Origin of the sequence: Pseudomonas sp. CFBP 13602 (assembly GCF_014842725.1) — a bacterium.
GTDB lineage: Bacteria > Pseudomonadota > Gammaproteobacteria > Pseudomonadales > Pseudomonadaceae > Aquipseudomonas > Aquipseudomonas baltica.
Window position 1 is genome coordinate 114747 of the sequence record NZ_JACYVT010000010.1, and the last position, 57671, is coordinate 172417.

Annotated in this window: 47 protein-coding genes, 1 tRNA gene and 1 pseudogene (2 of these 49 cut by a window edge); 28 read left to right on the forward strand and 21 right to left on the reverse strand. The window is 62.3% G+C overall.

The features are described 5' to 3' along the window. From IFU31_RS19810 to IFU31_RS19835, 6 genes are all read left to right on the forward strand, one after another. Window positions 1-424 carry the final stretch of a sigma-54-dependent transcriptional regulator gene (locus tag IFU31_RS19810; protein ID WP_192104301.1) on the forward strand. Its footprint begins 1085 nt before the window's first position, so the window shows 424 of its 1509 coding nt (coding positions 1086-1509); the start codon falls outside the window, past its left edge; its stop codon occupies window positions 422-424. Between the two features lie 325 nt (window positions 425-749). Then, window positions 750-1127 (forward strand): glycine cleavage system protein GcvH, encoded by a 378-nt coding sequence (gcvH, locus tag IFU31_RS19815; protein WP_122479614.1) that lies wholly within the window; start codon window positions 750-752, stop codon window positions 1125-1127. A 9-nt stretch (window positions 1128-1136) separates the two neighbouring features. After that, window positions 1137-3998 (forward strand): aminomethyl-transferring glycine dehydrogenase, encoded by a 2862-nt coding sequence (gcvP, locus tag IFU31_RS19820; protein ID WP_192104302.1) that lies wholly within the window; start codon window positions 1137-1139, stop codon window positions 3996-3998. Between the two features lie 55 nt (window positions 3999-4053). Continuing rightward, a complete protein-coding gene (gene gcvT / locus IFU31_RS19825) occupies window positions 4054-5178 on the forward strand; it encodes a glycine cleavage system aminomethyltransferase GcvT (protein WP_192104305.1) in 1125 nt (374 codons plus the stop codon). Between the two features lie 420 nt (window positions 5179-5598). Continuing rightward, window positions 5599-5811 carry a cold-shock protein gene (locus IFU31_RS19830; RefSeq protein WP_122479618.1) on the forward strand — a complete coding sequence of 71 codons (213 nt, stop codon included), beginning with the start codon at window positions 5599-5601 and terminating at the stop codon, window positions 5809-5811. Between the two features lie 96 nt (window positions 5812-5907). Then, complete coding sequence (locus tag IFU31_RS19835; protein ID WP_192053500.1) at window positions 5908-6399, forward strand: RDD family protein; 492 nt, start codon at window positions 5908-5910, stop codon at window positions 6397-6399. A 28-nt stretch (window positions 6400-6427) separates the two neighbouring features. On the opposite strand, the gene lptG is transcribed toward IFU31_RS19835, so the two are convergent. Together lptG and lptF are read right to left on the reverse strand one after the other, a co-directional pair. After that, window positions 6428-7489, reverse strand: a complete 1062-nt coding sequence (lptG, locus tag IFU31_RS19840; RefSeq protein ID WP_192104307.1) for an LPS export ABC transporter permease LptG — start codon at window positions 7487-7489, stop codon at window positions 6428-6430. Further along, a complete protein-coding gene (gene lptF / locus IFU31_RS19845; protein WP_192104309.1) occupies window positions 7476-8600 on the reverse strand; it encodes an LPS export ABC transporter permease LptF in 1125 nt (374 codons plus the stop codon). Before lptF ends, lptG begins: the two co-directional genes overlap by 14 nt. Before the next feature lie 262 nt (window positions 8601-8862). Between lptF and IFU31_RS19850 the strand changes: the two genes are divergently transcribed. The 5 genes from IFU31_RS19850 to rlmF all read left to right on the forward strand — a co-directional run bounded on the left by IFU31_RS19850 (window position 8863) and on the right by rlmF (window position 15439). After that, window positions 8863-10353: a leucyl aminopeptidase gene (locus IFU31_RS19850; protein ID WP_192104311.1), complete on the forward strand. Its 1491-nt coding sequence runs from the start codon at window positions 8863-8865 to the stop codon at window positions 10351-10353. A gap of 122 nt (window positions 10354-10475) precedes the next feature. Further along, window positions 10476-10904, forward strand: coding sequence for a DNA polymerase III subunit chi (locus IFU31_RS19855; protein ID WP_192104313.1), 429 nt, complete (start codon window positions 10476-10478; stop codon window positions 10902-10904). 7 nt (window positions 10905-10911) lie between these two features. After that, window positions 10912-11295, forward strand: coding sequence for a DNA polymerase III subunit chi (locus IFU31_RS19860; protein WP_192104315.1), 384 nt, complete (start codon window positions 10912-10914; stop codon window positions 11293-11295). Window positions 11296-11515: 220 nt separating this feature from the next. Beyond that, window positions 11516-14362, forward strand: coding sequence for a valine--tRNA ligase (locus IFU31_RS19865; RefSeq protein WP_192104320.1), 2847 nt, complete (start codon window positions 11516-11518; stop codon window positions 14360-14362). A 123-nt stretch (window positions 14363-14485) separates the two neighbouring features. Beyond that, window positions 14486-15439 carry a 23S rRNA (adenine(1618)-N(6))-methyltransferase RlmF gene (gene rlmF / locus IFU31_RS19870; RefSeq protein ID WP_192104322.1) on the forward strand — a complete coding sequence of 318 codons (954 nt, stop codon included), beginning with the start codon at window positions 14486-14488 and terminating at the stop codon, window positions 15437-15439. Window positions 15440-15599: 160 nt separating this feature from the next. Here the strand turns inward: rlmF and IFU31_RS19875 are convergent, their stop codons facing one another. After that, a complete protein-coding gene (locus IFU31_RS19875) occupies window positions 15600-15881 on the reverse strand; it encodes an HU family DNA-binding protein (protein ID WP_122479627.1) in 282 nt (93 codons plus the stop codon). Between the two features lie 408 nt (window positions 15882-16289). Here IFU31_RS19875 and yejK point away from each other — a divergent pair, with 408 nt between their 5' ends. Then, window positions 16290-17297 carry a nucleoid-associated protein YejK gene (yejK, locus tag IFU31_RS19880; protein ID WP_192104324.1) on the forward strand — a complete coding sequence of 336 codons (1008 nt, stop codon included), beginning with the start codon at window positions 16290-16292 and terminating at the stop codon, window positions 17295-17297. Window positions 17298-17519: 222 nt separating this feature from the next. Here yejK and IFU31_RS19885 read toward each other — a convergent pair whose 3' ends face one another. The 7 genes from IFU31_RS19885 to IFU31_RS19915 form a co-directional block, all read right to left on the reverse strand. Beyond that, window positions 17520-18455 carry a glutathione S-transferase family protein gene (locus tag IFU31_RS19885; protein WP_192104326.1) on the reverse strand — a complete coding sequence of 312 codons (936 nt, stop codon included), beginning with the start codon at window positions 18453-18455 and terminating at the stop codon, window positions 17520-17522. 352 nt (window positions 18456-18807) lie between these two features. Next, a complete protein-coding gene (locus tag IFU31_RS19890; protein ID WP_192053484.1) occupies window positions 18808-19083 on the reverse strand; it encodes a GIY-YIG nuclease family protein in 276 nt (91 codons plus the stop codon). Window positions 19084-19117: 34 nt separating this feature from the next. After that, complete coding sequence (locus IFU31_RS19895; protein ID WP_185794116.1) at window positions 19118-20341, reverse strand: MFS transporter; 1224 nt, start codon at window positions 20339-20341, stop codon at window positions 19118-19120. 504 nt (window positions 20342-20845) lie between these two features. Continuing rightward, the gene (locus tag IFU31_RS19900; RefSeq protein ID WP_043186354.1) at window positions 20846-21610 is read right to left on the reverse strand and encodes an amino acid ABC transporter ATP-binding protein; all 765 of its coding nucleotides are present in this window, start codon (window positions 21608-21610) and stop codon (window positions 20846-20848) included. 10 nt (window positions 21611-21620) lie between these two features. Further along, window positions 21621-22718, reverse strand: coding sequence for an amino acid ABC transporter permease (locus tag IFU31_RS19905; RefSeq protein ID WP_043186351.1), 1098 nt, complete (start codon window positions 22716-22718; stop codon window positions 21621-21623). A 10-nt stretch (window positions 22719-22728) separates the two neighbouring features. Continuing rightward, window positions 22729-23910 (reverse strand): amino acid ABC transporter permease, encoded by a 1182-nt coding sequence (locus IFU31_RS19910; RefSeq protein ID WP_122479632.1) that lies wholly within the window; start codon window positions 23908-23910, stop codon window positions 22729-22731. Window positions 23911-23974: 64 nt separating this feature from the next. Continuing rightward, the gene (locus IFU31_RS19915) at window positions 23975-25003 is read right to left on the reverse strand and encodes an amino acid ABC transporter substrate-binding protein (protein ID WP_122479633.1); all 1029 of its coding nucleotides are present in this window, start codon (window positions 25001-25003) and stop codon (window positions 23975-23977) included. Between the two features lie 468 nt (window positions 25004-25471). Between IFU31_RS19915 and IFU31_RS19920 the strand changes: the two genes are divergently transcribed. Further along, window positions 25472-26128, forward strand: a complete 657-nt coding sequence (locus tag IFU31_RS19920) for an alpha/beta hydrolase (RefSeq protein WP_192053478.1) — start codon at window positions 25472-25474, stop codon at window positions 26126-26128. 375 nt (window positions 26129-26503) lie between these two features. Continuing rightward, on the forward strand, window positions 26504-27943 hold the full coding sequence (gene rhlB, locus IFU31_RS19925; protein WP_192104328.1) for an ATP-dependent RNA helicase RhlB: 1440 nt from the start codon (window positions 26504-26506) through the stop codon (window positions 27941-27943). 178 nt (window positions 27944-28121) lie between these two features. Here the strand turns inward: rhlB and moaE are convergent, their stop codons facing one another. The 3 genes from moaE to moaC are packed head-to-tail and all read right to left on the reverse strand — an operon-like array spanning window position 28122 to window position 29285. Continuing rightward, complete coding sequence (gene moaE / locus IFU31_RS19930) at window positions 28122-28571, reverse strand: molybdopterin synthase catalytic subunit MoaE (protein ID WP_122479636.1); 450 nt, start codon at window positions 28569-28571, stop codon at window positions 28122-28124. Window position 28572: 1 nt separating this feature from the next. Beyond that, window positions 28573-28815, reverse strand: a complete 243-nt coding sequence (locus IFU31_RS19935) for a MoaD/ThiS family protein (RefSeq protein WP_185794119.1) — start codon at window positions 28813-28815, stop codon at window positions 28573-28575. Then, window positions 28812-29285 carry a cyclic pyranopterin monophosphate synthase MoaC gene (gene moaC / locus IFU31_RS19940; RefSeq protein ID WP_122479638.1) on the reverse strand — a complete coding sequence of 158 codons (474 nt, stop codon included), beginning with the start codon at window positions 29283-29285 and terminating at the stop codon, window positions 28812-28814. Before moaC ends, IFU31_RS19935 begins: the two co-directional genes overlap by 4 nt. 243 nt (window positions 29286-29528) lie before the next feature. Between moaC and IFU31_RS19945 the strand changes: the two genes are divergently transcribed. The 4 genes from IFU31_RS19945 (at window position 29529) to IFU31_RS19960 (ending at window position 34508) form a co-directional block, all read left to right on the forward strand. After that, window positions 29529-30011 (forward strand): CS1 type fimbrial major subunit, encoded by a 483-nt coding sequence (locus IFU31_RS19945; protein ID WP_122479639.1) that lies wholly within the window; start codon window positions 29529-29531, stop codon window positions 30009-30011. 84 nt (window positions 30012-30095) lie between these two features. Beyond that, window positions 30096-32612, forward strand: a complete 2517-nt coding sequence (locus tag IFU31_RS19950; protein WP_192104330.1) for a TcfC E-set like domain-containing protein — start codon at window positions 30096-30098, stop codon at window positions 32610-32612. After that, the gene (locus IFU31_RS19955; RefSeq protein ID WP_192104332.1) at window positions 32609-33772 is read left to right on the forward strand and encodes a hypothetical protein; all 1164 of its coding nucleotides are present in this window, start codon (window positions 32609-32611) and stop codon (window positions 33770-33772) included. Before IFU31_RS19950 ends, IFU31_RS19955 begins: the two co-directional genes overlap by 4 nt. 10 nt (window positions 33773-33782) lie before the next feature. Then, a complete protein-coding gene (locus IFU31_RS19960) occupies window positions 33783-34508 on the forward strand; it encodes a molecular chaperone (RefSeq protein ID WP_122479642.1) in 726 nt (241 codons plus the stop codon). Between the two features lie 56 nt (window positions 34509-34564). Here IFU31_RS19960 and IFU31_RS19965 read toward each other — a convergent pair whose 3' ends face one another. Together IFU31_RS19965 and IFU31_RS19970 are read right to left on the reverse strand one after the other, a co-directional pair. Then, window positions 34565-35959 carry a PhoH family protein gene (locus IFU31_RS19965; RefSeq protein WP_122479643.1) on the reverse strand — a complete coding sequence of 465 codons (1395 nt, stop codon included), beginning with the start codon at window positions 35957-35959 and terminating at the stop codon, window positions 34565-34567. Window positions 35960-36311: 352 nt separating this feature from the next. After that, window positions 36312-37418 carry a polysaccharide deacetylase family protein gene (locus tag IFU31_RS19970; RefSeq protein ID WP_192104358.1) on the reverse strand — a complete coding sequence of 369 codons (1107 nt, stop codon included), beginning with the start codon at window positions 37416-37418 and terminating at the stop codon, window positions 36312-36314. Window positions 37419-37578: 160 nt separating this feature from the next. Here IFU31_RS19970 and IFU31_RS19975 point away from each other — a divergent pair, with 160 nt between their 5' ends. Next, window positions 37579-38652 (forward strand): polyamine ABC transporter substrate-binding protein, encoded by a 1074-nt coding sequence (locus tag IFU31_RS19975; RefSeq protein WP_122479645.1) that lies wholly within the window; start codon window positions 37579-37581, stop codon window positions 38650-38652. A gap of 17 nt (window positions 38653-38669) precedes the next feature. Here the strand turns inward: IFU31_RS19975 and IFU31_RS19980 are convergent, their stop codons facing one another. Further along, entirely contained in the window at window positions 38670-40253 is a 1584-nt protein-coding gene (locus tag IFU31_RS19980) for a peptide chain release factor 3 (RefSeq protein ID WP_122479646.1), read from the reverse strand. 219 nt (window positions 40254-40472) lie between these two features. On the opposite strand from IFU31_RS19980, the gene IFU31_RS19985 reads away from it, so the two are divergent. The 6 genes from IFU31_RS19985 (at window position 40473) to IFU31_RS20010 (ending at window position 49013) form a co-directional block, all read left to right on the forward strand. Continuing rightward, a complete protein-coding gene (locus IFU31_RS19985) occupies window positions 40473-42518 on the forward strand; it encodes a hypothetical protein (protein ID WP_192104333.1) in 2046 nt (681 codons plus the stop codon). A 66-nt stretch (window positions 42519-42584) separates the two neighbouring features. Further along, window positions 42585-45218, forward strand: a complete 2634-nt coding sequence (locus IFU31_RS19990) for a dermonecrotic toxin domain-containing protein (protein ID WP_192104335.1) — start codon at window positions 42585-42587, stop codon at window positions 45216-45218. A gap of 345 nt (window positions 45219-45563) precedes the next feature. After that, window positions 45564-46277 carry an ABC transporter permease subunit gene (locus IFU31_RS19995; protein ID WP_192053466.1) on the forward strand — a complete coding sequence of 238 codons (714 nt, stop codon included), beginning with the start codon at window positions 45564-45566 and terminating at the stop codon, window positions 46275-46277. A 17-nt stretch (window positions 46278-46294) separates the two neighbouring features. Beyond that, complete coding sequence (locus tag IFU31_RS20000) at window positions 46295-47209, forward strand: glycine betaine ABC transporter substrate-binding protein (RefSeq protein WP_122479649.1); 915 nt, start codon at window positions 46295-46297, stop codon at window positions 47207-47209. After that, a complete protein-coding gene (locus tag IFU31_RS20005; protein WP_122479650.1) occupies window positions 47206-47859 on the forward strand; it encodes an ABC transporter permease in 654 nt (217 codons plus the stop codon). Before IFU31_RS20000 ends, IFU31_RS20005 begins: the two co-directional genes overlap by 4 nt. Next, complete coding sequence (locus IFU31_RS20010) at window positions 47856-49013, forward strand: osmoprotectant ABC transporter ATP-binding protein OsmV (RefSeq protein ID WP_122479651.1); 1158 nt, start codon at window positions 47856-47858, stop codon at window positions 49011-49013. The genes IFU31_RS20005 and IFU31_RS20010 overlap by 4 nt, the downstream gene beginning before the upstream one ends. A 141-nt stretch (window positions 49014-49154) precedes the next feature. On the opposite strand, the gene IFU31_RS21940 is transcribed toward IFU31_RS20010, so the two are convergent. Both IFU31_RS21940 and IFU31_RS21945 read right to left on the reverse strand, forming a co-directional pair. Next, window positions 49155-50018, reverse strand: coding sequence for a methyl-accepting chemotaxis protein (locus tag IFU31_RS21940; protein WP_425311995.1), 864 nt, complete (start codon window positions 50016-50018; stop codon window positions 49155-49157). Next, a pseudogene (locus tag IFU31_RS21945) lies at window positions 50016-51212 on the reverse strand (HAMP domain-containing protein); the annotation flags it as partial. The pseudogene IFU31_RS21945 and the gene IFU31_RS21940, both read right to left, overlap by 3 nt. 398 nt (window positions 51213-51610) lie before the next feature. On the opposite strand from IFU31_RS21945, the gene IFU31_RS20020 reads away from it, so the two are divergent. Both IFU31_RS20020 and IFU31_RS20025 read left to right on the forward strand, forming a co-directional pair. Then, window positions 51611-52906, forward strand: coding sequence for an NCS2 family permease (locus IFU31_RS20020; protein ID WP_192104337.1), 1296 nt, complete (start codon window positions 51611-51613; stop codon window positions 52904-52906). Between the two features lie 120 nt (window positions 52907-53026). Next, window positions 53027-53103, forward strand: a tRNA-Met gene (locus tag IFU31_RS20025). Window positions 53104-53222: 119 nt separating this feature from the next. On the opposite strand, the gene IFU31_RS20030 is transcribed toward IFU31_RS20025, so the two are convergent. Next, complete coding sequence (locus IFU31_RS20030; protein WP_446731045.1) at window positions 53223-55412, reverse strand: TonB-dependent siderophore receptor; 2190 nt, start codon at window positions 55410-55412, stop codon at window positions 53223-53225. 252 nt (window positions 55413-55664) lie between these two features. On the opposite strand from IFU31_RS20030, the gene IFU31_RS20035 reads away from it, so the two are divergent. Continuing rightward, on the forward strand, window positions 55665-56603 hold the full coding sequence (locus IFU31_RS20035) for a 2-hydroxyacid dehydrogenase (protein WP_192104360.1): 939 nt from the start codon (window positions 55665-55667) through the stop codon (window positions 56601-56603). A gap of 56 nt (window positions 56604-56659) precedes the next feature. Here IFU31_RS20035 and sodC read toward each other — a convergent pair whose 3' ends face one another. Next, complete coding sequence (gene sodC / locus IFU31_RS20040) at window positions 56660-57184, reverse strand: superoxide dismutase family protein (RefSeq protein WP_122479656.1); 525 nt, start codon at window positions 57182-57184, stop codon at window positions 56660-56662. A gap of 100 nt (window positions 57185-57284) precedes the next feature. Further along, window positions 57285-57671 carry the 3' portion of a carbonate dehydratase gene (can, locus tag IFU31_RS20045; RefSeq protein WP_122479657.1) on the reverse strand. Its footprint extends 252 nt past the window's final position, so only the last 387 of its 639 coding nucleotides appear in the window; its start codon lies beyond the right edge, outside the window; it ends in the stop codon at window positions 57285-57287.

Genomic DNA, 57671 nt, shown 5'->3' on the forward strand with positions numbered 1-57671 from the left:
GCCACCCCTGCGCGAGCGCGGCGAGGATATCCTGCTGTTGGCCCGTTATTTCATGCAGCAGGCCTGCACGCAGATTCAGCGACCGATGTGCCGACTGACGACGAGCACCTATCCGGCCCTGCTGGGCAACCGCTGGCCGGGCAACGTTCGGCAGTTGCAGAACGTGATCTTTCGCGCAGCCGCCGTCTGCGAAAGCAACACAGTCGACATCGGCGATCTGGACATTGCCGGCACCAGCGTGAGTCGACGCAACGACGGCGACGTCGTCAGCCTGGAGCAGGCCGTTGGCGCCTACGAAAAAGCACTTCTGGAAAAGCTGTACCCCAGTTATCCATCCAGCCGGCAACTGGCCAGCCGTTTACTGACATCCCACACGGCCATCGCCAACCGGTTGCGCAAGTATGGAATCGGTGGCGCGAGCTGATACCTCAGCCGAACCGGACTGTATCTATTTCAATACAGCGTACGTAATTCGATACGACTTCTGTAGCAGCGGCGCAAGCCGCGTCCGGGCTCGCCTGGGTCCATGCAATAGACCGCGTCTACCGCCGACGCGGCTCGCGCCGCTCCTACAGGGGAATCAGGAAGTTTGCTGGTCTGGGTGTTGCGTAGTGTTTTCGTTACAACCGTTGCGATCCTTGATGGGTGTGATTTGCCTGGAGCCCTTGCAGGCTGTGACTTTGGGAAATCTGGCAACCATCTTGCTAAGTAACCCTCATTGCTGAACCCCAAATCACTGCGGAGTTTCCATGAGCGAGTTGCGTTTCACCGTCGAACACGAATGGCTGCGCCTCGAAGCCGACGGTAGCGTCACGGTCGGTATCACCCCATTTGCCCAGAATGCTTTGGGCGACGTGGTTTTCGTGCAGTTGCCCGAACTGGCCCGCCATGCGCGCGATGCCGAGGTTTCGGTGCTGGAATCGGTGAAGGCCGCCAGCAGCATCAACATGCCCCTGGATGGCGAGATCGTCGAAGTCAACGCGGCACTCGATGCGGCTCCGGAACTGGTCAACCAGGACCCACTGGCCCAGGGCTGGTTCTTCCGGTTCATTCCCGACGACCTCGAACAGGTTCGCGCCTTGCTCGACCAGACCGCCTACGACAACCTGATCGCCGCCCAAGGCTGAGGACCCACCATGACTCGCGCCATTGCATTGCACACCGACAATGAATTCATCGCTCGCCACATCGGCCCAGGCCCGGCCGACGAGCAGGCCATGCTCGATTTTCTGGGTTTCGACAGCCTCGATGCCCTGAGCGCCAGCGTCATCCCCGAAAGCATCAAGGGCACCAGCGTGCTCGGTCTCTCTGCCGGGCAGAGCGAAGCCGATGCCCTTGCCGCGATCAAGGCCATCGCCCAGCAGAACCAACTGTTCAAGAACTACATCGGCCAGGGCTACTACAACACCCACACGCCGGCGCCGATCCTGCGCAACCTGTTGGAGAACCCCGCCTGGTACACGGCCTACACGCCGTATCAGCCGGAGATTTCCCAAGGCCGTCTGGAGGCGCTGCTCAACTTCCAGACCCTGATCAGCGACCTGACCGGACTGCCCATCGCCAATGCCTCGTTGCTCGATGAAGCGACCGCCGCCGCCGAGGCCATGACCTTCTGCAAACGGCTGAGCAAGAACAAGAACAGCCAGCGCTTCTTCGCCTCCAGCCATTGCCATCCACAGACCCTGGCCGTGCTGATCACCCGCGCCGAGCCGCTGGGTATCGACGTGGTCATCGGCGACGAGCATGAGCTCGCCGACACCGACGGCTTCTTCGGCGCTCTGCTGCAGTATCCCGCCAGCAACGGCGACATTTTCGACTACCGTGAACTGGTAGAGCGCTTTCATGCCGGCAATGCCCTGGTAGCCGTGGCGGCTGACCTGCTCGCCCTGACGCTGCTCAGCCCTCCGGGCGAATTCGGTGCCGACGTCGCCATCGGCAGCGCCCAGCGTTTTGGCGTGCCACTGGGTTTCGGTGGCCCACACGCGGCGTACTTTTCCACCCGTGACAGCTTCAAACGCGACATGCCTGGGCGTTTGGTCGGCGTGTCGGTGGATCGCCATGGCAAGAGCGCGCTGCGCCTGGCCATGCAGACCCGTGAACAGCACATCCGTCGCGAGAAGGCCACCAGCAACATCTGCACGGCCCAGGTGCTGCTGGCCAACATCGCCAGCATGTACGCGGTCTACCATGGCCCGGCCGGCCTGATCCAGATCGCACGACGCACCCACCAGCTCACCGCCATCCTGGCGCGTGGCCTGACCCAATTGGGCGTGCGCGTGGAGCAGCAACATTTCTTCGACACCCTGACCCTGGCCACCGGCAGCGCGACCGAGCGCCTGCACGAGCAGGCCCGGGCTGCAGGCATCAACCTGCGCGAAGTCGACGCGCAGCGCGTGGGCATCTCGCTGGACGAAACCACCCGCCAGGCCGACGTGGAAGCCTTGTGGCAGCTGTTCCACAACGCAAGCACGCAGGTGGTGTTCCAGACCCTGGCCAATGAGGTCGGCGATCAACTGCCCGAGCCGCTGCTGCGCCAGTCGGCGATCCTGCAGCATCCGGTGTTCAATCGCTATCACTCGGAAACCGAGCTGATGCGCTACCTGCGCCGCCTGGCCGACAAAGACCTGGCCCTGGATCGCACCATGATCCCACTGGGCTCCTGCACCATGAAGCTCAATGCCGCCAGCGAAATGATCCCGGTGACCTGGGCCGAGTTCGGCCAGTTGCACCCTTTCGCACCGGCCGCGCAGAGCCGGGGCTATCAGTTACTGACCGACGAGCTGGAGAGCATGCTGTGCGCTGCCACCGGCTACGACTCCGTTTCACTGCAGCCCAACGCCGGCTCCCAGGGTGAATACGCCGGCCTGCTGGCCATTCGTGCCTACCATCAGAGCCGTGGCGAAGCGCACCGCGACATCTGCCTGATTCCATCCTCGGCGCACGGCACCAATCCGGCGACCGCGCACATGGCCGGGATGCGCGTGGTGGTCACCGCCTGCGATGCACGCGGCAACGTCGACATCGAAGACCTGCGCGCCAAGGCCATCGAGCACGGTGACAAGCTCGCCGCACTGATGATCACCTACCCGTCCACCCACGGCGTGTTCGAGGAGGGCATCCGCGAGATCTGCGCGATCATTCATGACCACGGTGGCCAGGTGTACATCGATGGCGCCAACATGAACGCCATGGTCGGCCTGTGCGCTCCAGGCAAGTTCGGCGGCGACGTGTCCCACCTGAACCTGCACAAGACGTTCTGCATTCCCCATGGCGGTGGCGGCCCAGGTGTCGGGCCGATTGGCGTGAAAGCGCACCTCGCGCCGTTCCTGCCCGGCCATGCCGCGCTGGAGCGCAAACAGGGTGCGGTCTGCGCGGCGCCGTTCGGCAGCGCCAGCATCCTACCGATCACCTGGATGTACATTCGCATGATGGGCGGCGACGGTCTCAAGCGTGCGTCCCAGGTGGCCATCCTCAACGCCAACTACATTGCCCGGCGCCTGGAACAGCACTACCCGATCCTTTATGCCGGCAGCAACGGACTGGTGGCCCACGAGTGCATCCTCGACGTACGCCCGCTCAAGGACAGCAGCGGCATCAGCGTCGACGACGTCGCCAAGCGCCTGATCGACTTCGGCTTCCATGCCCCGACCATGTCGTTCCCGGTGGCAGGTACCTTGATGATCGAACCGACCGAAAGCGAGTCGCTGGAAGAACTCGATCGGTTCTGCAACGCCATGATCCAGATCCGCGAAGAGATTCGCGCCGTCGAGGAAGGCCGTCTGGATCGCGAAGACAACCCGCTGAAAAACGCGCCGCACACCGCCGCCGAACTGGTCGGTGAGTGGAGCCACGCCTACAGCCGCGAACAGGCTGTCTACCCGCTGCCGACGCTGCAGGAAAACAAGTACTGGCCACCTGTAGGTAGGGTCGACAACGTTTTCGGCGATCGCAACCTGGTGTGCGCCTGCCCTTCCATCGAAGCCTATCAGCAAGCGTGACGACTGCGGCGCGCGGCGTTGATCGCTGCGCGCCCTGCCTCGCAAGGAACAAACAATGTCCGATGCCACTTTGCAAAAAACACCCCTGCACGCGCTGCACCTGGAACTGGGCGCGCGCATGGTGCCGTTCGCCGGTTACGACATGCCGGTGCAGTATCCGCTGGGCGTGATGAAGGAGCACCGCCACACCCGTGCCCAGGCCGGGTTGTTCGACGTGTCGCACATGGGCCAGATTCGCCTGACCGGCGCCGATGCCGCCAAGGCACTGGAGACGCTGGTGCCGGTGGACATCATCGACCTGCCCGTGGGCATGCAGCGCTATGCCATGTTCACCAATGAACAAGGCGGCATTCTCGACGATCTGATGGTGGCGAACCTGGGCAACGACACCTTGCTGCTGGTGGTCAACGCCGCCTGCAAGGATCAGGACCTTGCCCATCTGCAACGCCATCTGCACGGTCACTGCGAAATCGAGGCGTTGTTCGACGCACGTGCGCTTTTGGCACTGCAGGGGCCAGCAGCGGTAACGGTGCTGGCACGCCTGGCGCCGGAAGTCGCAGACATGACCTTCATGCAGTTCGCCAACGTGAAGCTGCTGGGCGTTGAGTGCTACGTGACTCGCTCGGGCTACACCGGCGAAGACGGCTTCGAGATTTCCGTGCCCAGCGGCGAGGCAGAAGCGCTTGCGCGTGCCCTGCTGGCCGAGCCTGAAGTGGAACCGATCGGCCTGGGTGCACGCGATTCGCTGCGCCTGGAAGCGGGCCTGTGCCTGTATGGCCATGACATGGACAGCGAGACATCGCCGATTGCGGCCAGTTTGCTGTGGGCCATCTCCAAGGCGCGCCGTGCCGAGGGTGCGCGCGCCGGTGGCTTCCCAGGTGCTGACATCATCTTTGCCCAGCAAAGCGAAGGCGTTGCACGCAAGCGCGTCGGCCTGCTGCCGCAGGATCGCACTCCAGTGCGCGAAGGTGCGTCGATCATCAACGCTCAAGGAGTGGAAGTCGGCCGCGTGTGCAGCGGCGGGTTCGGCCCGACACTGGACGCGCCGGTTGCCATGGGCTACGTCGACGCCAGCGCCGCTGCCTTGGATAACGAACTGCAGGCCATCGTGCGTGGCAAGCCTGTGCCCTTGAAAGTTGCCAAGATGCCCTTCGTTGCTCAACGCTATTATCGTGGGTGAATGAAAGACCGGATATCCCTGCGAGTGCGCAAACAGTCGCTGCTGGTAGATAAAAACTATGACGCGTCTATAAAGCGTCATGGTTCCACCGCACTTCGGCCTATGATTGCCACCGCTTGAATCCATTGGCGTCAAGGGAATACAGCGTCGTGCACGATCGTGGAGCAACGCGGCGGATACGGCCTGAAATGCGGCAAAAAAAGCTCGAAATGCGCAGGTTGCGAGGGCTTGTTTTTCTCGCTGAAGTTAGCGTAAAGTTTCTCCACTGTGTTTGCATGGGTCGCTTGGATCGTGACCTGGGCAGTAGCTCTGATCATTGCTACAACCCGTTCGACGTCTCTTACTTTCCTGCAAATCAGCCCAGTGATCTTTCATGTGAAAGACGCTGTTAATAATTCTAGGTTTCAAGGAAATTAAGCTATGTCGAATCGTCAAAGCGGTACCGTCAAGTGGTTCAACGACGAAAAAGGTTTTGGTTTCATCACCCCTGAGAGCGGCCCGGACCTGTTCGTACACTTCCGCGCCATTCAGGGCAACGGCTTCAAAAGCCTGAAGGAAGGCCAGAAGGTCACCTTCGTTGCCGTGCAGGGCCAGAAAGGCCTGCAGGCTGACGAGGTTCAAGCCGAGGCTTGATTCGAGCGTCGCCGAAAAGCCCCAGCGCTGATAGCCTGGGGCTTTTTTGTGGCCGCTCGGCCGACGTGACCGGCCAATTCTGCCCAAGGATCTTCGATGGCGCCCATTGCAGCGCACAACCTGCAGCCGATACCGGCGAGCCTGGCTCGGCGCCTGGCCGCAGCGACCTACGACCTGATCCTGTGTCTGGCGCTGCTGATGGCTGCCGCCGCGCTGTACAAGCTGGCCCAGATGGGTTGGTACGGTGAGGCCCGTCTGCGCGTCCTTTCCGAGGCGGGTGCGCTGGATCGCGATCCATGGCTGTCGCTGCTGCTGACGAGCCTGTCGTTCGCCTTCTTCGCTCGTTTCTGGACCCATGGCGGACAGACCCTGGGTATGCAGGCCTGGGGCATTCGCGTGCAGAACGTCGACGGCAGCACCGTCAGCCTCGGCCAGGCGCTGCTGCGCTTCGTGCTGGCACTGCTGTCCTGGCTGTGCCTGGGGCTCGGTTGGTGGTGGATGCTGATGGAGCGCCGCCAGCGCACCTGGCACGACCTGGGTTCACGTAGCCAGGTCGTGCGGGTTACCAAAGAAAAAACCGGCCACTGAGGGCCGGTTCGAAGGTGATCGCCAGGCGCTAGCCGGCGCGTCGCAGCAGCCAGAGTCCCGCCACCGCGCAGATCGCCGCAGGCAACACCACCGCCAGTAGCGGCGGAAAGCCGAACACCAGGCTCGAAGGCCCGAGCAGGTCCTGGGCAATGCGGAACACGAAGCCCACCAGCACACCGGTGAACACGCGCTGGCCCAGGGTGACCGAGCGCAATGGACCGAAGATGAAGGAGATGGCCATCAACACCAATGCCGCCGTTACCAGCGGCTGCAGCACCTTGACCCAGAACGCCAGCCAGTACTGACCGTTGTTGAGGCCCTGGTCGGCCAGGTAGTGGATGTACCCCCACAGCCCGGAGATGGACAACGCTTCGGGTGCGACGATGACGGTGCTGAGCAACTGAGGTGTCAGGGAAACATCCCAGCGCTCCTCGGGAGCCTTGACCACTTCACTGCGATCGGCGTGAAACAGCGTGGTGGTGACCTCGCTCAACTGCCAGTGATCGCCGTCGTATTGCGCCTTGCGGGCAAAGCTGGCGCTGAGCATGTGGCGCTGGTCGTCGAAGCGATAGCGCGTCACCCCGTACAGCAGGCCGCGTGGCTGCACCGTGTTGATGTGGATGAACTCGTCACCCTGGCGGTGCCACATGCCGTGCTTGCCGCTTTGCGCATCGCCACTGCCCAGGGCCAGCGAGCGCTCGGCCTGGGCCTTGTTCTCTGCCGGCGGGGCGACGTATTCGCCCACCAGTACGCCGACCACCATCAGCACCAGCATTGGCTTCATCACGGCCCAGACGATGCGCCCCACCGAGACGCCCGCCGCACGCATGATGGTCAACTCGCTGCTGCTGGCCAGGCTGCCGAGGCCGATCAGGCAGCCGATCAGGGCCGCCATCGGCAGCATGTCGTAGACCCGCCGCGGCGCGGTCAGGGCAACGTACTTGCCGGCATCGAGCAAGGTGTAGCTGTCGCTGATGTCGCCCATTTCGTCGATGAAGGCGAACAGCGAAGCCAGCCCGAGAATGATGCCCAGCACCGCGAGGATGGCGACCGCCACGCTCTTGCCGATGTAGCGATCAAGCTTGACCATGGGTCACCCCCTTGGCGCGACGGCTGGCACGGGCCAGCTTCATCGGTTCCCAGTACATCAGCAGCAGGCCGATGGCCAGGAACAGCACGTGCACCCACCACATGCCCAGCGCTGCAGGCAGGCGGCCTTTTTCCATGGCGCTACGCGCGGCGATGAGCAGAGTCAGGTAGGCCATGTACAGGAGGATCGCCGGCAGCAGTTTGAGGAAGCGTCCCTGGCGCGGGTTGACCCGTGACAACGGGACCGCCATCAAGGTCACGATGAATACCAGCACCGGCAGTGACAGGCGCCACTGCAGCTCGGCGCGCGGCCGTGGATCGGTGCTGCCCCACAGCTCGCCGGTGGGGATGGCTTCGCGGTCGGTGATGTCGCTGCTCACGTCGGGCTTGGGCAGGAGCACGCCATAGGTGTCGTACTGGATGGCGCGGTAGTTGGCCTCGCCCGGATTGCCGTCGTAGCGGAAGCCGTTTTCCAGGATCAGGTAGCGGTTGCCGTCGGCGCGCACTTCCTGGCGGCCCTTTTCAGCCACCAGCACGGAGATCCCGCGGTCCTTGGACTTGTCCTGGGACATGCGCTTCTCGGAAATGAACACGCCGCTGAGATCGACGCGGTTTTCCGAGAGGCTCTGGGTGTAGGTGACCCGCGTGCCATCGCGCAACGCCTGGAAGCGACCGGGCACCAGGGTGTCGAATTCGGTCATGGCGTCCTGCTGGTTGATGATCGTGGCGACCTGGGCAACGCCCTGCGGAGCCAGGCTCAGGCTCAACCACGCCACCAGCAGGGCGACCAGCGTCGCCGGAGCCAGGGTGATGGCCAACAGGCGCTGCTGGCTCATGCCGGTGGCGGAAAGCACGGTCATCTCGCTTTCCAGGTACAGCCGCCCATACGCCAGCAGGATGCCCAGGAACAGGCCCAGCGGCAGGATCAGTTGCAGGAAGCCCGGCAGGCGGAAGCCCATGATCATGAACAGCACGCCGGGGTCCAGGATGCCGGACGCCGCCTGGGCCAGATACTTGATGAAGCGCCCGCTCATGATGATCACCAGGAGCACGGCACTCACGGCGCTCATTGTGATCATGACCTCACGGGACAGATAACGGAAAACGATCAAACCAGACACTCCAGGGTCGTCGCGCGCAGGCAGCCCGACAGGGGAACGTAGCAGCCAGGACAGGGGCCGGCCCGCGTGAGCGGGCCAGGTAAAAAGTCGCCGCATTATCCTGTGAAAGGCTGTGCCTGTCACTTAACAGCGGCATCGGGTGGACAATTACCGCCATGCAAAGGTTGCGAGCGGGCTGGGGCTGGGGTCAAACTGGCTGCTTTCGCGCGAACCGTCTTGCGCAAGCATCGACCTAGAATCAGGGGTTCTGGATATGGAATTGGTTGTAAAGAGCGTTGCTGCCGAATCAGTTAAAACCGCGACCCTGGTCGTCGCCATTGGCGAAGAACGCGCCCTGGGCGCCATTGCCAGCAAGATCGACGGCCTGAGCGGCGGCTTGATCAGCGCTGCACTCAAGCGCGGCGACATCGCCGGGCGTGCGGGCCAGACCCTGTTGCTGCCGGGCGTGCCAGCGCTCAAGGCCGAGCGCCTGCTGCTGGTGGGCAGCGGCAAGGACGACGAACTGGCCGACCGCCCGTGGCGCAAACTGGCCAGCGCTGCCTACGGCGTACTGAAGAACCTGGGCGGCAGCGATGCCGTGTTTGCCTTCGACGAACTGACCGTCAAGGGCCGCGATGCCTATGGCAGAACGCGCCTGTTGGCAGAAACCCTGCTCGATGGCGAGTACGTGTTCGATCGTTTCAAGAGCAAGAAGGCCGATCCGCGCGCGTTGCAGAAGATCACCCTGCTGACCCAGAAATCCAGCCAGGCCGACGTCGAACGCGCCGTTGCCCACGCCAAGGCGATTGCCAGTGGCATGAGCTTCACCAAGGACCTGGGCAACCTGCCGCCCAACCTGTGCCACCCCAGCTTCCTGGCCGAAGCCGCGAAGAGCCTGAGCAAGGCGCACAAGAACCTCAAGGTCGAGATTCTCGACGAGAAGAAGCTCAAGGAACTGGGCATGGGTGCGTTCCTGGCCGTAGCCCAGGGCAGTGCGCAGCCACCGCGGTTGATCGTGCTCAACTATCAAGGCGCGAAGAAATCCGAGCAGCCGTACGTGCTGGTCGGCAAGGGCATCACCTTCGACACCGGCGGCATCAGCATCAAGCCAGCCGCCGGCATGGACGAGATGAAGTACGACATGTGCGGTGCTGCCAGCGTGTTCGGCACCCTGCGCGCCGTGCTGGAGCTGGAGCTGCCGATCAACCTGGTGTGCCTGATGGCCTGCGCCGAGAACATGCCCAGTGATCGCGCGACGCGCCCTGGCGACATCGTCGAAACCATGAGCGGGCAGACCGTGGAGATTCTCAACACCGACGCCGAAGGCCGTCTGGTGCTGTGCGACGCGCTGACCTACGCAGAGCGCTTCAACCCGCGCGCGGTGATCGACATCGCGACCTTGACCGGTGCTTGCGTTGTGGCTCTGGGTGGCCATACCACGGGCCTGATGAGCAACAACGAGGCCTTGGTCGGCCAGCTGCTGGAAGCCGGCAAGCAGGCCGACGACCGCTGCTGGCAGCTGCCGCTGTTCGAGGAGTACCAGGAGCAACTGGACAGTCCGTTCGCCGACATCGCCAACATCGGCGGGCCGAAGGGCGGCGCCATCACCGCGGGCTGCTTCTTGTCCCGTTTCACCAAGGCCTACGAGTGGGCGCACCTGGACATTGCCGGCACGGCATGGGTCAGTGGCGGCAAGGACAAGGGCGCCACCGGTCGTCCGGTGCCTCTGCTCACCCAGTACCTGCTGGACCGCGCCGGGGTGTAATGCCTCAAGTCCGCGTCGGTCTTTTCGCGGGCAGAGCCCCGCTCCCACACAAGCATGCTTCCTGTGGGAGGGGGCTCTGCCCGCGAAGAGGGCGACTCGGTCTCAAGCACCAGGAACACACCATGCCCCAAGTCGACTTCTATGTTCTGCCCACTCCCCTGCCCGCCGCACGCCTGGATTTCGCCTGCAAGTTGGCTGAAAAAGCCTGGCGGTTGGGTCACCGGGTGTACGTTCATTGCACCGACGCTGCCCAGCGCGAGGCACTGGACGCACGTCTGTGGAGTTTCAAGGGTGAAAGCTTCGTGCCCCACAGCCTTGAAGAGGATGACCCTCACGCGCCCGTCACATTGGGCATCGCAGCCCAGGCGGCAGGCCATGACGATCTCCTGATCAATCTGGCCTTGAACGTTCCAGGCTTTGCCAGCCAGTTCGCGCGCGTTGCCGAAATTGTCGTCGAAGACCCTGCTATTCGTCAGGCCGCCCGGGAGAGTTTTCGTTTCTACCGTGAACAAGGCTATCCTCTGCAAGACCACCGCTTATCGCGACTTTGAGCCCAAGATGGACAACAACACCAAGCCTTTGCCCAAATCCGTACACCTGCTGGACGACCTCGAGTCGATCCGCAAGCTGCTCGGCGACGACACTCTGCAACCACCGTTGCTGACCGACGCCGTGGTTCGCAGCGAGCCCGAGGTGCCGTTGCTGTTCGAACTGCACGACGAACCCGTGGCCACTACACCGGCGGCCCTGCCGTCGGAACCGGCAGCGGCACCCAGCCCGGCGCAGAATCGCCAGGATACCTTGTTGCACCTGGACGCCGAACTGCGCGCCGCGGCCCAGTTGATCATGCAGGATGTGATCGACGACTTCGCGCCTCACATCGAAACCGAAATCAAGCGCCGCCTCGAAGCGCGCATGGAAAGGTTGCTCAACCAGGGCTGATACCCTCCCCCGCGCCTTCGTGGCCACGGACCGCTCGCCTACCACCGTAGGAGCGGTCATCGGCTGCGAAACAGGCGCTGCGGTGTGTCAGCCATACCGAATCGCGCCCATCGCGGCCACGGACCGCTCCTACGCAGCCCGCGTCCCTCCCATAGCCGCCATATCCCCGCTATACTTCCCGGCTTTCTTTGAATAAATGCCTTATAGGGTCCCGCCGCGCATGGATAAGACCTACCAGCCGCACGCTATCGAAACTTCCTGGTACCAGACCTGGGAGGCCGAGAACTATTTCGCCCCGCAAGGTGCCGGCGACTCCTACACCATCATGATTCCGCCGCCGAACGTGACTGGCAGCCTGCACATGGGCCACGGTTTCAACAACGCCATCATGGACGCGCTGATCCGTTTTCGTCGCATGCAGGGTCGCAACACCCTGTGGCAGCCTGGCACCGACCACGCCGGTATCGCCACGCAGATGCTGGTCGAGCGTCAGATCGAAGCCCAGGGGCTGAATCGCCATGATCTGGGCCGGGAAAAATTCCTGGAAAAGATCTGGGAATGGAAAGACCAGTCCGGTGGCAACATCAGCCGCCAGATTCGCCGCCTCGGCTCATCGGTCGATTGGAGCCGCGAACGCTTCACCATGGATGACGGCCTGTCCGAAGCGGTCAAGGAAGCGTTCGTGCGCCTGCACGAAGACGGCCTGATCTACCGCGGCAAGCGCCTGGTCAACTGGGACACCAAGCTGCACACGGCGATCTCCGACCTGGAAGTGGAAAACCACGACGAAAAGGGTTTCCTCTGGAACCTCAAGTACCCGCTGGCAGACGGCGCGAAAACCGCCGAAGGCAACGACTTCCTGATCGTTGCCACCACGCGCCCGGAAACCATGCTCGGTGACGCCGCCGTCGCGGTGAACCCGAACGACGAGCGCTACCAGGCCTTGATCGGCAAATTCGTCGAACTGCCACTGGTAGGCCGCCGGATTCCGATCATCGCCGACGACTATTGCGACCCTGAGTTCGGTACCGGTTGCGTGAAAATCACCCCGGCCCACGATTTCAACGACTACGAAGTCGGCAAGCGCCACAATCTGCCGCTGCTCAACATCTTCGACAAGAATGCCCAGGTGCTGGCCAGTGCCCAGGTGTTCAACCTTGACGGGACCCTGAACGACAGCGTGGACGGCACCTTGCCCGGCGAATACGCCGGCCTGGACCGCTTTGAGGCACGCAAGCAGATCGTCGCCGCGTTCGACGCCGCCGGCCTGCTGGTCAGCGTCGACGACCATGCCTTGAAAGTGCCGAAGGGCGATCGCTCCGGTACGGTCATCGAGCCTTGGCTGACGGACCAGTGGTACGTGTCCACCAAACCTTTGGCGGAGCCAGCCATCGCTGCCGTCGAAGACGGACGCATCCAGTTCGTACCCAAGCAGTACGAAAACATGTACTTCTCCTGGATGCGTGACATCCAGGACTGGTGCATCAGCCGGCAGCTCTGGTGGGGCCATCGCATTCCAGCCTGGTACGACGAGTCCGGCAAGGTCTATGTCGGCCGCAGCGAAGAGGAAGTGCGCAGCAAGCACAGCTTGGGCGCCGACGTGACGCTCAACCAGGACAACGACGTACTGGATACCTGGTTCAGCTCGGGCCTGTGGACCTTCTCCACCCTGGGCTGGCCGGAACAGACCGAATTTCTGAAGAAATTCCACAGCACCGACGTGCTGGTCACCGGTTTCGACATCATCTTCTTCTGGGTTGCCCGGATGATCATGTTGACCATGCACCTGGTCAAGGACGAGAACGGTACGCCGCAGGTGCCGTTCAAGACCGTCTACGTACATGGCCTGGTGCGTGACGGCCAAGGCCAGAAGATGTCCAAGTCCAAGGGCAACGTGCTTGACCCGCTGGACATCATCGACGGTATCGAGCTCGAAGCCCTGGTGGAAAAACGCACCAGCGGCCTGATGCAGCCCAAACTGGCGAAGAAGATCGAAAAGCAGACCCGCGACGAGTTCGAAGGCGGCATTGCCAGCTACGGCACCGACGCCTTGCGCTTCACCTTCTGTTCGCTGGCGTCCACCGGTCGTGACATCAAGTTCGACATGGGCCGCGTCGAAGGCTATCGCAACTTCTGCAACAAGATCTGGAACGCGGCGCGCTACGTGCTCGACAAGGGCGAGGATTGCGGCCAGAACGGCGAAGCCTACGAGCTGTCGCTGGCCGATCGCTGGATCATCTCGCAACTGCAGCGCACCGAAGCCGAAGTGACCCGCCACCTCGACCAGTTCCGTTTCGACCTGGCTGCCCAGGCGCTCTACGAGTTCATCTGGAACCAGTATTGCGACTGGTACCTGGAGCTGTCCAAGCCTGTGCTGTGGGACGAAAACGCTCCGATCGAGCGTCAGCGCGGTACTCGCCGCACCTTGGTGCGCGTGCTTGAAGTGGCCCTGCGCCTGGCGCATCCGTTCATGCCGTTCATCACCGAAGAAATCTGGCAGCGCCTGGCGCCGCTCGCCGGTGTGCAGGGCAAGACGATCATGCTGCAGCCTTGGCCGGTGGCCAACGAAAGCCGCATCGATACGGCGGCCGAAGACGACATCGAGTGGCTCAAGGGCCTGATGCTGGGCGTGCGCAACATTCGTGGAGAGATGAACATCGGTCCAGGCAAGCCGCTGGCCCTGTTCCTCAAGAACACCGGCAGCCAGGACCAGCGTCGCCTGCAGGAGAACGATGCCTTGCTGCGCAAGCTTGCCAAGCTGGAATCCATCACCGTGCTTGCCGATGGCCAGGAGGCGCCTCTGAGTGCCACCGCGCTGGTCGGCGAGATGGAAGTGCTGGTGCCCATGGCAGGCCTGATCGACAAGGACGCCGAACTGGCGCGTCTGGACAAGGAGATCCAGCGTCTGAATGGTGAAGTGGCACGCGTGGGCGGCAAGTTGTCCAATGCGGCCTTCGTCGACAAGGCGCCTCCCGCCGTCATCGACAAAGAGCGCGCCAAACTGGCCGAAGCCGAACAGGCATTGACCAAGCTGGCCGAACAGCACGCGCGGATCGCCAGCCTGTAATTCGTCTTGCGGGCCTCATCGCGGGCGCTGCTCGCCCCCACAGAGATCTATGCAACCCAGTAGATCCCTGTGGGAGCGGGCTCTGCCCGCGAAGAGGCCGGCAGCCTCACCGGTAACCTCCCCATGTCCACCCCGCAAAAACCCACCCTGCACCCGCGCAATCGCCACCAGGGCCGCTACGATTTCCCGCAACTGATCAAGGCCCACCCGGACCTCGCCCGGTTCGTCATTCTCAACCCGTATGGCAAGCAAAGCATCGACTTCGCCGACCCGGCAGCGGTGAAGGTATTCAATCGGGCCCTGCTCGGAGCGTTGTACGGCATTCGGCACTGGGATATTCCGGCGGGTTACCTCTGCCCGCCCATCCCCGGGCGCGCCGATTATCTGCATTGCCTGGCGGACCTGCTGGCCGAAAGCAACGGAGCAGAGATTCCCAGAGGCACTGCGGTCAAGGCACTGGATGTAGGTGTGGGCGCCAACTGCATCTATCCATTGCTGGGGCACAGTGACTATCGCTGGCAGTTCGTGGGGTCCGACATAGACCCGGTGGCGTTGGCTTCGGCCAATACCATCGTCCAGGCGAACAAGCTGGGCAAGGCCATCACTCTGCGCCTGCAGGGCCAGCCACGGCAGATTCTGCAGGGACTGATAGGCGCCGAGGAACGGTTCGCCGTGACCCTGTGCAACCCACCGTTCCATGCTTCGCTGGAGGATGCCACGCGTGGTAGCCAGCGCAAGTGGCGTGCACTGGGCAAGGCCGATCCCAAGCGCAAGCTGCCGGTGCTGAACTTCGGTGGGCAGAACAACGAGCTGTGGTGTGAAGGAGGCGAGATTCGCTTCGTGACCCAGTTGATCAACGAAAGCGTGGCGCTGGGCAAGCAGGTGTTGTGGTTTTCTACGCTGGTGTCCAAGGCTTCCAACCTTGCGGCCATCCAGGCGACCCTGAGCAAGGTCCAGGCGGTGCAGGTACGCGTGGTGGAAATGGGTCAGGGCCAGAAGCAAAGCCGTTTCGTCGCCTGGACCTTCCTGCCCGAACAGGCGCGTAACAGCTGGTTTACCTCACTACAGACATCGTAGGAGCGGCCATCGGCCGCGAAACAGGCGCTGCGGTGTATCAGGCGTACCGCGGCGCGCCCTTCGCGGGCAGAGCCCGCTCCCACAGGGTCGGATACATTTCGCCGGCACAAAAAAACCGCGCCCGGGTTGACCCGCGGCACGGTTCGTCGAGCCGTTACAATTACTTGTTGACGGAATCGGTCAGCACTTTGGCTGGGACGAACTTGACGACTTTCTTGGCAGCGATTTCGATGGCAGCGCCGGTCGAAGGGTTACGGCCGGTACGGGCAGGACGCTCGGTGATCTTCAGCTTGCCGATACCAGGCAAGGTGATCTCGTTGCCATTTTCCAATTGATCGGCAACGATCTGGCCCAGCTGCTCGATAGCGTTGCGCGCGGTGGTTTTCGGCGCGTCGATAGCTTCAGCGATATCGGCGATCAGTTGGTCTTTGGTTAATGCCATGGTGGTGTACCTTCCCTATCAAATTCAATTGGATTGCAAAGTGCAGCGTAAGTCGGAGCCGGGCGTGCGACGTCCGCCGGGGCTCACGTTTCGGTCATGCCAATCGCCATTGTAGATACCCAGAATGGCGTTTGGTTCGACTCGAAAGCCGCTCTCTGCGGGGCTTCACGGCCTTGTGGGCCGCAAGACCGGGCAAAACTAGCACAGAGCCAGACAAATATCCGCCACAAGCGGTCCTTTTATTCAGCTTTATCATGGGTTTGGCCGAAAAGTAGACGATTTCGTCGTTTCAGCGCACGCGCCCGTCACCAGCAAGCCGTAAAACCCCTATCTACGTTACACTTCGCCCCTTTGCCGCACGGCCCGCCACGTCCACCGTGCCCGTCAAACAGACCAGCCGAGAAGCCCATGCCGATCCGTCACTGCATCGTCCATTTGATCGACAAGAAACCCGACGGCACACCCGCCGTGCTTCACGCGCGCGACAGCGAGCTGGCCGAGTCCAGCGCCATCGAACATCTGCTTGCCGACCTCAATGAAAGCTACAACGCCAAGCAGGGCAAGGCCTGGGGCTTCTTCCATGCCGAGTCCGGCGCGCACCCTTTCAGCGGCTGGCTCAAGGACTACCTGGACGAGGGTCGCGACTTCACCCAGTTCAGCCGCACGGCCGTCGAGCACCTGCAGAAACTGATGGAAGAATCGAATCTGTCCACAGGCGGGCATGTGCTGTTCGCGCACTACCAGCAGGGCATGACCGATTACCTGGCCATTGCGCTGCTGCACCACAGCGAGGGCGTGGCGGTGACCTCCGAGCTCGACGTCACACCGTCGCGGCACCTGGACCTGGGGCAGTTGCACCTGGCGGCCCGCATCAACCTGTCGGAGTGGCAGAACAACAATCAGTCCAAGCAGTACATCTCGTTCATCAAAGGCAAGAACGGCAAGAAGGTCTCGGAGTATTTCCGCGACTTCATCGGCTGCCAGGAGGGCGTCGACGGTCCGGGAGAAACGCGGACACTGCTCAAGGCCTTCAGCGACTTCGTCGAAAGCGAAGACCTGCCCGAAGAGTCCGCACGGGAGAAAACCCAGACCTTGGTGGACTACGCCACCAGTCAGAGCAAGATGGGCGAGCCGGTGACGTTGAAGGAGTTGTCGGGGCTGATAGATGAAGACCGCCCCCAGGCCTTCTATGACCATATCCGCAACAAGGATTACGGCTTGTCGCCCGAGATCCCGGCGGACAAGCGCACCCTCAACCAGTTTCGCCGCTTCACCGGGCGTGCCGAGGGGCTGTCGATCAGTTTCGAAGCCCACTTGCTGGGTTCCAAGATCGACTACGATGAAGAGGCTGGCACCTTGATCATCAAGGGCCTGCCGTCCCAACTGACCGACCAGCTCAAACGCCGCAAGGATTGAGCTGAGCCTGCGGAGGTTCGCCTGCACCCCGTAGGAGCGGTCACCGGCCGCGAAGCGGGCGCCGCGGTGTGTCAATCAGACCGCAGCGCGCCCTTCGCGGGCAGAGGGCTCAGCCGCCCGCCCCGCTCCCACACCAGGCCCTTGCACATCGCGGACATCCCGTAGGAGCGGTCACCGGCCGCGAAGCAGGCGCCGCGGTGTAACGCGCTGAACGTAAGGCCGTTACTGCTTCGCGAGGGCAAAACCGACGCGTGGGAAATGCACATGCACCATCCCGGCGCGCTCGTCTTCGCGCCTTATGATCAATTCCTCGGCACCGGCAAACAACAACTCTCCACACACCGGGTCGACGCCGTAGTCCACTGCCGCCACGCTCACCTGATCGCCGACCTTGAAGCCATTGGGGTCTTCGAACGTTTCCGTAGGCAAGGCTGCCGGAGTAGCCGCCTTGGCTATCGCCAGTGCCTCATCGGCACTCAGGTCGCTGTAGGTACCATGGCCAAAGCCCAGCACGCGCCCCAGCCAGGCATGAATGGCGGGATAGATATCCACCAGCGGTGCAGTGACCGGCGTGCCCTTGAGAAACCACAACAGATGGGCCAGGGAGAAATCTGCCAAAGTAGGTTCGCCAAACAGGTAATCGCCTTCTGCGTCCTGCAGCTGCTGTTCCAGGCGCGTCATGAACGTCGGCCACTGATGCTTGGCCTGCTCGACCGACAAACGAGTGGCCGTACCACCCTGGAACAGCGCCATGCGATCGGCGATGAACGCCTTGGCAGCGTCTTCCGGCAGGCGCGCCAGACGGGCACTGATGGACTCGGGTTGAAATACCAGGCTGACCGCATGCTGGAACAGCACAGAATCGGCCCAGGCGGCGAAGGTGGCGACAGTCAGTTCCTGGCCTTGGGGCAACAGCGACGGGAAGGCTTTTTCCTGGTCCAGACGGCGAGCGATCAGGGCCGTGTCGCAATACACATCGGCGCCCACCTGCAACACCGGGGTCTTGCGGTAGCCACCGGTCAACGCCGTCAGATCGGGTTTGGGCATGATCGGCGAGATCAGTACCGAGCGCCATGCGAGCCCTTTGAAGCCGAGCATCAGGCGGGCCTTTTCGGCGAACGGCGAGGTCGGATAGTGATGCAGGATCAAGTCGGACATATCGGCTCCAGCAGGGTGGGAAAGCTCACAGCTTACTCGCCCGCGCGCAGAGCACATACCCCTGTAGCAGCGGCGCAAGCCGCGTCGGCGGTGTATGCGCTGTGCCTGAATGAACACGATACGGCCGGACGCGGCTCGCGCCGCTGCTACAGGGATTGCGTGCTCTGTAGCAGCGGCGCAAGCCGCGTCGGCGGTGTATGCGCGGTGCCTGAATGAACGCGCTGCCACCGGACGCGGCTCGCGCCGCTGCTACAGGGATTGCGTGCTCTGTAGCAGCGGCGCAAGCCGCGTCGGCGGTGTATGCGCTGTGCCTGCATGAACGCGGTGCCACCGGACGCGGCTCGCGCCGCTGCTACAGGGGGCGGAAAGACGCTACCAGATGCTCCTTGGCAACTTTGCGCAGGCGCTTGATCAGCCGCTCGTGGCGCAGCGCTTCACCTTTGCTGGGCCAGGTTTCGTAGTACACCAATGCCACTGCCGGGCTTGAGAGAAAAAAACGCGCGCCCTTGCCACTCTGGTGCTTGGCGAAACGGCGCTGCGGGTCGTCGCTGATGCCGCAGTAGAGCGAGCCATTCGCCGCGCGGACCAGGTAGACATACCAGGGCTTGGGTGGCGTGATGTCGGTCATTGATTCAGCAACGCCTGTAGGCAAACCCGCGGCATCATTCCACCTTCGTCGCCACCGCACGCACATGCAGCGTACGCCCGGCCCCCATACCCGCCGCCGTGGCGGCGATGCCAATCACGGCAAACACCCACCCGACTGCGCTCCAGCCGCCCGTCATGTCGTGCACCAACCCTACCGCGAAGGGCCCCATCGACGCGATGGTATAGCCCACACCTTGAGCCATGCTCGACAGGTTGGCTGCCACATGGGCGTCCCGCGAGCGCAGCACGATCAGGGTCAACGCCAGTGCGAACACTCCGCCCTGCCCCAGCCCGAGCACGATCGCCCAGCCCCACATCCCGCTCAATGGTGCGTAAAGCAGGCCGAACAAACCGGCCAGACTCATCGCCATCACCGCGACAATTGGCAAGCGCTGATCACGACCGCGGGTGGCCAGCCAAGGCACAGTGAGTGCGCTGGGCAACTGCACGATGATCGAGAACGACATGACCAGTCCTGCCTCGGCGGCAGACAAGCCCCGGCCGATCAGGATCGACGGCAGCCAGCCAAAGACGATGTAGGCCAGCGACGACTGCAAGCCCATGAACAGCGTGACCTGCCAGGCCAAGGGATCGCGGAACAAGCCACTGACACGATAGCGGGCACGCTGGACGCCGTGCTTTTGCCGCGTCTGTGGCAGCCAGAACACGGCCGCCAGCAATGCAGGCACCATCCAGAACGCCAGACCGATGCGCCAGCTGTCATCGAAATACTGGCTGAGGGGAACGCTGGAACCGGCGGCCAGCGCTGCCCCCAGGCACAGCGCCATGGTGTAGACGCCGGTCATCGTCCCGGCCTGTCGGGCGAAGTCGCGCTTGACGATGCCAGGCAGCAACACGCCGATGATCCCGATGCTGCCGCCGGCCACCAGGCTGCCGATGAACAATCCCCACACCCCTAATTGGCTGCGCAGGGCAATGCCGGCGGCCAGCACGAGCAACACACCCAAGACCACCCGTTCGCTGTCGAAACGCCGTGCCAGCAGAGGCGCCAAGGGTGCGAACAGACCCAGGCACAGAACCGGAAGCGTGGTCAGCAGGCCGGCCGTCGAGCCGCTCAGGCCGAGACTGGCCGAGACCTGCGCGAGCAAAGGCGCCATGCTCGACAAGGCCGGACGCAGGTTCAGCGCCACCAGCACCAGGCCAAGGATCAGCAACCAGGGTTTATGCAACGGCGTCACGACGTCGCTGCTCGAAGCGGTACAGTTGGCAGTAGGCATAAGGGTCCAGAAACGAAAGTGCGGACCATTGCCAGAACGCGAACGCCTGATGGTCTCTTGATACGGCTTTGAACGAGGAAGCGTAGAGCGTATTGCCAGCAATGGCAAATGCCCAGCCAGCAGTGTGCCATCGAAACCACAGCGCACCCTTCGCGGCCACGGACCGCTCCTACACCGTTCCCACATTCCCCGTAGGAGCGGTCATCGGCCGCGAAGCAGGCGCTGCGGTGTATCCGGCGAACCGCAGCGCACCCTCCGCGGCCACGGACCGCTCCTACACCGTTCCCACATTCCCCGTAGGAGCGGTCATCGGCCGCGAAGCAGGCGCCGCGGTGTATCCGGCGAACCGCAGCGCACCCTCCGCGGCCACGGACCGCTCCTACACCGTTCCCACATTCCCCGTAGGAGCCGTCATCGGCCGCGAAGCAGGCGCCGCGGTGTGTCAGGCCAGTAACGAAAAAACCCGGGCACAGGCCCGGGTTTTTCGTGTGCCGCAAACGGCAATCAGTGCAGGATCTGGCTCAGGAACATCCGGGTCCGGTCGCTCTGCGGGTTGTCGAAGAAGTCGTTCGGCGCGGCCTGTTCGACGATCTCGCCCTTGTCCATGAAGATCACCCGGTTCGCCACGGTGCGCGCGAAACCCATTTCGTGGGTCACGCAGAGCATGGTCATACCGTCTTCAGCCAGGCCGATCATGGTGTCGAGTACTTCCTTGACCATTTCCGGATCGAGCGCCGAAGTCGGTTCGTCGAACAGCATGATCTTGGGCTTCATGCACAACGCCCGCGCAATGGCCACGCGCTGTTGCTGGCCACCGGACAGCTGCCCGGGGAACTTGTGCGCCTGCTCCGGGATGCGCACGCGCTCCAGGTAATGCATGGCGATTTCCTCGGCCTGGCGCTTGGGCATCTTGCGCACCCACATCGGCGCCAGCGTGCAGTTCTGCAGGATGGTCAGATGAGGAAACAGGTTGAAGTGCTGGAACACCATGCCCACTTCGCGCCGTACCGTCTCGATCTGCTTGAGATCGTTGGTCAGCTCCACGCCGTCGACGATGATGGTGCCCTTCTGATGCTCTTCCAGGCGGTTCAGGCAACGGATGGTGGTCGACTTGCCCGAGCCCGAGGGCCCGCACAGGACGATGCGCTCGCCCTGGGCCACGTTCAGGTTGATGTCCTTGAGCACGTGGAACTGGCCGTACCACTTGTTCACGCCTTGCATCTGGATGATGCCCGGTGCGCCCGCCGGTTTCTTGATCGCTTCACTCATGATTAAGCTCCTAACGCTTGTGGCCAGTGTCCAGCTTGCGCTCCAGATGCATGGAGTAGCGGGACATACCGAAACAGAAGATCCAGAACACCAGGGCCGCGAACACGTAGCCCTCCGTTGCCATGCCCAGCCATGCCGGGTCGGCTGCCGCCTGCTTGACGCTGTTGAGCAGGTCGAACAGGCCGATGATGATCACCAGGCTGGTGTCCTTGAACAATGCAATGAAGGTGTTGACGATGCCCGGGATGACCATCTTCAAGGCCTGCGGCAGGATCACCAGGCCCATGCTGCGCCAGTAGCCCAGCGCCATGGCCGAGGCCGCCTCGTACTGCCCCTTGGGAATCGCCTGCATGCCACCGCGCACCACTTCGGCTACATAGGCGGACTGGAACAGGATGACCCCGATGAGCGCCCGCAGCAACTTGTCGAAGTTCATGCCCTCGGGCAGGAACAGCGGCAGCATGACCGAAGACATGAACAGCACGGTGATCAACGGCACGCCGCGCCAGAACTCGATGAAGGTCACGCAGACCACCTTCACCGCCGGCATCTTCGAACGCCGGCCCAACGCCAGCAGGATCCCCAGCGGCAAGGCGCCAGCGATGCCCACGGTAGCGATCACCAGGGTCAGCATCAGGCCACCCCACTGGCTGGTTGCCACGGTCGGCATGCCGAACGCGCCGCCGTGCAGCAGGAAGTAGGCGATGACCGGGTAAAGCACCAGGAAGCCGATGCCATAGACCGCTTTGCGCTTGAACCGCGACATGAACAGCGGCGCCACACCCAGCACTGCCAGCCACACGGTCAGATCGACGCGCCAGCGCAGTTCGGGCGGGTAATAGCCATACATGAACTGACCGAAACGCTGCTGGATGAACACCCAGCAGGCGCCTTCCTTGGTGCAGTCGGCACGGGTGGTGCCGACCCAGTTTGCGTCGAAGATCGACCAGCTCAACAGCGGCGGCACGATCAGCCAGATCAGGTACAGCGACAGCAGGGTCAGCAGCGTGTTGAGCCAGCTGGAAAACAGGTTCCGGCGCATCCACGCAACAGGTCCGAAGACTTTGCTCGGTGGTGGCTGGTCGGGTTTGAAAATATGGGTCGTCATGCGCTCATCCTCACCGTTCGATCAGCGCAATGCGCTTGTTGTACCAGTTCATCAGCAGGGAAATGCTGATACTGATCGCCAGGTACACGCTCATGGTGATGGCAATGACTTCGATCGCCTGACCGGTCTGGTTGAGCACGGTACCGGCGAACAGCGAAACCATTTCCGGGTAACCGATACCCGCTGCCAGGGAAGAGTTCTTCGCCAGGTTCAGGTATTGGCTGGTCAGTGGCGGAATGATCACGCGCAGGGCCTGCGGGATGATCACCTTGCGCAGGGTCGGGCCGTTGCGCAGCCCCAGCGAGTGGGCCGCTTCGGTCTGGCCGTGGCTGACCGACTTGATGCCCGAGCGCACGATCTCGGCAATGAACGCCGCGGTGTACACGGTCAGGGCCAGGGTCAAGGCCAGCAGTTCCGGGATCAATACCCAGCCACCGACGAAGTTGAAGCCCTTGAGCTCGGGTTTCTCCCAATGCACCGGCGTGCCGAAGATCAGCGCGCACAGGGCCGGCAATACGATGATGATCGCCAGGCCCACCCAGAACTTGTGGAACGGCTGGCCGGTGGCCTCGAAGCGCTTGGTGGCCCACTTGGACATCAGTACGACGCCCACGATGGCTACCACCACGCTGATAGCGAATGGCCAGAAGCCTGGCGCGGCCAGCGCGGCCGGCATGTTCAAGCCACGGCTACTGACGTAGAAGCTGTCCATGAAACCATGTGCCGCGCGCGGACCCGGCAGGGTCAGGAACACCGCGAAATACCAGAACAGGATCTGCAGCAGCGGCGGGATGTTGCGGAACACCTCGATGTAGACGGTCGCCAGCTTGTTGATCATGAAGTTGGGCGACAGTCGCGCCACGCCGATCACGAAGCCCAGCACGGTCGCCAGGATGATGCCGATGATCGACACCAGCAGGGTGTTGAGCAGGCCGATCAGGAACACGCGCGCGTAGCTGTCCGATTCGGTGTAGTCGATCAGGTGTTGGGCAATGCCGAAGCCGGCACTGCGTTCAAGGAAGTCGAAGCCGGAAGTGATGCCCCGGTGTTGCAGGTTGGTCTGTGTGTTGTCGAACAGAAACCAGCCCATACCGACCACCGCCACAATGGTGATGATCTGGAAAAGCCACGCACGCACACGCGGATCAGTCAGGGATAACCCCTGCTTGGGTGCGCCGATTTGATTTTGCATGGAAAGCCCCAGGAGAGATGGAGAACAGCGCCCGACGGCAACGTGCCGTCAGGCGCCGGGCCGATCAGCGCACCGGAGGTGCGTACTGGATACCGCCAGCGTTCCAGAGAGCGTTCTGGCCACGATCGATCTTCAGCGGGGTGTTCGCGCCCAGGTTGCGCTCGAACATCTCGCCGTAGTTGCCGACCTGCTTGACGATCTGCACGACCCAATCCTTCGGCAGTTTCAGATCCTTGCCGTATTCGCCATCGGCGCCCAGCAAGCGTGCCACGTCAGGGTTCTTGGTGGCTTTGGCTTCGGCTTCGACGTTCTTCGAAGTCACGCCTGCCTCTTCAGCGTTGAGCTGGGCGAACAGGGTCCACTTGACGATCGCCAGCCAGTCCTCATCACCGCGGCGTACCACTGGGCCCAGCGGCTCCTTGGAGATGGTTTCCGGCAACACGACGTAGTCGTTCGGCGCGGCCAGCTTGCTGCGCTGGGCGAACAGCTGCGACTTGTCGGAGGTCAATACGTCGCAACGGCCGCCTTCCAGGGACTTGGCGCTTTCGTCGGAGGTGTCGAAGGTAATCGGGGTGTACTTCAGGCCATTGCCACGGAAGTAGTCGGACACGTTCAGCTCGGTGGTGGTACCGGCCTGGATGCAGATGGTGGCGCCGTCCAGTTCCTTGGCACTTTTCACGCCCAGCTTGTTGTTCACCAGGAAGCCGATGCCGTCATAGTAGGTAACGCCGGCGAAGACCATGCCCATGCCCGCATCGCGGGAGCTGGTCCAGGTGGTGTTGCGCGACAGAATGTCGATTTCACCGGACTGCAGCGCAGTGAAGCGCTCCTTGGCATTCAGTTGGCTGAACTTGACCTTGGTAGCATCACCGAACACGGCAGCGGCGACAGCGCGGCAGACGTCGGCGTCGATACCGACGATCTTGCCCGAAGCATCAGGAACGGAGAAACCAGGCAGGCCGTCGGAGACGCCGCACTGTACGAAACCTTTCTTCTGGATGGCGTCCAGAGTGGCACCCGCCTGAGCGAAGCTGCTTACGCCCAGAACGGTCGCAGCGGTCAGTACAGCCAGGGTGGATTTCAACATCTTCATTCAAAACCTCCAGTTGCTCTTGTTGTGTCCGAGCTTGAATTGCGCTGCACCTAAATGAGGCGCTGTCGACCCGTGTCGGCTTGTTGTTGGGTCAAAGCGTCAATCGCAATACAAGTGATGAACCCGACCGACCGGATGGCCCGACCGGGATATGCAACGCTTGCCCCCGCTCCCCGCAAGGTTCGACGCAGTGGTCTGCGGCGTCTCTGGTGATCATCGGCAAATTTTTCCGCATCGTCGTTGACTGCTCTGCGTCAGTCCATAACGGTTCTATAGTGTTACCGCCGATGACGATGCTGGTATTACGCCAGTTACATAGCAAGCGTCGTACCATAGTGAATCGCATCAGCGTTTAAATGCACGTCAATAGAAAAACTTGTAGCCTTGCGACATCTTCTTCAGAGATCGCACCATCGCGCCTCGTCGCACTGCACTCAAACAGAGCGGGCGCCCCACAACGGAGCAACCATGACCGACCCCTTGATCATCGAACCCGACAACAGCGTCGACGCCTGTGTCATCTGGCTGCATGGCCTGGGCGCTGACCGATATGACTTCCTGCCCGTGGCGGAAGCCTTGCAGCAACGATTGCAGGGAACACGTTTCGTACTGCCGCAGGCACCCACCCGCGCAGTGACGATCAATGGCGGCTACGCCATGCCCAGCTGGTACAACATCATTGCCATGAGTCCTGCACGGGCCATCGACCAAAGCCAGCTGGAGGCGTCTGCGCAGATGCTTTGCGGGCTGATCGAGGAGCAGCAGGCCAGCGGCATCCCGCCGGAAAGGATCTTCATCGCAGGATTTTCCCAGGGGGGCGCGGTGGCATTACATACGGCCTATATCACTTGGCAGGGTCCGCTTGGGGGAGTGCTGGCGCTGTCGACCTACGCTCCGACTTTCGACGAGCAGATCGAACTGGCCGCCAGCCAGCAGCGCACGCCGGCGCTGTGCCTGCACGGGCAGAATGACGAAGTGGTGATCAACGCCATGGGCCGCAGCGCCTATGAATACCTCAAACGCTGGGGCGTGGACGCAGCGTGGCAGGAATACCCCATGGGTCACCAAGTGTTACCGCAAGAGATCGCCGACATCGGCGACTGGCTGGCCGAACGGTTGCACTGACACCTTGCACATCCGCAGGCGCGACCTGTGGCCGCGAAGCAGGCGCCGCGGTGTGCCCGGCGAACCGCGGCGCACCCTTCGCGGCCGCGGGCCGCTCCTACATAGGTTCGCGGTCGTCTCGTAGGCGCGGTCATCGGCCGCGAAGCAGGCGCCGCGGTGTGTCCGGCGAACCGCAGCGCACCCTTCGCGGCCGCGGGCCGCTCCTACATAGGTTCGCGGTCGTCTCGTAGGAGCGGTCATCGGCCGCGAAGCAGGCGCCGCGCAGTACCGGCCACACAGCGGCCACCGTACGTCCCCACCACTCTTCTATCGTCGTGCTCGATTCTTGCATTACACTGCCTGACGTTCATTCCTCAACCAATCGATGAGAAGCCTGTGCTCAAAGCACTCAAGAAGATGTTCGGCAAAAGCGAGGCGCAACCCCTTGCAGCCGACACTGGCGCCACCCGCGCCCTACCCGTCGACACCCACGCATCGACCCAGCCGGCCGCCGTTGCGCCAGCCCCCAGCGTCAGCCCCGAACCCGAAGCACCCGCACCGACCGTGATCGCCGATGAAAAGCCTGTGCGGGTCCGTCAGCCCAAACCCGTCGCGCCTGCCTGGAGCCGTACCGATTTTCAGGTGGAAGCGCAGGAAGGCAAGACACGCTTCCACGACTTCGCGCTCACCGACGAGCTGATGCACGCCATCCACGACCTGGGTTTTCCGTACTGCACACCGATCCAGGCCCAGGTGCTGGGCTACACGCTCGAGGGCCGCGACGCCATCGGCCGCGCCCAGACCGGCACCGGCAAGACCGCTGCCTTCCTCGTGTCGATCATCTCCCAACTGCAGCAGACCCCTCCGCCCAAGGAGCGCTTCATGGGCGAGCCGCGCGCGCTGATCATCGCGCCGACCCGTGAGTTGGTGGTGCAGATTGCCAAGGACGCCGCGGACCTGACCAAGTACACCGGCCTGAACGTGATGACGTTCGTCGGCGGCATGGACTTCGACAAGCAGCTCAAGCAGCTCGAAGCACGCCATTGCGACATCCTGGTTGCCACCCCCGGCCGCCTGCTGGACTTCAACCAGCGCGGCGAAGTGCACCTGGACATGGTCGAGGTGATGGTGCTCGATGAAGCCGACCGCATGCTCGACATGGGCTTCATACCCCAGGTGCGCCAGATCATCCGCCAGACGCCGCCCAAACAGGAACGCCAGACCCTGCTGTTCTCCGCCACTTTCACCGCAGACGTGATGAACCTCGCCCAGCAGTGGACCACCGACCCGGCCATCGTCGAGATCGAGCCGGAAAACGTGGCCAGCGAAAGCGTCGAGCAGCATGTGTATGCAGTGGCTGGCAGCGACAAATACAAACTGCTCTACAACCTGGTCACCAGCAACGACTGGGAGCGCGTCATCGTGTTTGCCAACCGCAAGGACGAAGTCCGCCGCATCGAAGAGCGCCTGGTGCGCGATGGCGTGAATGCCGCGCAACTGTCCGGCGATGTGCCGCAGCACAAGCGCATCAAAACCCTGGAAGGCTTCCGCGAGGGCAAGATTCGCGTACTGGTGGCCACCGATGTGGCGGGCCGCGGCATCCACATCGACGGCATCAGCCATGTAATCAATTTCACCTTGCCCGAAGTGCCGGATGACTACGTTCACCGCATCGGGCGTACTGGCCGGGCCGGCAGCAGCGGTGTCTCGATCAGCTTCGCCGGCGAAGACGACTCCTATCAGCTCCCTTCGATCGAGGCGTTGCTGGGTCGCAAGATCAACTTCGAAATGCCGTCCGCCGAGCTGCTGAAACCCGTCGAACGCAAGCACCCTTGACCGCTGCAGGAGCGGTCCGCGACCGCGAAAGCCGCACCGCGATTTAGCTGCCTAACCGCGCCGCCCTCTTTGCGGCCGATGGCCGCTCCTACGAATGTACTCAAGCCCCCTGTAGGAGCGGTCCGTGGCCGCGAAAGCCGCACCGCGTTCCAACCTGCCTCAGCGCATGGGCGGACAATCACTCCCAGCGCTGCGCTGCTGCCTCGTCGCTCTCGCGTCCCTGCACCCAGCGCGGGCCATCTTCGGTATTCTCCTTTTTCCAGAACGGCGCCCGGGTCTTGAGATAGTCCATGACGAAGTCGCACGCCTGGAACGCCGCCTGACGATGGGCGCTGGCCACGCCGACGAACACGATCGGCTCGCCCGGCGCCAGCGCGCCCACCCGGTGCAGTATCGCAAGCTTGAGCAACGGCCAGCGCTGCGCCGCCTCGAAGATGATCTTGTCCAAGGCTTTTTCGGTCATGCCCGGATAATGCTCCAGCAACATCCCGCGCACTTCCAGCCCGTCGTTGAAATCGCGCACGTAGCCGACAAAGCTCACCACGGCGCCCACGCCGGTGTTGGCCTGGTGCAGGGCATTGAGTTCAGCGCCGGGGTCGAACGGCTCATGTTGTACGCGAACACTCATCTCAACCTCCGGTCACGGTGGGAAAGAATGCCACTTCATCGCCATCGAACAAAGGTTCGGCCAGCCCGCACATCTCCTGGTTGCGAGCACACATGAGGCCTTTCTCCGCAAGTACCTCGCGGTCGCCGCGCAGGATGAGAAATTCGCGCAACGCGTCGACGCTGGCGAATTCACCCGTCACCACTTCCTCGCCCGTGCCCAGCAGCTCGCGATAGCGGGCGAAATACAACACGGTGTAGTTCATGAAGCGTCCGCCTTGAAATGCCCACTCTTGCCGCCCTGTTTCTCCAGCAGGCGCACCTGTTCGATGACCATGCCGCGGTCGACCGCCTTGCACATGTCGTAAATGGTCAGGGCCGCCACGCTGGCCGCCGTCAGCGCTTCCATCTCGACCCCGGTCTGCCCGGCCAGCTTGCAGCGAGCGGTGATCAGCACGGCGTCCGCGCCGTCGGCGGCCAGTTCGACCTTGACGCTGGTGAGCATCAGCGGGTGACAGAGCGGAATCAGGTCGCTGGTTTTCTTCGCTGCCTGAATGCCGGCGATGCGCGCCACGGCGAAGACATCGCCCTTGGGATGCTCACCCTCGACGATCATCTGCAGGGTCTGCGGCAGCATGCGGATACGCGCCTGGGCCACCGCTTCGCGGGAAGTCATGGCCTTGTCGGTGACGTCGACCATGTTGGCGCGACCTTGGGAATCGAGATGAGTCAGCACTGCCTTGCTCCTGTTCCAGAAGCGACGATTGTAGCCCCGGAACAGCTGCGTTGCACAAAACCTCGAGCGTCGCGTTGTAGGACGGATCCCACAAAGTTTGGGAACCGTCCGACTTTTTGACTGCCCTGCGCCCGGCACAATCCTCCCTCGCGCTGCCAACCGACCCGAAGAACCTCAGCCCAGGGTCGGTTCGACCAGCAGTGCGCACCTGCTGCTCATATCGAAATCAAGGAGTCGTACCCAATGAAATCTTCAGTCCTCGCGCTGCCACTGGCCCTGCTGTTCACCGGCAGTGCCATGGCCGACCAGCGTATCGATCACACCGTGACCGTGACCGCTACCGTGCCCACCGACAAATTCATCGTAGAGCCACTGGGTGGCAACTGGATGAACGAGCCACAGAACATGAGCTTCAAGCCGGTGGACGGCAGCCTGGAGCCGATCCGCAAGCAACTGACCATGAAAAGCACCAGCGGGGCCATCAAGGCCAAACTGCTCAACAGCCCGACCATGACCAGCGGGTCCAACTCCATTGGTCTGAACGTCAAGGTGGGCAACCAGGCCTTGAGCACCAGCTCTGAAATCGTCGCCAACGTAGCCGATGCTGCTGCCGGCACCGTGGTCGACTTTCTGGTGACCGCCGGCGCCAAGCCATCTGCCGGTTACGTTCCAGGCGCCTACCAGGGCACCGTCAACCTGGTCTTCGAAACGCCTGATCCGGTCTGACCTCGTTTCAAACCCCGTGTTCTGAACGTTGCCCTGCCGGGCACCCGTGTGCCCGGCAGGGCGACCTCTGCCTGTGTGACAACCATGACTAGAATCACCCCAACGGTGTTCACCAGCCCTTTGGCGCTGGGCCTGCTGTCCTTGGTGGCACTGTCCCCGATCACCGTGACAGGCAACACGAACATCGCCACTACGGCCCTGTCGAGCCAGGCCCAGGGGTTGCCACGAGAGTTCAACGAGCATTTCTACGACGTGCCGCTGGCCGTGCACGTCGATCTGGATGGACGCGGCCTGGGTGAAGCGCTGATCACCCTGGACCGCCAGGAGCGCGTGCAACTGATCGAGTTCACCGCGGACGAAGAAGGCCGTGCGCCCGATCCGCTGCGCCAGCGATGGGCCGATTACCTGGCCGACCCCGTGCCGCTGGGCAACTGCACGCAGAGCTGCCGCGACGACCTGGTGGCTTTGCACTACAGCCTGTACGACTCGCGCCTGTCCATTCTTACCCGTACGGTGGAACGCACTGCGCAAGACCAACGCTATCACGCCCTGCCCGAGCACGGCAGTCACGGCATGATTCTGCGCAATCAGCTGAACATTTCCGCCGGACGCTTCGAACAAGTCGGGCGCTACGCGCTGCAGGGCCAAGGCAGCCTCGGTGACTGGACCACCCTGGCCCAACTGCAGGCCGATCGCAGTGACGACGACCGCTACGGTACCCGCCATCGTGTCGACCAGCTCTACGCCGAGCGCGTGGACCAGGGCCACTTCTATCGCCTCGGCTATTTCATGCCCGACGCCCAGGGCCTGACCCGCCAGCCGCGCCTGCTGGGCGACACGCCCCTGACCGCCCTGGGTGTCATGTACGGCAGCAGCGACAGCCTGGGCGTGGACAACGCCACCCCCAGCGCTACCCCCATCTATGTCACCCCGAACCGCCCGGGCGTGGTGGAGATCTACCGCAATGGCGTGCTGATCAACAGCCAGCCAGTGCAACCGGGCTTGCAAGCCATCGATACCAAAGTGCTGCCCGGCGGCATTTATGACGTCGAAGTGCGCCTGATCGAGGATGGGCAGACAACCGCCAGCAACGAAGCATTCATCTACAAGCCGTCGAACTGGAGCAACCCCGACCAGCCATGGCGCTACAACCTCTATCTGGGCCAGCGCCGCACCTTGCTCAGCAACTGGGAAGAAGACAGCGATGACAGCCTCAGCAGCGGTGTGCTGCTCAACTACCTGGCGCACTCGCGGGTGGTGCTCGGCAGCTCGCTGCAGCGCGTGGGCGACTACACCCAATACGGGCTTTCCGCCGACTGGGACGCCCTGCAAAGCACCAAGCTGTACGCCAATGTGTATCACACCGACCAACACGGCCAGGGTTACGACCTGCAGGCGCTGTGGAACTACCGTGCCGGCAACCTGGTGCTGAGCCGCAACCAGAGCTGGCAGCGCTACCCACGGCTGCGCGGCGAACGCGAGCCGCGACCTGGCCAACAGGTCATCCAGACTTCACTGTCCTGGCAGCACCGAATGGATCGGCGCTTCAGCACCCATACCCGCATCGCCCGCGACGACGGTCTTTACGCTGGCACCTCCGTGGACCTGGGCCTGGTGTACCACGGCAAACTGATGGGCTCGGACGCCAACTGGCGTGCCTCGGTGTTCGACCGTCCCGGCACGCTCGCCACCGACGGCGCCCGCAATCGTGGGGTCAATTTCACCCTGAGCATGAGCCTGGGGCAGGAAGGGCGACGCCTGTCCGCCACCCTGGGTAGCCGCACGGCGCTGGACGGCAGTCGCGATCGCAACGTCTCGGTGACCTACCAGCAAAGCCTGGAGCATCACACCCTGCGCAACGTCGCCGGCACCCTCACCGGCGATCGCTACGGGGCCGCCCTGGCGGCCAATGTGCAGTTCCAGAACAGCATGGTGTACGGCGATGCCTATGTGCAGAACTCGTCCTACGACCACGCCGTCAGTGGCGGCCTGAACCTGGAAAGCACCGTCGCCGTGGGGGCCGGCAAAGCCGCCATCAGTGGTGATTTCCAACCCTACGAAGCCGGCATGATCGTCGACGTCGAATCCGACCTGGACAACCTGCGCGTGCGCGCCGACAGCCTGCAGGGCCCCAGCGCCACACTGCGGCCAGGGCGCAATATCCTGCCGTTGCGCGCCTATCGACCGGGCCAGGTGCTGATGGACTTCGAAGGCCTGGAAGCCCATGCCGCGGTGATCCAGCCGTCGAGCTTCAGTTACCACCTCAACCGTGGCGCAGTGACCTACCAGAAAGTGCGCATCATGCGCACGGTGACCGTGCTGGGGCGTCTGCTCGATGCCGGTGGTGCGCCGATCAAGGGTGCCATGGTCATCAATCATGCCAGCCGCAGCCTGAGCGAGGCGGACGGTTTCTTCGCCGTGGAAATGAGCGAATCCACGCCCACCCTGGAGGTGCGCCGCAGTGGCGCACGCCTGTGTTTCCTCAAGCTCGACGAGAAGAACGCCCAGCGTGAAAACGAAGTGTTGATGGTGGGCGATCAACAGTGCAGCCCAGACAACCTCGCGGCAACCGGCACCCATCATGAAGGAGATGCAGGATGAACATGCTTCGCGCCCTGGCAGCCACCTTGCTGCTGGCCCTGCCCTTCACACCCCAGGCTACGGCCAACGAGATAGCCTTCACTGCCCGCATCGACGGCACCCGGTTCGTCAATACGACACCCCGGGCCGACTATTGCGCGCATTTTGGAATGGGCAGTTTCTGCGCGACCTCATGGTCGACCAACCTGCCCATTACCTATCGCAAACGGGTGGATGTGAACTCACCCGATGCGCGCGACAAGGTCTACGTGCGCTTGCCCGCGCGGCGCGCCATTACCCTGCAGAACCAGCTCACTGGCGAAACCGCCACCATGTTCCTGTCCTTCTACCAGTTCAGCCAGCGGGTCAGTTGGGTGCACGAGACGGTCGTCAACGGCGCTCCCAGTGGCTGCGGTGTATTTGGCAGCCTGGGCGGTGGCCCGGGCTATTCGCGGTTTCTCTGGTATGTCATGAACAGCACCAATCCGGCTCCCTGTTTTTCGACCAAGTCTGCCAACCCGAACGTGGAGGACTCGGAATTCACCAACACCGGTATCTCGGTAAGGCCCGAGTTCCCTGCGGTGGGCTCACTGGCCCCCGGCGACTGGGAAGGCATTGCCGACTACCGTGTGGGGCTGGGCCAGGACTTCGACTTCGGCAATATCCTGGACGCCAGTACCGATCATTTCCGCGTGCGCATCAGCTTCAAGGTAATGCATGAAATGCGTGTCGACTTTCCGGCCCACGGCACCGAAATCAGGCTTGTTCCCCAAGGCAGCTGGGCCAGTGTGATGAACACCAGCAAGGCGCCGGTGCGGCTGTATCACGACTCACCGCTGCGCCTGTGGGCCGGCAGCCCTTTCAACGTCTACCTGGCGTGCGAGCACGACACCAATCGAAATCTATGCAGGCTCAAAAACCAGACCACAGATCATTACGTGCCGGTCAACGTCGCCATTTCGCTGCCAGGCGGGTTTGGCTACGCCGGACGACCGGTGGATCGTCTGCCTCTGCTAGACCGTATCGCCAATGCCAAGACCATCGTGCCCACAGGTACCGCCAGCAATGCCCCGGGCACGCTGCATTTCGATGTCAGCAGTGACGATGCTGTCGAGATGCTGCGCTACCCCGGCGCCCGATACAGCGGGTGGGTCACCATCATCTATGACGCCAACCCTTGAGGAGCCTTCCATGAAATACCTCGCGCTACTGCTCGGCCTGACGACGTTCGACGCCTGGGCCGCACCGCAGCTGAACATCGGCAGCCTCTACGAATACTTCGACGGCAACCGCAGCACCTCGCTCAAGCGCATCTACAACAGCGGTGACACGGCAGCGTTCGTCAAGGTCAGCGTGGCCGAGCTGGTCTACGCCGCCGACGGCACCGTGACCGAAGTGCCTCTGGATGGCCTGCCGGCCGAACAGCGCACCCTGATCGCCAGCCCAGCCCGGGTGATCGTGCCGCCCAATGGCATGCAGCAGGTGCGCCTGCTGTACCGGGGCGAACGCCAGGCCGAACGCTACTTTCGCCTGCGTTTCATTCCGGTCCTTCCGGAAACCGGCGACGGCTTCGGCCTCACCAGCGAGCAAGCCCAGCAGTACAATGAGGCGCTGTCGGCCGGGGTGAGCATCCTTGCCGGCTATGGCGCGGTGATGTTCGTCAAGCCGGCGCAGACCACCTACGCCACCGAAGTGCTGCACGAGGCCGAGCGCTTCACGATCCCGAACAAAGGCAACGCCACGGTGGTACTGGATCATTTCAACGACTGCGATCGCAACGGACAGCACTGTGCCCCGCCCACCAAGCATCACATCCGGCCGGGCAAAACGCTGTCGTTCGAAAAGAAAACCGGGCGTTCCTACCGGTTCGTTCTGCAGGAAGGCCCGCGGGAGATCCCTCATGAATTCGAAGGCTAGGCTCACTGTCGGTGCCCAGGCACCGATAGCGAGTCCGTTTGCGCAGGGTTGTTGACCTACAGGTGGCTTTCGGCGTACTCGGCCAGGATCGACCGCGGTACACCCTGCAGGGTGATGTGCACGCCTTGCGGGAAGTCCTTGAAACGCTCCGTCAGATAGGTCAACCCGGAACTGGGGGCCGACAGGTAGGGGGTGTCGATCTGCGCCAGGTTGCCCAGGCAGATCACTTTGGAACCGGCACCGGCACGGGTGATGATGGTTTTCATCTGATGCGGGGTCAGGTTCTGGCACTCGTCGATCAGGATCAGGCTTTGCTGGAAACTGCGGCCTCGAATGTAGTTGAGGGATTTGAACTGCAACGGCACCTTGCTCAGGATGTAGTCGACGCTGCCGTGGGTATTTTCATCCTCCATGTGCAAAGCTTCGAGGTTGTCGGTGATGGCGCCCAGCCAAGGCTCCATCTTTTCCGCCTCGGTACCGGGCAGGAAACCGATTTCCTGGTCGAGCCCCTGCACGCTGCGGGTGGCAATGATGCGCCGGTAGCGCTTGGTCACCATGGTCTGCTCGATGGCCGCGGCAAGGGCCAGGATGGTCTTGCCCGACCCCGCTGCGCCCGAGAGGTTGACCAGATGGATGTCCGGGTCCAGCAGGGCGAACAGGGCCAGCCCCTGGTAGATGTCTCGCGGCTTGAGACCCCAGGCTTCCTGATGCAGCAAGGGCTCCTGGTGCAGGTCGAGGATCATCAGCTCGTCGTCCTTGATGCCCTTGATCCAGCCGACGAAGCCTTGCTCGTCGATGATGAACTCGTTCATGTGCACCGATGGCAGCACTTCGCTCAACTGCACCCGGTGCCAGGTGCGGCCATGGTCCTGGCGCGTCTCGACCTTGCTCACGCGGTCCCAGAACGAGCCGGTCACGTTGTGATAGCCACGCGAAAGCAGCGATACGTCGTCCACCAACTGATCGGTGCTGTAGTCCTCGGCGGCAATCCCGCAGGCGCGCGCCTTGAGGCGCATGTTGATGTCTTTGGTGACAAGAATCACGCTCAGGTCGGGGTGACGCGTGTGCAGGTCGATCAACTGGTTGATGATGATGTTGTCGTTGAGGTTCTGCGGCAGCAGGTTCGAGGGCTCGGGACGCTTGTCCATCAGAATGGACAGAAAGCCCTTGGTGTTGCCGCTGACGCGCATGATCGGCACGCCGGATTCGACCACGGCCGGCGATGCATCGCCCAGGGTCTTGTCGATCAGGCGGATGGCCTGCCGGCATTCGGCAGCGACGGTCTGCTTGCCATCCTTGAGTTTGTCCAGTTCCTCCAGCACGGTCATGGGAATGGCGACACGGTGTTCTTCGAAATTCAGCAGAGCGTTTGGATCGTGGATCAGTACGTTGGTATCGAGCACATAAAGGATTGGCTGATTGGAAGAGGTGCTGCGTCCTTGTTCATCCATACTCGGTCACCTTTTTGGGAGCCTGACAACGCAATACCTGGACGGTGCTGCGCCGCGAAAAGGCCGCCGGATTCCCACATCAAGGAGCAGGACCTGCGCACAGGTGGAGAGTCTGTCGAAGACGCCACCTGTGATGCAGGGTTCGGCGGTCTGTCTTCGTAATACCGCAAAACCCATGAAGGAAAAAAGCTCTTTACGGTTTTTTGAAGTTTATTTTTCAGCGGTGCGAATAACGCTTGGCGGGTGGCGCGGACGCCGTTAGAGTCAGAAGTTGACCTGCCCCTCCTCGCCCGCGCAATTTTTCCCAAAAACCTGCCAACCCCCCGTAAATGCTGGCGTTTGCCGACTGAGCCTATTGCACATCCGCACAGGCCTGCCAGTTGATACCGGTCTGGGCGGTTTCCCGCATCAGCCAGGGCAGCGCGGTCTGCGCCTTGGCCAGGTTGTCGTGGAACACCACGATGCCGCGTCGCCACAACAGCATCAGGCTCAGCGCCCGCTCGCCAGCCTGCATGGCCGTCAGGCGGCTGTCATCGTCCATCGAATCGATGTTCCACAGCGCCACTTTCAGCCCCGCTCCGGCAAAGAATGCAGCGCTGTCGGCACGACGCTGGCCGTACGGCGGGCGAAACCAGGGCACGTAGCTGTCGGGCAGGTCGGTCTGCAGCAGGGCGATGCTGCGCAGTATCGAGTCCTGCCATTTGTCCCATTGGCCATGGGACACGTATTGCCAACCCAGGGTCGCCACGCACTGCCCGGCATACAGCGCCTGCAGCTGGGCCACCGAGGTCTTTTCGGCACGCGCCTGCAGGCTTTGTCCGGGCACGAAGAAGGTGGCGCTCCAATCCTGCGCTCGCAGGTACCCGGTCAACGCATCGGTGGAGCCATCGACCGGGCTCGGGCCGCCATCGAAGGTCAGCAGGAACGTCCGGTCGGCAAAGCCGTTGCCATCGAACTCCTGCTCCGACAACAGTTGCACCTCGCTGGTGGTCTGCGGTGAAACCGCGGCCAGACGCAACAGTTCGTTGAGATAGGCCTCGCTGAACACCTGGCCCGGCACGGCGAACCCGGAGTAGAAGGATTCGGGATCGATTCCCAGGTCGGCCGCCTGGGCGCGCAGGTCGCCTTCGCTGTCGATGGCATAGCAGAACGAGGCATCCTGTTCGCAGCTTTGCTGGGCGAGGTCGAAATTGGCCCAGAGCCGCTGCCAGAGCCGCTGGCGCAAGTCGTTGATCGCCAGCAGGTTGATCTGACGCAGGCCCAGGCGCGCGGTCAGCTGTGCTTCGTCCTGGCTTTCACTGGCCAGCAACGAGCGTGCAAACAGCAGGATGTGCGCGCGCGACGCCACGTCGAACAGCACTGGCGAATCGATGCGTTCCGGCCAGTGACTGCGGTCGAGAGTCGCCACCGGCGGCGCAGCGACGGCGGCCTGTACGGCGCATACAACGGTGGCCAGCATCCATGATACCCAACGCAACGGCGATCTCCTCGATGACAGGGTGCGCCGGGCACTATACCGCTGTCGCGGCGCAGCGCGCAGCTCTATGCAGCCACGGGCCTTCCCCCACTTCGTTTCTATGATTACAGTAGGCAATCAACGGCGGCTCAGGAATCACCACATGCTTCGCTTGGCCCTCGCCGCACTGACGCTCGTCACGCCCATGGCGTTCGCCGCCGGCACGCTCAGCATCTACAACTGGCCCGACTACATCGCCCCCGACACCCTGCCCAATTTCCAGCGCCAGACCGGCATCGAAACCCAATACAGCTCCTTCGACAGCAACGAAACCCTGGAAAAACGCCTGCGCGAAGCGCCCGGCAAGTACGACGTGATCTTCCCTTCCAACCACTTCATGAACCGCCACATCAGCGCCGGCAACCTCACGCCGCTGGACCGCACTCGCCTGCCGAACTGGAAGTACCTGAACCCCGCGCTGCTGCGCGCCCTGGAAACCAACGACCCCGGCAACCGCTACGGCTTTCCGTACCTGTGGGGCGTCAGCGGCATCGGCTACAACGTCAAGCAGGTAAAGGCGGCGCTCGGCGATGATGCCCCAGTGGATTCCTGGGACCTGGTGTTCAAACCGGAAAACATCGCTCGCCTGCAGAAATGCGGGGTCGCCATCCTCGATATCGGTCCCGAACTGCTGCCCATGGCCCTCAACTACCTGGGCCTGCCCTCACACAGCCAGAACCCTGCCGACTACGACAAGGCCCGCGCGCTGCTGCTGAGCATCAAGCCCTACGTACGCTATTTCGATTCGGTGGAGTACAGCCATCAACTGGCCGAAGGCAAGCTGTGCGCGGTAGTGGGTTTTTCCGGGGACGTACTGCAGGCGCAGACCCAGGCCAGACAGCAGGGCCAGGGCGTGGAGATCGAGTTCACGTTGCCGCGCGAGGGCTCGACCATGTGGTTCGACATGGTCGCCATCCCCGCCAATGCGCCGAACGAGGATGCTGCGTACACCTTTCTCAACTACCTGCTCGAACCCAAGGTCATGGCCGACATCACCAACAGCGTGCACTACGCCAATGGCAACGAGGGCGCCGATGAATGGGTCAACCCTGCGCTCAAGGGTGATCGGCGGATCTATCCCAGCGCCGAGGTCATGAGCAAGCTGTTCCTGCTGCAACCCATGCCCGCCGATATCGAGCAGCTACGTACCCGGACCTGGAACCAGATCCGTCACTGAGGCCCGGATCGGATCGATCAATGGTGCTCGCGGGTGGCGCGGAATTTCACGTCTGGCCAGCGTTCTTCCATCAGCGCCAGGTTGACCCGGGTCGGGGCCAGATACGTCAGGTGCCCACCGCCATCGAGGGCCAGGTTTTCCGCAGCCTTGTTGCTGAATTCCTCAAGCTTCTTCTTGTCGGCGCACTCGATCCAGCGGGCGGACCATACGGTGATCGGCTCGTAGGCACATTCCACCTTGTATTCCTCTTTCAGCCGGCTGGCGACCACGTCGAACTGCAGCACGCCGACCGCACCCAGGATGATGTCGTTGCTGCGCTCGGGGAAGAACACCTGGGTGGCGCCCTCCTCGGCCAGCTGCTGCAAGCCCTGACGCAACTGCTTGGACTTGAGCGGATCCTTGAGCCGCACTCGACGGAACAGCTCCGGGGCGAAGTGCGGAATGCCGGTGAAGCCCAGGCTTTCACCCTCGCTGAAGGTATCGCCGATCTGGATGGTGCCGTGGTTGTGCAGGCCAATGATGTCGCCGGCGAAGGCTTCTTCCAGCTGCTCGCGCTCGGAGGAGAAGAACGTCAGGGCGTCGCCAATGCGCAGGTCCTTGCCCGTGCGCACGTGGCGCATCTTCATGCCTTTCTCGTAACGGCCCGAGCAAATGCGCATGAAGGCAATACGGTCACGGTGCTTGGGGTCCATGTTTGCCTGGATCTTGAACACGAAGCCGGTGAATTTCTCTTCCACCGGTTCCACGGTCCGCTCGTTCGCCACTCGCGGCAAAGGGCGTGGCGCCCAGTTCACGACGGCGTCGAGCACATGGTCGACACCGAAGTTGCCCAGCGCCGTACCGAAGAACACCGGCGTCAATTGACCGTTCAGAAACTCGTCCTGATTGAACTCATGGCAGGCACCCTGAACCAGTTCCAGCTGTTCCACGAAACGGTCGTACTCGTCGGCCAGGTGCGCGCGCGCTTCGTCGGAGTCCAGCTTCTCGATGATCTTCACATCGGTGCGCTCGTGGCCATGGCCCGGCGTGTAAACGATGATGTAGTCGTCCGCCAGGTGATAGACGCCCTTGAAGTCGCGATAGCAGCCAATCGGCCAGGTGATCGGCGCGGCCTTGATCTTGAGCACCGCTTCGATCTCGTCGAGCAACTCGATCGGGTCGCGAATGTCACGGTCCAACTTGTTGATGAAACTGACGATCGGCGTGTCGCGCAGGCGGCAGACATCCATCAGGGCAATGGTCCGCGGTTCGACGCCTTTACCGCCGTCGAGCACCATGAGCGCCGAGTCCACTGCGGTCAGGGTGCGGTAGGTGTCTTCCGAGAAGTCTTCGTGGCCCGGGGTGTCGAGCAGGTTGACCATGTGCTCGCGATAGGGAAACTGCATCACGGAAGTCGTGATGGAGATCCCGCGCTGTTTCTCCATTTCCATCCAGTCGGAGGTCGCGTGACGGTCGGACTTGCGCGACTTCACCGTACCGGCCACGGCAATCGCCTTGCCCATCAGCAAGAGCTTCTCGGTGATGGTGGTCTTACCCGCATCCGGGTGGGAAATGATGGCGAAAGTGCGGCGCTTCGCGACTTCGGCGGCCTGTTGGGTCATGGGGGATCGCCTGGCGAGGGATAGAAAATGGGCGCGGATTATAGCCCAGTTCCAAGCGTTGAGGCCACTGTGCGCCACATCGGTTGCGGCCAGGTCTGGGCGCAGGGCTGTGCAATATCTACCACCGCGCAGCGCTGCAGCGCAGGCAACGTATCGCCTCCATCGCAGGGCTCGACACGTCGAAGCCCGCAGCGGTGCCTATTGCCCCTGGAGCTGCCAATGACGACCCCACCACTGCCCTGGTTTCACAGCCGCGCGCTGGCACAACGCTTCATGCGCCACCTTAGCGACTCATCCCACTCACTCCTGACGCCTGAAGGGACTCAATGGTTGCGCCAACTTGCCAAGCCCGAGCGCGATCACCAACCTCAGGCACAAGACGAAATGCGCGTGGACGGGTTGAGCATCATCACCGCGCAAGGAACTGCCGTCGAATTACCCTTGAGCCTGTTGATCAGTACGACGCAGCACGATTGGGTGGCCCACTACCACCCAATCTGCGGCTTGAAGTTGTTCGATGATCGGCGTCGTTTGAAGCGTTACCTGCTGGATCGGTTGGCCAGCCCTGATAACGATCCGGGGCTGAGCTACCTGCTTTCGCAGGCAGAACGTCGGCTGATGCGCCTTGGCGAACTCCACGAGATGCAGGTCACGCTCATGGAAGGGTCGGTGTTCGATACCTTGATGCTGGACATTCAGCATCGTCTGAGTGAGCAGCTACGCGAGTGGCGTCAGTTGTTACTGGATCAACCAAGCTCAGAGGAGCTGGTGAGCAGTGGATCAGAGGCCGCCATGGCCAGTCTGCTCGCCCACTACTGGCGTGAAGGAGCCCCCCGATCAGAGCTGCCCGCCGAACGGCTGACCCGCCACTTGCGCACGCAGCTGATCACTGATCTTGCCCGTACGCAATGGGACGGCACGCTGCCAGCCGTTGAGCATGATCAACTCTGGGCTTGGCTGAAGGGCCAAGTCCAGCCATCGCCTCTTACCGGCTTCATCCTCCATGGATCAACTGCCGAGGGCCGCCAGCAGCCGTTGATCAATACCCTGGTACTGGCCAACGAGAGCGCGGCGGCTGCATGCTACCTGTTCAGCGCCACGAGCGGGCTGGTGCGTTACACCGACCGCTCGGCACTCCTGGCAGCACTGACCGATCTGGGGCAGCGTGCCCAATGGCTGCCCTGCGTACCCAACGCACAACAGCCGACGTTCAAGACACTGCCTATCATTGATATTGAGTTGGTAGCCGAGCCCCCCTCCTCTTTCGGTCTGGCGAGCTACACCCGACGTCTGCTGCAAGTACAGCACTCGATATTGTCCAACAGCCCACCTGCTGCATTCATGGGAGACCGCCACACGCTCTGCGAGCAAGCCCTGGGCCTGCATCAGCGCCTGGCGCCAAGCCTGCAGAGGCTCGCCGCGCCGTTCGCTGCCGACCCACGGGACAGCCCAGCCAGCTTGATGCGCCTCACCGGCGCAGCGCAAACCGACCTGCAAAAACCGCAGCGCGTGGTAAATCATCTGACCGAGCTGCAAATCCAGTACGCCGGCTATCTCAAGCGCGGCCCTGACTTGCGTGTGGCCGCACTTCAAGCCCTGGAGCTGCAATTGGCGTGCATTCTGCCAAATGGACCTCCTGCCCGTTCGCTTTACCTCATGGACTTGGAACGGCCCACTGCCGCAACGTCATGGGTCGCCAGTATCTGGGCAAACGAACCACTCGCCGCCGTTGCTGGCAGGCGTTGGCAGGTATTCACGGTGGTTGCCGAAGGCACACGTCAGGTTCTGAATCAGCTGCCATGCCTGCTGATCGAGCACATCACCAGCCAAGCTCGGCGCAGCCTCTACCGCGAGCTGAAAACTGCACTGAGTCACCGTGAAGCCACCGGGCAGGCCTACCAACGCTCGTTGCGGCGCTGGTTATTCAGTTTCGAATGGGCGCTACTCAAGCAGAGTCGATCAGCGACCTCGCCGCTGGTCGAAGCGTTTCTGCGCGGTGATTCCGTACAGGCTTGGCAGCACAGAAGCGGTCATCCTGCGCAAGCCAATGCCGATGCAATGATGTTGAGCCAGGCAGCCGATGCCAGCGGAACCATTGTGATCTGGGCTCATGAAACGGGCTTTCAACTCTTCGAGTCTCTGGATGCCGCGCATCGTGACGCCATGCAATGGTCTGAGCAGCCGACCGACCTCGGGCCTGGCCTGAGCAACTGGACAGCCTTTGCGGGCGATGCACTGAATACATTGAACAGCCTGGAAAGCTAGGCCCGACAACGAAGTAAGCTGCAAGCCTTCGACCAACTGCGCAACCAAGCATGGCCCTCCGACTCCTTGCCTGCTCTGCTTCGCGAGGCCATGGCGTTCGACAGCCTGCAACGGCAGATGCAGCGCATGGAAGATATGGCACGTGGCCTGGCCGCCAAAGCTGCCCTGCCTGCCTGGTTGCAGCGGGCGGCAGTCGACGACCAGCAGCACTACCTGCGCGTGCTGGGGTTGAATCTGCTGGCCAGCCCGGCCGAAGACGACTATCTGTTCGGCGTTCCTGATATCAGCAGTTATGCCCGCGGCGTGCTGCAGCACCATCTGGACAAAGACTTCACTGCAAAACGCTTCGACTCCGAAGCGATCTTCATCACCACGGCGCGATACGTGCCTGCCTTGGTACCCTCGGGTGAAATTCCTTCCAGCCTTCCCGCCGCCTCGGTCGTGCGGCGACAAAGCCTGATCGAATACGCCTTGAATCACTTCCGGGACTGGGACGACGCCATCGCCCGCATCGAACTGGGTGAGGGCCATGTGGCGCCCGCCGTGTTGAATGCCGACTACTGCCGCCGATTGGTACGGGAGGTGAATCTAGGCTCGCACTATCAGGCCCTGCTCAAACAGACCTTCGACCCCTCAGACCTCGATTACCCTCGCCGGCTAAATTTGTACGCCCGCCAGCTACCGGCGCAGTTGCTGGAGTGCGCCTGGCGAGCCCGGCTCAAGCACAACCTGCCCATGCAGGCGGTCGAACTGGTCACTCGCGTGGCCTGCATGCCGGACCCCATCTTGCGACAGCCGCTGAACGGCCATGTCGTGTTGCTGACCCCGCTGCAATTGATCCCCAAGCCGGGAATGAAACCAGACACGTTGCCCGGCTGCTATCTGTTCAGGGCCGGTGAAGACGGCCCGCTGGTGCTGTACCTGCCCTATGAAGCCACCCATACCCTTCAAGCCTTCGACAGTGGTACGGCCCTGCTTGCCGCCCTTGCCAGCGACACTGCCCTGCAGGCGCGACTGCTCGCGCGCATGCCTGTCAGCCTGCGCCCGCGCTATGCCCATGGCGGCTTCAGCGAGCCGCACCTGGGCCGCGTTGGGGACACCGACTTCACCCTGACGCAGAGCACCTCGACAGGCCCGGAGCTGGCCTGCAACCCTATTGCCGGTAACGCACTGCGGTACCTATTCGTCGAGAACGGCCTTTATCTGCAGGCTCTCGCCGCCACTCAACTGGTTACCACGGAGCAAGTTCGCTGGCAGGCGCTGATCAATGTGATGAGCCTGGCCTGGGAGCAACTGAGCATGTTCCTGCCGGGCAAGGTCGGGCTTGCCGTGGCCGCCTGGCAAGCCGAACTGGCGGTGCTGAACATCGCCCAGAACGTGCAGCACAACAGCTGGGGGCAAACACTGGCGCAGTTGACCTGCGTGCTTGTACAGGGACTGGCGATCAGTCAGGGGATGACGCAGCGTGCACTTCAAGACAACGTACGCGAGCGCTTCTGGCAAACCGTGCGCAGCGCCCCGGAGTACGGCCTGTCACTCGCGCGCTACGAGGCCCCCATCGAAACGCTGCGCACGTTCGTTTTTCAGCCGTCCACGTGCACTTACCTGAACATCCGCGACCAGACGCACTACATCGGCCTCAACGGCAAGGCATATCGCGCTCGCCAGGAACAGGATCGTTGGTACCTGGTCGGGCAGCGCGACGATGAACTAGGCCCTAGGTTGCTGCTGGATACCGAGCAGGCTTGGGTAATCGATCCGGGGCAGAACCTTGCAATCAGTGCTGGCGGCGTACCGAGCAGGCTGGGCAGCCAACTGGTGCGTTGGACGCTGACCCGTGATGAAATCGTCATCCATGCCGTGGGCTGCCGGCAGATCCGCCAATTGCGCCCGCACCGCGCCAGCGTCCTGCACCGGGCCCACCGCGATGCCTTGGGGTATCTGGGCAATGCGTTGGACAGCCTGCGAAGAGCACGGCTGGTCGGTAGCGTGGAAACCCATACCCTGGAAGTGCTCAAGCAGTTCTTCGGCGTCTCTCAGGTCACGGACTCATTGATCGCGCGGGTCCAAGGCGTACTGGAAAAAATGGCCCGGGTCATGGCATCGCACGCCTACTCGCCAGTAACCTCGAGACGCTACGTGATGGCAAGCCGCTTGAGCGCGCAGTCAGCCGTGGGCATTGCCTTCGTATCCGTACAGGATCCACAAGGTCAGATGTTTCTGACAGATGAATTCTTTGATTTTGAGACGGCACGTCTCCTGCCACTCGATCCGAAATACACCATCGCTGAAACGAACGCCCTGAGCAAGGCGATGGTCCTGCTGCATGAGTTCACCCATATTGCATGCAACACCCGGGACATCCACTATATCGAAGCGGCGATGCCCTATGCCGATCGGTTGCAGCCAGGCGTGAGGCGTGCGTGGCTGGAGCGTCAGCACGACGAATCGTTCTCGCACCTCACCCCCAAGCGTAAGTTGTTCATTGTCCGCGACGACACGACCGGGCAGGTGCGCGACATCCTCAACGAAGACCGCAAGGGGCGCGCCCTGATCCTGCGCCTGGTGGGCTCACCCAATCTGGACGACGCACGCCAGCGGTTTCTGATCGACGCTGACATTCGTTCAAAGATCCTGCTGAAGAATGCCGACTCGGTGACGCTGTTGATCTATCGTCTGGGAAATCGCAACCCCCCCTGACGCGGCTCGCGCCGCTGCTACAAACACCGCGAACCCCTGTAGCAGCGGCGCAAGCCGCGTCAAATGCCTTGGGTAACTCCCCCTTGAACGCCATCTCATGCAAGCTTTATGGTCATAAAAGGTGGCCAAATGCTGCCTCACTGTGGGAACCTCTCGCCGCACGGAGACGTCCACTCCCTGATTCGTTGAGTCGTCAGGGGCTGCAAAATCAGCAAGTTAGCCTGACGAGGCTGCGCTTATGGCTCGCACCGCGCGAGCTGCTATTCGCGTCCTACCTGGGCCGACCGCTCGCCCGAGCGCTCATCGCAGGCCCGGTAGGCGCCGACTGAAAAAAGGAGTCCGCCTGTGGCTAATCGCTATGGCAAAGGGCTGTTAGGGGGCGCTGTTATCGTTGCCGTCCTGGCCCTGCTGGTCCACTGGATCGGCATAAGTACCATCGAGCACTACCGCGAAGATCTGATTTTCTACCTGCAAGCGCACCTGATCCTGGTGCTGGTCTCGATGTTTGCCGCACTGCTGGTGGGCATCCCCGCCGGTATCGTGTTGAGCCGACCCAGCATGGTCAAGCGTGCCGAACGCTTCATGCAGATCTTCAACATTGGCAACACCATTCCACCCCTGGCAGTACTCGCCATCGCCCTCGGCATCCTTGGCATCGGCAGTGGTCCTGCAATCTTCGCGCTGTTCCTTGCCTCCCTGTTGCCCATCGTGCGCAACACCTACGAGGGCTTGAAAAACGTCCAGGGCTCGCTCAAGGAAGCCGCCACCGGCATCGGCATGACGCCGCGTCAGGTGCTGTTCAAGGTCGAGCTGCCCAACGCCGTGCCGATCATGGTCGGCGGGGTACGCGTGGCGCTGGCGATCAACGTCGGCACCGCGCCCCTGGCGTTCCTGATCGGCGCCAATAGCCTGGGCAGCCTGATCTTCCCCGGCATCGCCTTGAACAACCAGCCACAACTGTTGCTGGGCGCTGCCTGCACCGCGCTGCTTGCGTTGATCCTGGACGGCATCGTGACCCTGGTCAGCCGCCTGTGGTTCGAACGTGGGCTGACTCGCTGAGCGAAGGAATGAATTCAATGAAAAAGTTAAGCATCGTACTGGGCCTGGCCCTGTTGTGCGCAGGCGTCGTGCACGCCGCAGACAGACCGGTGATCCGCCTCGGCGCCCGGGTGTTCACAGAGCAGACCGTACTGGCAGCCATCACCGCGCAGTACCTGGGCAGCAAAGGCTATGACGTACGCGTCACCGGTGGCCTGGGCAGCAACCTGGCGCGCAGCGCCCAGGAAAGCGGTCAGCTGGACATGCTCTGGGAATACACCGGGGTGTCTCTGGTGTCCTACAACCACATCGACGAAAAACTCGACAGCGCGGCCACCTACGCGCGGGTCAAGCAACTGGACGCCCAGAAAGGCCTGGTGTGGCTGACGCCCTCGCGGTTCAGCAACACCTATGCCCTGGCGCTGCCTGAAGAAGTGGCCAAGGCCTATCCTCAGGTCAACACCATCAGCCAGCTGAACCAGGTGCTGATCGACGAGCCGAAGAAAGGCCATATCCTGGCCCTGGACACCGAGTTCGCCAACCGGTCGGACGGCCTGGTGGGACTGACCCAAACCTACGACCTGAAATTCACCCGCCGTGACATTCGCCAGATGGACGCCGGCCTGGTCTACACCGCGCTGCGCAACGGGCAGGTGTTCACCGGTCTGGTCTACACCACCGACGGGCGTCTGAACGCCTTCAAGCTCAAGCTACTTGAAGACGACCTCGAGTACTTCCCCGACTACACCGCCGCACCGGTGGTCCGTCAGCAGCTGCTCGATGCCCATCCGCAACTGGCTGCGCAGCTCAAGCCCCTGGCCGAAATGCTCGACGATGCCACCATGCGCGAACTCAATGCGCAGGTCGACGTCGAGCACCGCAGCCCGACGGTGGTAGCGGCGGAGTTTCTCAAGGCCCATCCGATCACCGACCAAGCCCAGGAGAAGCCATGAGTTTCCTCGACACCTTCTCCCACCTCGACTGGCCATTGGTGCTGCAACTGACCTGGCAGCACATCACTCTGGTCGGCATTGCAGTCAGCCTGGCCATCGTCTTCGGCGTGCCGATCGGCATCCTGATGACGCGCTTTCCGGCACTGGCGGGGCCTCTGCAGGCCTGCGCCACGGTGCTGCTGACCATTCCCTCGATCGCCCTGTTCGGGCTGCTGCTGCCGTTCTACTCCAAGTTCGGCCAAGGCCTGGGGCCGCTACCGGCCATCACTGCGGTGTTTCTCTATTCGCTGTTGCCGATCCTGCGCAACACCTACCTGGCACTGACCGGCGTCGAGCCCGGCATCCGTGAAGCCGCCAAAGGTATCGGCATGACCTTCGGCCAGCGCCTGCGCATGGTCGAGCTGCCCATCGCGGTACCGGTCATCCTCGCTGGCGTGCGCACCGCCGTGGTGATGAACATCGGTGTCATGACCATTGCTGCCACCATCGGCGCCGGCGGCCTGGGCGTTCTCATCCTCACCTCCATCAGCCGCAGCGATATGTCGATGCTCATCGTCGGCGCCGTGCTGGTCAGTGTCCTGGCGATCATCGCCGACCTGCTCCTGCAATGGCTGCAACGCGCCCTGACCCCCAAAGGATTATTGAAATGATCGAACTTCAGAACCTGACCAAGACCTTCCACAGCAACGGCAAGGAAGTCAAAGCCGTCGACGCGGTAAGCCTGACCGTCAACGAAGGCGAGATCTGCGTATTCCTCGGGCCGTCGGGCTGTGGCAAGAGCACCACGCTGAAAATGATCAACCGATTGATCATGCCAACCTCCGGCAAAGTCCTGATCAACGGCGAAGACACCACCGGCCTGGACGAGGTCACCCTGCGTCGCAACATCGGCTATGTCATCCAGCAGATCGGCCTGTTCCCCAACATGACCATCGAGGAGAACATCACCGTGGTCCCGCGCCTGCTCGGCTGGGACAAGAAGCGCTGCGCCGAGCGTGCCCGCGAACTCATGAGCATGATCAAGCTGGAGCCCAAGCAATACCTGCACCGCTATCCGCGCGAACTCTCGGGCGGCCAGCAACAGCGCATCGGCGTGATCCGTGCCCTGGCCGCCGAAGCGCCGCTGCTGCTGATGGACGAGCCGTTCGGCGCGGTCGATCCGATCAATCGCGAAATGATCCAGAACGAGTTCTTCGAGATGCAGCGGGCCTTGAACAAGACCGTGATCATGGTCAGCCATGACATCGACGAGGCCATCAAGCTGGGCGACAAGATCGCCATCTTCCGCGCCGGCAAGCTGCTGCAGATCGACCATCCCGACACGCTGCTGGCCCATCCGGTGGACGACTTCGTCAGCAACTTCGTCGGCCAGGACAGCACGCTCAAGCGCCTGCTGCTGGTCAAGGCCGAAGACGCCGCCGACAATGCGCCTTCGGTGAGCCCGGAAACGCCGGTGGCCGATGCGCTGGAATTGATGGACGAACACGACCGCCGCTACGTCGTGGTGACCGATGCGCAGAACAAGGCCATGGGTTATGTTCGCCGACGCGACCTGCATCGCCAGGCCGGCAGCTGCGTCGACTTCCTGCGCGAGTTCAACGCCACGGCTGCCTATGACGAGCACCTGCGCATCCTCTTGTCGCGCATGTACGAGTTCAACCGCTCGTGGCTGCCGGTGCTGGACGCCGAGAACGTATTCCTCGGCGAGGTGACCCAGGAATCGATCGCCGCCTACCTCAGCTCAGGCCGTTCGCGTGGCATGAAAACCAGCATCGTCTCCCCGGCCGAAACCGCCCAGGCCTGACACGCACTCACCCGCAGGAGCGGTCCGCGGCCGCGAAAGCCGTCCCGCGGTCCATCAGACAGACCGCATCGACTGCTTCGCGGCCAATGACCGCTCCTACGAACTGCACACGCACTCACCCGTAGGAGCGGTCCCTTCGCCCTACCCCAGATTGAACCGCGCCGTATTCTCGCTCAGCACTCGGCTCCCCTGCCCCAGTCGATCCGCCGCCTGGTTCACCGCCCGCGCGCCATCGAGCAGACGCACCGCCGCCTGGTCCACCTGCTGAATGTTGCTGCTCACCTCATCTGCCGTGGCCGCCTGCTCTTCCACCGCCGTAGCGATCTGAGCCAGGGTATCTGTCACCCCTTGCACCGCCCCGGCAATCTCACCCAGGCGCTCACCCAGGCCCATGACCGACTGCGCATCGACCTGCGCCTGGCCACACGCGGCCTGCATCAGCTCCACGGCCTGCTTGACCGTCGAGCGCAGGCTTTCCACCGTACCGGCAATCTGCCCAGTCGAAGCCTGGGTGCGCTGTGACAGGCTGCGTACCTCGTCGGCCACCACTGCAAACCCGCGCCCCTGCTCGCCCGCCCGCGCCGCCTCGATGGCCGCATTGAGCGCCAGCAGATTGGTCTGTTCGGCAATGCCGCGAATCGCATCCACCACCGACTGAATCTGCTGGCCCTGCTCGCTGACACGGCCCAGGGCCTGCGCCGTGTCGTTCAAGCGCTGGTTGAGCTGCTGAATACTGGCCGTCGTGCGCTGGCTGTCACGGCTGCTGTCCTCGGCGATCTGCCGGGTCTGCTGGGCGCTGCCCGAAGCCAGTTCGCAACTGCGCGCCACGCCCTGCGAGGTGGCCGCAAGCTCGGTGGCGGCCGCAGCGATCTGACTGATCTGCTGTTGCTGCGCCTCGACCTCGTCGAGCGTGCCGCTGGATTGGCTGTTGAGCGTCACCACCGCCTGGCTCAGTTGCACGGTTTCGTGGTTGACGCCCAGCAGGCTGCCACGCAACTGCACCACGGCAGCATTGAGCGCCGTACTGATCGCCGCCAGCTCATCGCGCCCCTGCACCGCCACCTGCACACTCAGGTCACCGTCGCGCAGCGATTGCGCCAAGGTGGTAATGCCACTGGCGCTGCGGCGGATCGATGCTTGCAGGCACACGAACAGGTACAGCGCCGCCAACAGCAGCAGGGCGAACACCGTCGCGCCCGGAATCAGCTGGCGAACGGCCTGGTCATGATAATGATCCAGGCGCACCTCCAACGACATCAGCGACTCGTGACGCAAACCGTTCAGGGCGCCGAGCATGCTGTCCACACTGCTTTCGAACTGGGCCGCAGACAGCTTGATGTCGCCGCCGAACAGATTGTCATCCAGACGCTTCAACTCACCGTCCAATGTACCCAGTGCCTGCTGATACTGCTCGTCCCAGCCGCGCAGTTGCTGCGGCAGGCGTTGCTGCAGCGTGCCACCGGCTTTCACCAGTTGCTCGCGCGCATCATTGATACGGCTGCGCAGGTCACGCATCTGCAAACGACTCTGCAGGCTGAATTGCCCGGCGACCAGGGAGGACTGGCCAATGCTGCCCAGACGCCCCACACGCTCGATCAGATCAGGGGCTTGCTGAGTGGCGATCTGCATCAACAGATAGCTTTCGCGCCACGGATCGACGATCAACCCGCTGGCCATGGCGATCTGCTCGCGCAACACCTGCACCGACGTCAGCGCCGCCGTGAAACGATCGTATCCATCGGGCCACCAGCCCACCTGGCGCAGGCTTGCCAAGTCGAGGCCCTTGGTCGCGGTTTGCACCGTTTGCATTCGCTCCAGAGTGTCGGCAGGGGCCTTCTCGTGTGCCAGCTCAGCGGCCAGTTTATCGAGCGATGCCTGAATTCCCGGTGCGGCCGCCTCCAACGCCGCGATCGCGGCCTGGGCCTGGGGCGTCGGCTGACGCTGGATATCCACCGCCTTCCAGCGCGCGGCACGATTGCGCTGCGCCGAGAGTTGCGCATCCAGGCTGTCGAGCGCCAGTAACTGATGCACGCCGCTGCGCTCGGCATCGATCACCGCCAGCCGGTCGCGAAAATCCTCGCCCAGCAACCACAGGCTGCCGACCAGCGGCAGCATGAACAAGAGAAACAGCAGCTGAAACTTGCGGGCGAAACCATAGCGACCCAGCAACCGGATACCCGGCGACAACAAAGCATGCATGTCCGACAGCTCCACGGAGAATGCAGGTACCTACGGAAACGTGGCGCCAGCAAAATGCCACTGCAGCAAGATTCAGACCAACAGACTTTCTCCACCATTACTTGCAGCGCGGATCACGCCCCATCGGCTGCGGCTTCGCTTTGGTGCACCGACCCACCCGCGCATGCCTCCAATGAGTGCAGCAGTTGTGTAACCGGAAGTGGCAAGCAGGCCGCAGCGCAGTACCCAGGGCGCATGCACAGCCGCTTCGTCGATATGGCCCGGAACCTGCTACAGGCAAACCGCAAAAGCTGACCAAGCAGTTATGTTTCAGCACACGGCCAACGCTCGATCGGGCTTGCTCGCTACACACACCGTCGCCGCACGATCCACGGCGCCCATCGCCCCAGGGGAGCAACATGCTGGACTCATTTTTCAAGCTGAAAGCGCACAACACCACCGTGCGCACGGAAATCCTCGCCGGGGTCACCACGTTCCTGGCCATGGCCTACATCCTGTTCGTCAACCCCAGCATTCTTGGCGAAACCGGCATGGACAAGGGCGCACTGTTCGTGGCCACCTGCCTGGCCGCCGCCATCGGCTCGGCGATCATGGGCCTGATCGCCAACTACCCGATTGCCCTGGCACCGGGCATGGGCCTCAATGCGTTCTTCACCTACACCGTGGTCCTGCACCTGGGCCATAGCTGGCAGGTTGCACTGGGTGCGGTCTTCATATCAGCGGTGTGTTTCTTCCTGCTGTCGATCTTCCGCATCCGTGAATGGATCATCAACAGCATTCCCCTGCCGCTGCGGTCGGCCATCGCTGCGGGCATCGGCCTGTTCCTCGCACTCATTGCGCTGCAAAATGCCAAGATCGTGGTTGCCAACCCGGCCACTCTGGTCGGCATGGGTGATCTGTCGAAACCCGAACCGGTACTGGCGATCCTCGGCTTCTTCATCATCGTCGCACTCGAGGCACTCAAGGTCCGTGGCTCGGTGCTGATCGGCATCCTGCTGATCACCGTGGTGTCGATCCTGCTTGGAGTAACCCCGTTCGGGGGTGTGGTATCAATGCCGCCGTCACTGGCGCCGACCTTCCTGCAACTCGATATCAAGGGCGCATTCGATGTGGGCCTGATCAGCGTGATCTTCGCCTTCCTGTTCGTCGATCTGTTCGACAACTCCGGTACCTTGATCGGCGTGGCCAAGCGCGCCGGCCTGATGGGCCAGGATGGCCACATGCCGAAAATGGGCCGCGCCCTGATCGCCGACAGCACCGCAGCGCTGGCCGGCTCGTTGCTCGGCACTTCGACCACCACCAGCTATATCGAATCGGCCGCCGGCGTCAGCGCTGGCGGCCGTACCGGCCTGACCGCCATCGTGGTCGCCGTGCTGTTCCTGCTCGCGCTGTTCTTCGCGCCCCTGGCCGGCAGCGTTCCGGCATTCGCCACCGCGCCCGCCCTGCTGTTCGTAGCCGTGCTGATGGCATCTGGGCTGGCAGAGGTCGACTGGGACGACATCACCGTCGCCGCCCCGGTCCTGGTGACTGCCCTGGCCATGCCGCTCACCTACTCGATCGCCAACGGCATCGCCTTCGGCTTCATTACCTGGACAGCGGTCAAACTGCTGAGTGGCCGGTGGCGCGAACTCAATTCGGCACTGGTCGTGTTGTCGATCATCTTCGTCATCAAGCTGGGCTGGTTCGGTGGCTGATCGCCGCACTGCGCACGCCCTCGCACGCCACGCGCAGCCTAAGCGTTTGATCGCACGCATAAATATTTTGCAAAGGGGTGTTGACACAATTTCGTTTCAGGCGAATAATGCGCGCCACTTGGCTACATAGCTCAGTTGGTTAGAGCATAGCATTCATAATGCTGGGGTCCGGGGTTCAAGTCCCTGTGTAGCCACCAAGTACGATCCACAGATGTCTACAGCAGTCTGTGAGTCACCTCAAGAAGCCCGCCTCGTGCGGGCTTTCTTGTTTCTGGTTGTCTGGCAAGGTTTCTGGTTGTCTGGCAAGCCAAGCGGATTACCAGCGATACGCCACGGTCCCCAGCACCGTGCGCTCATCACCCCAATAGCAGCGACCGGCATTGTTGCAGCCCGACACGTATTCCTTGTCGAACACGTTCTTCGCGTTCACGTCCACCGACCAATGCTTGTCGATGTCATACCCTATCAAGGCGTCAACCAGCGTCACATCGCCCGCCTTCAGCTTGCCGTACAGTGTCGGCGCGGTGTAGGCAAAGGTACTGTCGAAATAGCGCACGCCGCCGCCCAGGCGTAAACCGCTCAGCGCACCTTCCAGGAAGCGATACGTCATCCAGGTTGACGCCTGATTGCGCGGAATGCCCGTCAGTTGACGATCCTCGAACAATGACCCCGGCGCATCCTTGGTAACTCGCGCATCGGTGTAGGTGTACGACGCGACCAAGCTCAGATTACGCGTTACATCACTATTGACCTCAAGCTCGACGCCTTTGGACTCGCTCTTGCCAACTTGCTGGCTGAAACCGTTGCTGCCTGCGACTACGTCGCGAGATTTGGTCAAATCGAAAACCGCAGCGCTGAAGGTGGTATTCCAGCCCGCGGGCTCGAACTTCAGACCCACTTCATACTGTTCGCTGAGGATCGGATCGAGCAGATCGCCGTTGGGCTGCGACGATTGCTGTACAGGCGTGAATGCAGTGGAATAGCTGACGTAGGGAGAGATACCGTTTTCGAACTGGTACATCACGCCCGTCTGCCAGCTGAACCGATGATCCCAACCGTCAAGATCCGTGGCCGCTACCGCTGCGCTGCCTGGGCGAGCCGCGCTGGCACGGTTGCGGTATTGGCTCTGTACCCAGTCCTGACGCCCGCCCAGCAGGAAAATCCAATTATCGTACTTGCTTTGCAATTGCCCATACGCACCGTACATGTGCTGATCGAGCTGGGAATTCTGCACGTATTGCGAGGCATTGGGTTGCACCGGCGAAAACACCGGCCGGAATACATTGTAAGTACCGCCCAGGCCTGCGTTCCAATCCTGATTGAACGAGGTACGGTCGTAACTGGCGCCCAGCAATACCGTATTATCCAGCGCCCCCGAAGTGAAGTGCCCTTCGAATTGGTTGTCCACCGAATAAGTGATCGACTTGTTGTCGCGATCATACGCAGTGCTGCTCAATATACTTCCGAAGCCAGCCTGATTCAGATTGTTCGGCCAGGTTTCATGGCGGTTCAAACGTGATTCCATGTAGCGCGAGTTCTGCCGGAACTGCCAGACTTCGTTGATCTGATGGCTGAACTCGTAACCCAGGGTCCAGGTTTCGCGCTCGAAGTCGTCCCAGCTTGGGTTGCCGTTGAACTGGTCCTTGCCGATCTTGCCATTGACGTTGTTGAGCAGCGTTCCTGCAGCCGGATAGCCCAGCAGCAGTTTGGTGCGGTCGCGCTGGTAGCTGGACAGCAGGGTCAGTGCCGTGTCCTGGTTGAAATTGAAAGTCATCGACGGCGCGATGTAGAGGCGGTCGTCCGGCACCGAGTCGACTTGCGTATCGGCATTGCGGCCCAGCATCACCATTCGTCCCAGGATACGGTTATCGTCCGTCAACGGGCCGGATACATCGATCCCAAGCTGGCGCCTGTTATTGCTGCCATAGGTGAATTTCGCTTCGCCTTGCGCAGTTTCGGTCGGCTTCTTGCTCACCAGATTGACCAATCCGCCGGGCGCATTCTCACCATAGAGAATCGAGCTGGGGCCTCGAAAGATTTCGGTACGTTCCAGGCCATAGGGCTCGGTCGTGGTGTCGTAGCGGTTGCCTTGCAGGCGTAGACCATCCTTCAGTAACCCGTAGCCATAGTCCGTGGCGTTGTAACCTCGGATGGAAAACAGATCACCGGCCAGGCCGTCACCGACAGCGAAAGGTGGAGCGAAGATACCCGGTACGTAACCAAGAATGTCGGTCAGGGTCTGCGAGCCCTGGTCTTGAATGCGTTGACGCGTTACCACCGAGACCGAACGCGGAGTCTCGGACAAAGGCGTGCTGGTTTTGGTACCCGCGGTGCTGTTGCGTACCTGATAGCCCACTGTCTGCTGGCTTTCCGGTGCTTGTTCGGTAATGACCAGGTCTTGCAATTGCAGCGCTGTGCCCTTGCTCACAGGCCTGGCCGGTGCTTCCTCGGCACAGACCATCGCCTGCCAACCAAATGTGGCAACAACCAAAGCCAAAGAATTCATGCCGAGATTCATCTTGTTATTGCAAGCCATCTACCTTCCCCTCCCCTGAAGATCCCGCGAAAGCTAGCCCATTTTGTAACGGTATATCTCGGGGCGGAAATTAACATAGAGTGATTTGCATTAACATTATTGTTATCGAATAAAAAGCGCCCCAAACAACTTGAGGGGTAGGGGTGCGCTTTTTTTCGCGCACCCACTTTCGCCCATCTCTAAGTTGCTACCATGACCGTCATTTCCCACCCGGAGGTCTACATGCGCGCAACCGTGCTGGTGCTGGTCGAAACCATCAACGACTACGTGTCGATTCTCGAAGATCAAGGCTACGAGCTGATCATGGCGCCCTCACCGGCAGCCCGCGCAGAGGCCATCGAGCAACACGCTGATCGCATCAATGCGGTGCTCACACGCGGGCCACTGGGTCTGACGGCAGATGAAATGGCAGCGCTGCCCAAACTGCGCATCATCTGTGTGCTCGGTGCGGGTTACGAGAACGTTGACCTGCCAGCCGCCAAGGCACACGGCCTGACCGTGACCAATGGGGCCGGAGTCAATGCATCGTCGGTGGCAGATCACACCCTGGCGCTGCTGCTGGCACTGATGCGCGACATCCCCGGCGCCGATGCGTCGGTGCGCCGAGGCGAATGGGCCAAGACCATGCGCCCGTCGGTGGCCGGCAAGCGTCTGGGCATTATCGGGCTGGGCGCTGTTGGCCTGGCAATCGCCAAGCGCGCCGCATTGGGTTTCGACATGAGCGTGCAGTACCACAATCGCAGCCCGCGCGATGATGTCGATTATGGCTATTGCGCAAACCCGACGGACCTGGCTGCGGTCAGTGACATCCTGATAATTGCCACGCCCGGCGGCGCGCAGACACGCGCCATCGTCAACGCCGGCGTACTGGCAGCACTCGGTCCACAGGGTTATCTGGTCAATATCGCCCGTGGCAGCGTCGTGTCGACGCCCGATCTATTGGACGCTCTGCAAAGGCAGGCCATCGCGGGTGCTGCGCTGGACGTCTTCGACGATGAGCCCAACGTACCTGATGCGTTGAAAACGCTGCGCAATGTGGTCCTGACGCCTCACGTGGCCGGCCTTTCTCCCGAAGCCACGCAAGACACGGTGAAGATGGTCGAACGCAACCTGACTGCGTTCTTCGCCGGCGAGCCTGTGTTGACGCCAGTCCAGCTCTGAAACGTGTGGGAGCGGAGCGGGCGGCGAGCCCGCTGCTCCCCAGCCTCATACAGTGATCAGATCACCCCACAGGCCATCCGCGCCGCACCACCGCCCAACGGCGCCGGTGAATCGGCGTGGTTGTCACCACCGGCGTGCACCATCAGTGCATGCCCTTCCACTTCGCTGAGCTTTTTCAAACGCGGGGCCAGCACGGGATACGTTGCGGTACCGTCGGCGTTCACGTAGATCGCCGGCAAGTCACCCAAGTGTCCCTTCGCATCGTAAGGTCCCAGGTGCTTGCCGGTCTTCTGTGGATCGAAGTGCCCGCCTGCCGCTTCCGCCGCCGACATCTTGCCGTCTTTCATCGCCGACGCGCAGCTGCCGTTGGCATGCACATGGAATCCATGCACGCCTGCGGGCAGCGACTTCAGCTGCGGAGTGAACTGCAGGCCATAGGCCGTTTCCTCGATCATCACCGTGCCGATCGGCTGGGGTGCGCCCTCGGCGCTCACCAGGTTGATCTGGACTTCCTTGGATGCCGCATTGGCGCTACCGATCGACATCGCTGCCATCAGTGCCAGCCAGCCATAAGACTTCATGGTGCCTCCCTCGCTTCGCGTTTGATTACCGAAAAGGCCACGACCCAAGCCGTCGCCCATCCGATTCAGAACCCGAATGCGGCTCACTCGTTCCTGGCCATCAATCCAGCGCGCGCAAACGATACTGTGGTGGCAACTGATCGAAGCCACTGATGGTCACATCCAGGCTCTTCCAGCGGCCGTCCTTGATGCCATAGATACAGCCATGCACCGACAGCTCCTGGCCACGGTGCCAGGCGTTCTGGACAATACTGGTGTGCCCCACGTTGGCCACCTGCTGAATCACGTTGAGTTCGCACAATCGGTCGACCTGCTCTTCTTCGGTAGGCAGGGTCGCCAGCGTTTTGCGGTGCTCGTAATACAGGTCGCGAATGGTCCGCAGCCAGCCATCGATCAGCCCCAGCTGACGATCCTGCATCGCCGCACGAACACCGCCGCAGCCATAGTGACCGGTGACCAGAATGTGTTTGACCTTGAGCACGTCGAC

Coding starts and splice junctions, on each gene's coding strand:
- IFU31_RS19905 (WP_043186351.1), bottom strand. CDS start 22,718: ATGACGACCCATATTTTCAAACCCGACCAGCCACCACCGAGCAAAGTC.
- IFU31_RS19830 (WP_122479618.1), top strand. CDS start 5,599: ATGTCGAATCGTCAAAGCGGTACCGTCAAGTGGTTCAACGACGAAAAA.
- IFU31_RS19975 (WP_122479645.1), top strand. CDS start 37,579: ATGCTTCGCTTGGCCCTCGCCGCACTGACGCTCGTCACGCCCATGGCG.
- IFU31_RS19860 (WP_192104315.1), top strand. CDS start 10,912: ATGGACAACAACACCAAGCCTTTGCCCAAATCCGTACACCTGCTGGAC.
- IFU31_RS19885 (WP_192104326.1), bottom strand. CDS start 18,455: ATGTCCGACTTGATCCTGCATCACTATCCGACCTCGCCGTTCGCCGAA.
- IFU31_RS19945 (WP_122479639.1), top strand. CDS start 29,529: ATGAAATCTTCAGTCCTCGCGCTGCCACTGGCCCTGCTGTTCACCGGC.
- IFU31_RS19960 (WP_122479642.1), top strand. CDS start 33,783: ATGAAATACCTCGCGCTACTGCTCGGCCTGACGACGTTCGACGCCTGG.
- sodC (WP_122479656.1), bottom strand. CDS start 57,184: ATGAAGTCTTATGGCTGGCTGGCACTGATGGCAGCGATGTCGATCGGT.
- IFU31_RS19970 (WP_192104358.1), bottom strand. CDS start 37,418: ATGCTGGCCACCGTTGTATGCGCCGTACAGGCCGCCGTCGCTGCGCCG.
- IFU31_RS19900 (WP_043186354.1), bottom strand. CDS start 21,610: ATGAGTGAAGCGATCAAGAAACCGGCGGGCGCACCGGGCATCATCCAG.
- IFU31_RS19865 (WP_192104320.1), top strand. CDS start 11,516: ATGGATAAGACCTACCAGCCGCACGCTATCGAAACTTCCTGGTACCAG.
- IFU31_RS19935 (WP_185794119.1), bottom strand. CDS start 28,815: ATGAACTACACCGTGTTGTATTTCGCCCGCTATCGCGAGCTGCTGGGC.
- gcvH (WP_122479614.1), top strand. CDS start 750: ATGAGCGAGTTGCGTTTCACCGTCGAACACGAATGGCTGCGCCTCGAA.
- IFU31_RS19895 (WP_185794116.1), bottom strand. CDS start 20,341: ATGCCTACTGCCAACTGTACCGCTTCGAGCAGCGACGTCGTGACGCCG.
- IFU31_RS19915 (WP_122479633.1), bottom strand. CDS start 25,003: ATGAAGATGTTGAAATCCACCCTGGCTGTACTGACCGCTGCGACCGTT.
- IFU31_RS19910 (WP_122479632.1), bottom strand. CDS start 23,910: ATGCAAAATCAAATCGGCGCACCCAAGCAGGGGTTATCCCTGACTGAT.
- IFU31_RS19920 (WP_192053478.1), top strand. CDS start 25,472: ATGACCGACCCCTTGATCATCGAACCCGACAACAGCGTCGACGCCTGT.
- IFU31_RS20005 (WP_122479650.1), top strand. CDS start 47,206: ATGAGTTTCCTCGACACCTTCTCCCACCTCGACTGGCCATTGGTGCTG.
- IFU31_RS20010 (WP_122479651.1), top strand. CDS start 47,856: ATGATCGAACTTCAGAACCTGACCAAGACCTTCCACAGCAACGGCAAG.
- IFU31_RS19850 (WP_192104311.1), top strand. CDS start 8,863: ATGGAATTGGTTGTAAAGAGCGTTGCTGCCGAATCAGTTAAAACCGCG.
- IFU31_RS20020 (WP_192104337.1), top strand. CDS start 51,611: ATGCTGGACTCATTTTTCAAGCTGAAAGCGCACAACACCACCGTGCGC.
- yejK (WP_192104324.1), top strand. CDS start 16,290: ATGCCGATCCGTCACTGCATCGTCCATTTGATCGACAAGAAACCCGAC.
- IFU31_RS20000 (WP_122479649.1), top strand. CDS start 46,295: ATGAAAAAGTTAAGCATCGTACTGGGCCTGGCCCTGTTGTGCGCAGGC.
- IFU31_RS19955 (WP_192104332.1), top strand. CDS start 32,609: ATGAACATGCTTCGCGCCCTGGCAGCCACCTTGCTGCTGGCCCTGCCC.
- IFU31_RS20035 (WP_192104360.1), top strand. CDS start 55,665: ATGCGCGCAACCGTGCTGGTGCTGGTCGAAACCATCAACGACTACGTG.
- IFU31_RS19985 (WP_192104333.1), top strand. CDS start 40,473: ATGACGACCCCACCACTGCCCTGGTTTCACAGCCGCGCGCTGGCACAA.
- IFU31_RS19890 (WP_192053484.1), bottom strand. CDS start 19,083: ATGACCGACATCACGCCACCCAAGCCCTGGTATGTCTACCTGGTCCGC.
- IFU31_RS19980 (WP_122479646.1), bottom strand. CDS start 40,253: ATGACCCAACAGGCCGCCGAAGTCGCGAAGCGCCGCACTTTCGCCATC.
- IFU31_RS19875 (WP_122479627.1), bottom strand. CDS start 15,881: ATGGCATTAACCAAAGACCAACTGATCGCCGATATCGCTGAAGCTATC.
- lptG (WP_192104307.1), bottom strand. CDS start 7,489: ATGGTCAAGCTTGATCGCTACATCGGCAAGAGCGTGGCGGTCGCCATC.
- IFU31_RS19950 (WP_192104330.1), top strand. CDS start 30,096: ATGACTAGAATCACCCCAACGGTGTTCACCAGCCCTTTGGCGCTGGGC.
- gcvP (WP_192104302.1), top strand. CDS start 1,137: ATGACTCGCGCCATTGCATTGCACACCGACAATGAATTCATCGCTCGC.
- IFU31_RS19835 (WP_192053500.1), top strand. CDS start 5,908: ATGGCGCCCATTGCAGCGCACAACCTGCAGCCGATACCGGCGAGCCTG.
- gcvT (WP_192104305.1), top strand. CDS start 4,054: ATGTCCGATGCCACTTTGCAAAAAACACCCCTGCACGCGCTGCACCTG.
- IFU31_RS20030 (WP_446731045.1), bottom strand. CDS start 55,412: ATGAATTCTTTGGCTTTGGTTGTTGCCACATTTGGTTGGCAGGCGATG.
- IFU31_RS19965 (WP_122479643.1), bottom strand. CDS start 35,959: ATGGATGAACAAGGACGCAGCACCTCTTCCAATCAGCCAATCCTTTAT.
- IFU31_RS19855 (WP_192104313.1), top strand. CDS start 10,476: ATGCCCCAAGTCGACTTCTATGTTCTGCCCACTCCCCTGCCCGCCGCA.
- rlmF (WP_192104322.1), top strand. CDS start 14,486: ATGTCCACCCCGCAAAAACCCACCCTGCACCCGCGCAATCGCCACCAG.
- moaE (WP_122479636.1), bottom strand. CDS start 28,571: ATGAGTGTTCGCGTACAACATGAGCCGTTCGACCCCGGCGCTGAACTC.